Below are 56,466 nucleotides of genomic sequence, written 5' to 3'. Positions count from 1 at the left end.
TATTCTCGATTCGAGCACGTTTGGATAAAGTGCGAACCCGACAGGCGGGGAGTTGCCACGCATGAAAAAAGCCGCTGATCGGCAGCGGCTTTTAGAGGCTAACACATCGATGCAGGCAGTGGCCATGCAATGGCCAAGCGGCCGTTAAAGTGCGAAATGACGCCTGCTCAACTCTCGGAGCTGTCATCTATTGCAGTCTGCGAGGCCGCCTGCTGTGCGTCTTTTGCCGACTCTGCCTGCTGTTTCGCGTAAGTATCGCGAGCCTGTTGATGAGCGGCGGAAAGTTCGGCATTGCGCGCAACGAACGCTGGCGATTCTTCCGCCATGGCCAAAGGCGACAATAACAAGGAAGACAAGACGAATACGCTGGCAATACCCATACTGTTGGACATTTGATAAAACCTTCTTGCAAGGCAAGTGTTAATTGGACAGGCCTAATCTAATACTCCGAACAGGGACGAAACAGCGCTTGGGTGAAGAAGCACTGTTGTGGGAAAAGTAACAATCATGCGGCTATCGTTCGGCGAACATCCGCTAATCCGCGTACTAGAGAGCTTAGCGCTCGTCGACTGCGGTTTTGCGTACCGCTTGGCCGTGGTGAAACAGACGCTCCAGCGTGAGGTAGATGACCGGCGTGGTGAACAAGGTCAGGGCCTGGCTGACCAGCAACCCGCCCACCACGGCGATTCCCAATGGCTGACGCAGCTCGGCGCCCGCTCCAAAGCCGAACATCAACGGCAACGCCCCTAGCAGGGCGGCAAGCGTAGTCATGATGATCGGGCGGAAACGTGTCAGGCATGCCTGGCGGATCGCCTGCTCGGGTGACAGGCCCTGGCGGCGCTGGGCGTCCAGCGCGAAATCGATGAGCAGGATGCCGTTCTTCTTGACGATCCCGATCAGCAGCACTATGCCGATCAGGCCCATGATGCTGAAGTCCTGGCCCATCAGCCACAGCAGCGCCACGGCGCCAAGACCGGCCGAGGGCAAGGTGGAAATGATCGTGAGCGGATGCACGAAGCTTTCGTAGAGCACCCCGAGGATGATGTAGACAGCTACCAGCGCAGCCAGGATCAACCACGGCTGGCTCGACAACGAGCTCTGGAACGCTTGGGCCGCACCCTGGAAATTACCCGTGATCGAGTCGGGCATGCCCAGCTCCTGTTGGGTACGATCGAGGATCCTCACTGCATCGCCCAAGGCAACGCCTGGCGCGAGGTTGAATGACAGGTTGGCTGCCGGGAACAGGCCATCGTGACTGATCGACAGCGGGCCGGTGCTGGGCGCCGCGGCCTTGGCGAGCGCTGACAGCGGGACCATTTCTCCCGTCAGGGGCGAGCGCAGATAGAAAAAATCGAGGCTTTGCACCTTGCCACGCTGACGAGCATCGAGCTCCAGGATCACTTTGTACTGATTGGTCTCGGTCTGGAATTCACTGATCTGGCGCTGGCCAAAGGCATCGTACAAGGCCTGGTCGACATCCGCGGTGGTCAGGCCAAAGCGCGCCGCAGCCTGGCGGTCGATATCGATCCGCGTGACGCTGGCGCCCAACTGCAGGTCGTTGGACAAGTCGCGCAATTGCGGGACCTGATGCAGGCGCTCGGTCAGGCGTTGAGTCCACAGGTTCAGCGCCTGGCCGTCGTTGCTCTTGAGCACATACTGGTACTGGGTCCGGGAAGGGCCGGAACTGAGGTTGATATCCTGGCCGGCCCGCAGGTAGAGGACAACGCCTGGCACCTCGGCCAGCCTGGGCCGCAGTCGATCGATCAGCTCGCTCGCCGAGACGTCGCGTTCGCCGCGGGGTTTCAACGCGATCCAGAATCGGCCGTTGGCGATCGTCTGATTGCTGCCGGTCACCCCCACGGCGTGGGAGAAGGCACGCACCGCCGGATCGGCTGCGATGATCCTGGCCAGCGCCCGGTGCTTTTCGATCATGGTCGGGTAGGAAACATCCGCCGCCGCCTCGCTGGTACCGAGAACGAAGGCGGTATCCTGCAACGGGAAGAAACCCTTGGGGATGGCGACATAGCCCGCGACCGCCAACAGCAACGTGAAGCCGAACACACCCAGGGTCAGGCGCTGGTGAGCGAGCGCACGATTCAGGCCTGTCTCGTACCATCCCAGCAGGCGCTCCCCGAGGCCGCCTTGTCGCTCGCGCGGTGGACGTCGCATGAGTAGCGCGCTCAACGTTGGCGCAAGGGTCAGCGACACCACCACGGAGATCAGGATGGTGGCCGTGGCCGTCAGGGCGAATTCCTTGAACAGGCGACCTACCACGCCGCCCATGAACAGCAGCGGAATGAACGCGGCAATCAGCGAAAAGCTGATCGACACCACGGTGAAACCGATCTCGCCGGCTCCCTTGATCGCCGCCGTACGGCTGTCATCGCCAGCCTCCAGGTGACGATGGATGTTCTCGACCACGACGATAGCGTCGTCGACCACGAAACCCACGGAGATGACGATCGCTACCAGGGTCAGGTTGTTCAGGCTGAAGCCGAGCAGGTACATCACCGCGCAACTGGCGATCAGCGAAACCCCCAGCACGCTCGAGACCACGAAGGTCGCCGACCACTGGCGCAGGAACAGCGCCATGACCCCGATCACCAGCGCCACGGCGATCATCAGGGTCAATTCGACTTCGTGCAGGGAAGCGCGGATGGTCTGGGTACGATCGTTGAGCACACGGACCTCGACCGATGCCGGCAGCATTTCCTGCAGCCTGGGCAGCGCTCCAAGCACGCGGTCGACCGTGTCGACGATATTGGCGCCAGGCTGACGGAATACCACCAGGTTGAGGCCTGGCTGGTCGCCGGACCAGGCCTTGACGTAGGTGTTCTCCGCGCCCTGGATCACCGTGGCGACATCCCGCAGGTGCACCGGAGCGCCCTCGCGGTAGGAAACGATCAGTTGCGCATAGTCATCGGGATGGAACAGCTGATCGTTGGCGGCGAGGGTCGACACGCTGTGCTCGCCGTACAGCGCGCCCTTGGCCAGGTTCAGGCTGGTCTGCTGGATGGCCAGGCGCAGGTCGGCCAGGGTCAGGCCGACCGCGGCGAGTTTTTCCGGTTGGGCCTGGACGCGGATCGCTGGGCGCAGTTGCCCGGTGATGTTGATCAGACCGACCCCATCGATCTGGCTCAACTGCCGGGCCAGCAGGGTTTCGGCGTAGTCGCTCAAGGCCTCCCCAGGCAATTGCGCCGAGCTGACGGTGAGGATCAGTACCGGGCTGTCGGCCGGATTGACCTTGCGCCAGGTGGGCGGGTTGGGGAGATCCCGAGGCAGGCGCGAGGTGGCGGTATTGATCGCCGCCTGCACCTCTTGAGCCGCCGTGTCGATGTTCTTGTCCAGGCTGAACTGCAGGATCAGCGTCGTCGAGCCCAAGGCGCTGCTACTGGTCATCTGGCCCATGCCAGGGATGGCGCTGAACTGCACCTCCAGTGGGGTCGCTACCGAGGAGGCCATGGTTTCCGGGCTGGCACCGGGCAACTGTGTCGTGACCTGGATGGTCGGAAAGTCGGCTTCCGGCAAAGGCGCGACCGGAAGGCGAGGAAAGGCCACGGCGCCGAGCAAAAGCAGGGCGAGCGTCAGCAACAACGTGGCTACCGGATGATCGATGCACCAGGCCGAGACTCCGTTGCGTTCGATCATGGCCGGCTCCGTCCATCGGCCATGTCATCGCTGTCCGTGTTCGCCTCCTGTGGGACCACCTTGACCCGCGCTCCGGGCTTGAGCCGTGATTGACCATCGAGTACCAGAAGGTCGCCGACCTTGACCCCAGCCACTGTGGTCAGTGCACTGTCCTGGTAAAGCACCTTGACGGGAACGCTGGTTACTTGGTCGCCCTCCAGGCGATAGACGAAGTGGCCATCGAGCCCGCGTTGCACCACTGGCGGCGGCACGACCAGGGCCTGTTGATCGATGCCCGTGCGCAATTGCACCGTGACCAGTTGGCCTGGCCACAGACGCGCATCGGCGTTGCCGAATTCGGCCTTGATCCGCACGGTGCCGGTGTTGGCTGCGATCTGGTTGTCGATCAGCGCCAGATGGCCTTCGCCAAGCAAGGTGTTTTCACCGTCCGCATCCATGAAAGCCAGCACCTGCGCGGGCGTGGATGCCTTGAGCAACTTCTGCAGGGTCGGCAGCATCTGCTGCGGCAGGGAGAACTCCACGGCGATAGGATCGATCTGGGTCACGCTGAACAGGCCCCTGGCGTCGCTGGAACGCACCAGGTTGCCTTCATCGATGTTGCGGATACCCACGCGCCCCGTCACCGGGGAATGGATCTGCGTATGGGACAGCTGCACCTGCGCATTGGCGATGGCCGCCTGGTTGCCTTTCACCGTTGCCTGCAGCTGGGTGTAGAGCGCTTGTTGCTGGTCGAGGGTCTGCTTCGACACGCCGTCGTCGGTGCTGAGCAAACGGTAGCGCCTGAGGTCGACCGCGGCTCCTTGCAATTGCGCCTGGCTCTGCCCGAGCTGGGCGCGGGCCTGGTCCAGGCTGGCTCGGATCGAGCGATCATCGAGGGTGGCCAGCAGATCGCCCCGACCGACCCACTGGCCTTCCTTGACCAACACCTTGGTCAGGATGCCGTCGACCTGCGGCCGTACCTCGACACTGTGCAGCGACAGCACCGAACCGAGCGCGCTGACATGCCGTGGTACATCCTGCTGGGCTACGCTGATCACGCGCACCGGGATGGCTGCCGACGAGCGTGGTGCAGTATCGCTCTGGCGTTCGTTCAGCCAAAAGACCAGCGCGGCGAGGAGGGGCAACGCCAGGAAGGCCAGGACGATCGAGCGGGAAGGACGTCGCATGCAGAGAAGGCACCAGGGAGAAGGTTCGCTATGAGTCATCTTATAGCGCCTGGATCGGGTCGGCGCAGTGACGTGAAAGTGACAGCGTTGAAAGCTTAGTCGTCTCGCGCTGCCCCGACCCGCTTCAGAATCCGATAAAGGCGTAATAGAGCGGCGGCGCGTCGGTGATCTCCAGGCCATGGGCGACCAGGCCGCTGGCCAGCTCGGCATCTTCCACATGCAGGTTCCAGCGGCTGCCCTGATCCGGCGGCAGGTCCTCGAGCGCTGACGCCAGGACGCCCATGTTGGGCAGGTAGGCCGTGAAACCATTGTTCTTGAAGGCGCTGGTGGTCATGCCCAGGGCTTGGCAGAGAGCGACCTTGGCGTGGATCTCATCACGGTCGGTCTGGCGCGAGGCTTCGATGAGCGAGGCGAGCTGCGGATCGAGCAGCTTCCCGCCAAGGATCAGCTCGGGCCCGTCTTCTCATGCCTGCGGTGGACAGTGCTTGTTCTCGGGTCGCAGGGGAGATGCGGATTGATTTCCATCGGATAGATCCGACAGACCAATGGGCGGGCGTCATAGATGCTGCATCGATCGCGCGCATCCAGGTAACGGCAGCGTTGCGGATTGAAGGCGGCGAAGGTGACCGATACCTGCAACTCGCCGCTGCCGCAAGGCACTGGCTGCGAACGACGCATGACATGCGTGCGTTGGCCAACGGGGATGCCGAGGCCACTGGCGAGAAAGCCTTCGATCAGCACGATCACCTGCCTGTCGTCCCGCGCCCAGCGCTGGGTTTCGGCCAGCGTCAACGGGACATGATGACCGGTACAGCACTTGCCGCACCCGTGCAGGCAAAGCGAATGCGCTGCGCCGTGTCGCTCACGGTTTGCCCGTGGCCCACTCGGTCACGAATGCGCGCTTTTGCCGTTTGTCATACAGGCACAGCTCGGTGCCGCGCTGCTTTTTCAGGTGGGCTTGCGGATAGCGGCCCTCGATCAACAGGGCGCTGAAACCCACCTGGTCATCGAACTCCGCGGGCTTGCCACTGGCATGGGCGTCCTTGAGCTGGCTGGCGGCCAGGCAGGTTTTCAGCACCTGCTGACGGTGATCGTTCCAGGCCTGTTCGCTGGAGCCGTGCGCCATGCTGCTGGCCAAGGCACAGGCCAGCAGGGTGAACCTGAGATAGTTCATTCGCTTCACCGGAAATATATCCAAGGGTCGCGAATTATGCCGCACTCCGTCCCTACTGCAAGTCGCAGTGCATGTCTGCACGCTTAGCTGCGCTTCATCAGCGCTCCGTGAAGACCACTGCGCGCGCCGCCACCAGCAGGCAGTCGGTCAGCTCCGGCGAAGAGAACTTGGTCAGGATGGCATCGGCCCCGGCTGCCTTGGCTTTCTCACCGCTCATGCCGGCATCCAGCGAGGTATGCAGGAGCACGTAGAGGTGCTGGAAATCCGGCGTTTCCCGAAGGGAGCGGGTAAAGGCATAGCCGTCCATCTCGGACATCTCGATGTCCGACACCACGATGTTGATCTCCTGGCCGGTGCCCTGCAGCTCCAGCAGCAGATTGATCGCATCCCTTGCGCTGCGGGCCGTCCGGCACTCGACGCCCAGGTTGCGCAGGGTATTCACCGACTGCTGCAGGGCGACCTGACTGTCATCCACCACCAGGATATTGGCCGCGCCGAGCAGGGCGATGTCTTCGCGCTCCAGCGCACCGGGAAGCGGTTCGGGCTGGGCTGGCGCAATGGTGTGGATGACCTTTTCGATGTCCAGCACCTGCACCAGCCGGTCATCCACCCGGGTGACGCCGGTGATGAAGGACTTGTCCCCCGAGCCGTAGGGCGGCGGCTTGATGTCGGTGCTCAGGCAATGATGGATCTTGCTCACGGCCTGCACGTGCAGGCCCTGGCGCGAGCGGCTGATGTCGGTGACGATCAGGCAGCCGCCATCCGGGTTAGCCAGGGGCCGTTCGCCGATAGCGCGCGACAGGTCGATCACCGAGAGCGGCGTACCGCGCAGGGTAGCCACGCCTTTGACATGAGGATGCGATTCCGGCAGTCGGGTCAAGGGAGGGCAAGGAATGATCTCGCTGACCTTGAGCAGATTGATCGCCATCAGCTTGCCGCTGCGCAGGGTAAACAGCAGCAGGGACAAGGTGTCCGCGCAGGCATTTTGCTTGGTCATGGGTGACCTTCGGGTTCTGTCGATTGAAGAGGATGAAGGGTTATCGACCTGGCGGGGCTGGGCTTTAGGCGTGATGAAGTATTGAGAAGTGTGGTAGTGGCTATTTGTCATGCTTTTTGCCGCACGCCCAATCGCTTGGCGAGGCGGCTTAGGTTTGCGCGATCCAAGAGAAGCTCCCTTGAAGTAGCGGCCCAATTGCCGTCATTGCGAGCCAGGCACGCTTCTATCATCTGGCGTTGATATATATCCGTTGCTTGGCGAAGACCTCCATCAAGTAACAAGGGTGGGGACGAAAGTTGAGATTGCACGTGGGCAACTGGCGATACAGTGCGTAGATCCAGGTCGACGGCCTCCAATGTCAGGATACGTGGCCGTTCCGGATGTTGGCCAAGTGCCTTGAGGGCGGATCTGCCTATCAGGTGTTCGAGTTCGCGCACATTGCCTGGCCAGTCGTAGGCAAGCAGGGCGGCTTGCGCATCGGCGCTCAGGCGCAGGCTGTTCAACCCCATGCGCGAGCGGTTCTGCTCGAGGAAGTAACCGGCCAGCAGCAGCACGTCGCGCCCGCGCTCGCGCAGCGGCGGAACCTGCAGGGGGTAGACGCTGAGCCGATGATAGAAGTCCGCGCGGTAACGTCCGGCACGGACTTCCTCGGGCAGGTCGCGATTGGTCGCGGCGATCAGGCGGACATTCACCTGATGTTCACGGTCCGAGCCCAGTCTCTGCAGCTGGCCGCTCTGCAGGACGCGCAGAAGCTTGGCCTGAACCAGCAATGGCAGCTCGCCTACCTCGTCAAGGAACAAGGTGCCGCCATGGGCCAGTTCGAACTTGCCGCGCCGCTCGCCATGGGCACCGGTAAAGGCGCCGCGGACATGGCCGAACAGCTCGCTCTCGACCAGAGTGTCGGGCAGCGCCGCGCAGTTCAGGCTGATCATGGGTTTGTCGGCTCGGGTGCTGGCCTGGTGCAGCGCCTGAGCGACCAGCTCCTTGCCCACGCCGGTCTCGCCGGTGATCAGCACGGTGAGATCGCTGTTGCCGACCAGGCGAATCTCCTCGAGCAGACGCTTGTGTACCGGGCTCTGGCCGATCATCTCCTTGTGCTGTTGGCCGCTGGCCTGGCGGTAGACCTCGGCACGTTGGTGCTCGTCCTCGACGCGCAGGGCCAGGTGCTGGATGCGTTCGGCGACCGTGACAGTCGCGGCGGCCAGGCTCGCGAAGGCTTGCAGGGCGTCGAGTTCCAGTGCCTGGAACTGGCCTGGCGTCAGTGCGTCGAGTGTCAGCAGTCCCCAGGGTCGTTCATCGACCATCAAGGGGCAGCCCATGCAGTCGTGAACCTCGAGGTTGGCGTGAGGGGCATCGACCAGGCCGTCATAGGGGTCGGGCAGTTCGCTGTCACTGGCGAAGCGAGTCGGCTCCGGATTGTCGAGCAGCACTTGAAAGCGCGGATGTTCGGTGACTCGAAAGCGTCTGCCCAGGGTGTCGGGTGACAGGCCGTCGACTGCCAGCGGTACGAGCCATTCACCGTCCAGTCGCAGCAGCGCCGCGGCATCGCAGGGCAGCAGCCCGCGCATGGCCTGCAGGAGGCGGCGATAGCGTTCCTGATCGGGCAGATCGCGGGAAAGATCGCTGACAAGAGGGAGCAGTGCGGTGAGCAGTGGCTTTGCAGTCATAAAGACCTCCTGTTGGTCAATATGACTATATCGTGCCCTGAGTCATTTTGACTTGATCATGCTCAACTAACTGATTTTCAAGGACAAGAAACTTGGCATGATTGATGAATCATTCGTGGCAGACCATTCGAGCCCAGGCTCAGGAGTTGCTGCAATGCTCAATGCCCAACAACGTACGATCATCAAGGCCACCGTGCCTCTTCTGGAAAGCGGCGGCGAAGCGCTGACCACGCACTTCTACAAGATGATGCTCGATGAGTACCCCGAAGTACGCCCCTTGTTCAACCAGGCCCACCAGGCCAGTGGCGATCAGCCTCGTGCTCTGGCCAATGGCGTGTTGATGTATGCCCGTCATATCGACCGGCTGGAACAGCTCGGTGGCCTGGTAGGGCAGATCATCAACAAGCATGTGGCTCTGCAGATCCTGCCGGAGCACTATCCCATCGTCGGCGCCTGCCTGCTGCGCGCTATCGAGGAAGTGCTGGGCAAGGACATCGCCACCCCTGAGGTCATCGATGCCTGGGGCGCGGCCTATCAGCAACTGGCCGACATTCTGATCGGCGCCGAAGAGAGCCTCTATAAAGAAAAAGCCGAAGCCACCGGCGGCTGGCGCGGTGCGCGGCAGTTCCGCCTGGTGCGCCGAGAGCAGGAAAGCAGCGAGGTCGTATCCTTCTACTTCGCGCCGGTCGATGGCAAGCCGGTGCTCAAGGCGGCGCCAGGCCAGTACATCGGTCTGCAGCTATTCATCGACGGCTCCGAGCAGCGCCGCAATTATTCGCTGTCGGCCTTGTGCGACGGTGAGCAGTACCGCATCAGCGTCAAGCGTGAAACCTCGGGCAAGGCCTCCAATTACCTCCACGACCAGATGATGGTTGGCGAAACGCTCGACCTGTTCCCTCCGGCGGGCGATTTCACCCTCACCGAAAGCGACAAGCCATTGGTGCTGATCAGCGGCGGTGTGGGCATCACCCCGACCCTGGCCATGCTCGAGGCGGCTCTGCAAGGCAAGCGCGAGGTGCACTTCATTCACTGTGCGCGCAACGCTAGCGTTCACGCGTTTCGCGAGTACGTCGACGGGCTGGCCGCGCGGCATCCGCAGTTGCGCCGCTTCTATTGCTACGCCGAAGATGATGGTAGCGCGCAGGCCAATGCCGTTGGCCTGGTCAGCCAGGACCTGCTGGCCGAATGGCTGCCGCGCGAGCGAGACGTCGATGCCTACTTCCTCGGGCCCAAGAGCTTCATGGCGGCGGTCAAGCGCCAATTGAAAGGGCTGGGTGTACCTGAGCAGCAAAGCCGCTACGAGTTCTTCGGGCCAGCCGCAGCCTTGGAATAAAGGCAGGACTTCGCCTAATGCCGGTCAGTCAAAAAGGTATTCGATCTTCACGTGCTGAAGCTTTTGTCTTTGGCTTCTGAAATATCCAGTGATGCTGCTGGCCTATCGCGGGACAAGCCCGCTCGCCACTGAGAATGTACCGTGCACCGGTGGCGAGCGGGCTTGTCCCGCGATAGGCCAGCAGCATCACTGAAGAATCTGAAGGCTGAAGGCAAAGAACCAACGTTTGAAGATCGAACACCTTTACTTGACTGACCGGCATTGGGGTCTTCACTGGCCTGCACTGTTCGTCAGGCCTCCAAGGCCTGAGAGCAATGCAGGCTGTCTTCAGGCCTCGAGCTGCTTAGGTGCCTCGTAGGGCTGCCAGGGGCGGCATCTTTCATCTTTAATCCTTCTTTAATCTCTGTATCCTTCACTCCCGGGTGTCGAGGGGCTTGCGCCTGTCTGATATCCGCTCGCCGCGCTTTTCCGCGGCCGACGTTGAACCGGCGTCCATACGACCGGTCCTAGTCATCTCCGGATAGCCCAGCGCAGTGTTCAGGCGACGCTCGTCGACTCACTCAAAGGTCATTTGCAGCGTGTAGACTGACGCCCCGACCGGCTTGCCCTGTCAGGCGAAGGTCCTGCTCCGTGACCGCGCAGCCCCTGTCCATCGAAGGAAACGGCAATGAACGAACAAACATCGCGCCTGAATCGTGAGCGGCGCTTTCTGGTGCTGCTGGGCCTGATCTGCCTCTCGCTGATCGGCGGCGCACTCTATATGCAGGTCGTCCTGGGCGAGGCGCCTTGCCCGTTATGCATCCTCCAGCGATATGCCTTGTTGTTCATTGCGTTGTTCGCGTTCATTGCCGCCTCCATGCGCGGCAGTCGGAGCCTGACCTTCTTCGAAGGCCTGGTCGTGCTAAGCGCCATTGGCGGAATCGTTGCGGCCGGCCGCCATGTGTATATACTCGCCAACCCGGCGGTCAGTTGTGGCATCGATACCCTGCAGCCGATCGTTGACGACCTGCCTTTGGCTCACGTATGGCCGCTGGCGTTTCAGGTCGACGGTTTCTGCTCCACGCCCTATCCGCCTATCGGTGGTCTTTCCCTGGCGCAGTGGGCACTGCTGGCGTTCATCCTGACCGCTGTTCTGGTGCCGTTTTGCATCTGGCGCAACCGTCGTCAGGCTTAGACCAAAGTCCATGTTCGGTGCAAGTCTTTTGCATGAGCAAGCGCTCCCCGAATAACCACGCAAGCTTGCTGGATGTCCTGGATAAACCCTTCTAGAACGAGGCTTTCAAGCCGGTCTGGGAGGGTGCGACAAACTGTCGCGAAGTTGATTTTTCAGGTCTGATTGTTACTGATTCTGCAAAGGATTGTTGTCCAATAAGTCATAGTCAAGGGTTGGCGACCTATCTACAATCGCCCCCAATTTCCGTTCGGCACTGCTTGCGAGTCGCAGGATTGAAGGGAGCCAAGGCTCCTTTTTGCTGACTTCGACAAGTTCCGCCTGCGGCGATACCGGGCGGACCCCCCTCCGCGATTTCTCGCACCAAATGGACTTGGTCTGGAATACAGGCCTTAGCCTACGAAATCACATAAAGCACCGTTTAATCGCTCGAATGCCCGGCCTCAGCAGTCGGATGCCTGGTATGAGCGAAACAGAGCCCCAAATGCTGACGCTTGGCAGGACGAAGTGTTGGCTACCAAAACACAATTGCATTGAAGCAAGCTGATCTAGAGGTCGTGAGATGAGTAAAAAGCGTTACCCCAGACTGTTTGGCATTCTGCCCTTTTTAGGCATGCTTTTACTCAGTGGGTGCAACTGGACCCTGCTCGACCCCAAGGGTCAGGTCGGCATTGAGCAAAAGAACCTTATCCTGATCGCAACCGGCCTGATGTTGCTGGTGGTGGTACCGGTCATTGTCATGACCCTGGTCTTTGCCTGGAAGTACCGTGCTTCCAACAAGTCCGCCACCTACACGCCGGACTGGTCGCATTCGACCAAGATCGAGGCCGCGGTGTGGATCATTCCGATCCTGATCATTACCGCCCTGGGTTATGTCACCTACAAGACTACCCACTCCCTGGATCCGTACCGTCCGCTGGATTCCGACGTCAAGCCGATCCAGATCGACGTGGTCGCACTGGATTGGAAGTGGCTGTTCATCTATCCGGAGCAGGGCATTGCCACGGTCAACAAGATCGTCTTCCCGGCCAACACTCCGGTGAACTTCCGCGTCACCTCCGACGCCGTGATGAACTCCTTCTTCATCCCGGGCCTGGGCGGCCAGATCTACGCGATGGCCGGCATGACCACCAAGCTGCACCTGATCGCCAACGAAAACGGTGTGTTCGACGGGATCTCCGCGAACTACAGCGGTGCCGGCTTCACCGGCATGAAGTTCAAGGCTACTGCGACGTCCCAGGCTGATTTCGAGGCATGGGTAAGCGAAGTCAAGCAGTCGCCGAAGACGCTGAACAAGGCTGAATACGAAGCCTTGATCAAACCAAGTGAAAACAATCCAGTGACGCTGTACAGCGCGGCACCGGCCGACACGTTCCAGTCCATCGTCGACAAGTACGAAGGCATGAACCGCGGCAAGCCGGTCGTCCACGAAGAAGCAGGCAGCAAGGATCTGGCCACTACCGAAGGTGTGGACTCGAGTAAGCAACCAGCTGCCGGGGCAGAGGAGTAAGAGATGTTCGGTAAATTAAGTCTGGAGGCGATACCTTTCCACGAGCCGATAGTCATGGTGACGCTTGCCATGATCGCGCTCGGCGGTATCGCTGTAGCTGGTGGTATCACCTACTTCCGCAAGTGGAACTACCTGTGGAGTGAGTGGCTGACCTCGGTCGACCACAAGAAGATCGGCGTGATGTACATCATCGTCGCGATGGTCATGCTGCTGCGCGGCTTTGCCGACGCGATCATGATGCGGAGCCAGCAGGCGCTTGCCACTAGCGGCTCCGAAGGCTACCTGCCGCCTGAACACTATGACCAGATCTTCACCGCCCACGGTGTGATCATGATCATCTTCATGGCGATGCCATTCTTCACCGGCCTGATGAACCTGGCTCTGCCTCTGCAGATCGGTGCCCGTGACGTCGCCTTCCCGTTCCTGAACTCCCTGAGCTTCTGGCTGCTGGTTGCTGGCGTGATCCTGGTCAACCTGTCGCTGGGCGTCGGCGAATTCGCCAAGACCGGCTGGGTAGCGTATCCGCCGCTATCGGGTCTGCAATACAGTCCCGGGGTCGGTGTCGACTACTACATCTGGGCGCTACAGCTATCGGGTATAGGGACAACGCTGACGGGCGTCAACTTCCTCGTCACCGTGATGAAAATGCGTGCGCCTGGCATGAAGCTGATGGACATGCCGATCTTCACCTGGACCTGCACCTGGGCCAACGTGCTGATCGTCGCTTCGTTCCCGATCCTGACCGCTGCCCTTGCACTGCTGACCGTTGACCGTTATCTGGACTTCCACATCTTCACCAACGAGCTTGGTGGGAACCCGATGATGTACGTCAACCTGTTCTGGGCCTGGGGTCACCCTGAGGTATACATCCTGATCCTGCCGGCCTTCGGCGTGTTCTCGGAAGTCACCTCGACCTTCACCAGCAAGCGCCTGTTCGGCCACCACGCGATGATCTATGCATCGGGTGCGATCGCCATCCTCGGCTTTGCGGTCTGGCTGCACCACTTCTTCACCATGGGTTCGGGCGCCAGCGTCAACACCTTCTTCGGTTTGGCGACGATGCTGATCTCGATCCCGACGGGTGTGAAACTGTTCAACTGGCTGTTCACCATCTACCAGGGCCGTCTGCGCTTCACCGCGCCGGTACTCTGGACCCTGGGCTTCATGGTCACCTTCTCCATCGGTGGCATGACCGGCGTACTGCTGGCCGTTCCAGGTGCTGACTTCGTGCTGCACAACAGCCTGTTCGTGATCGCTCACTTCCATAACGTGATCATTGGTGGTGCGGTGTTCGGCTACATTGCCGGCTTCGCCTTCTGGTTCCCGAAAGCGTTCGGTTTCACCCTGAACGAGAAGTGGGGCAAGGCTGCGTTCTGGTTCTGGATCTCGGGCTTCTACGTGGCCTTCATGCCACTGTACGCACTGGGCTTCATGGGCATGACCCGTCGCCTGAACCACACCGACAACCCACTGTGGGAACCCTATCTGTACGTTGCAGTGTGTGGTGCGGTGCTGATCGCATGCGGTATCGCCTGCCAGCTGATCCAGCTGTACGTGTCGGTGCGCGATCGCAACGAGAACCGTGACGTGACCGGCGACCCATGGGGCGGCCGTACTCTGGAATGGTCGACCTCGTCGCCACCACCGTTCTACAACTTCGCCACCATGCCGGAAAAAGTCGGCCTGGACGCCTGGCACGAAGCCAAGGAAGCCGGTGTCGCCTACAAGGTTCCAGCCAAGTACGAAGCGATCCACATGCCTAACAACACCTCTACCGGTGTGTTCATGGGCCTGCTGCTTGCTGTGTTCGGCTTCGGCTTCATCTGGCACATCTGGTGGCTGGTTGGCGTCAGCCTGGTAGCGACCATCGCGGTCTTCGTTCGCCATGCAGCGCGTGACGACCAGGGCTACATGGTTCCCGCCGAGGAAGTGGCGCGTATCGAAGCGGAACACCAGAAGGCCCTGCGCCTGGCTGGCGTCGCTACCGGTGGCGCACGTGTCGAATCGTTTGAACGGGTTTAATCAATGTCCAGTCAAGTAATCAACACTGGTGCTCATGGTCATGACCATGGGCACGACGATCACCACCACGACTCGGGCCAGATGACCGTCTTCGGTTTCTGGCTGTACCTGATGACCGACTGCATCCTGTTTGCGTCGCTCTTCGCCACCTACGCGGTGCTGTCCGGCAGTTTTGCCGGCGGCCCGTCGGGTCATGACATTTTCGAACTGCCTTTCGTGGCCGTCGAAACCGGGTTGCTGCTGCTGTCCAGTATCACCTTCGGCTTCGCCATGCTGCAGATGTTCAAAGGCAACAAGGGCGCCGTGCTGGGCTGGTTGGCAGTGACCTTCCTGTTCGGCGCAGGCTTCATCGCGATGGAAGTCTACGAGTTCCAACACCTGATCGGCGAGGGCTTCGGTCCTCAGCGCAGCGGCTTCCTGTCGGGCTTCTTCGCTCTGGTCGGTACCCACGGTCTGCACGTGACCACCGGCCTGATCTGGATGGCCATCCTGATGTACCAGCTGAACAAGCATGGCATCACCCCGACCGCCAAGACGCGCATGAGCTGCCTGAGCCTGTTCTGGCACTTCCTGGACGTGGTCTGGATCTGCGTCTTCACCGTCGTCTATCTGCTGGGGGTTCTGTAATGGCCAATGCACACGACAATCATCACGCCGAGGCCGGCCACGGCAGCGTGAAGTCCTACATGATCGGTTTCGTGCTGTCGGTGATCCTGACCGCGATCCCGTTCGGGCTGGTGATGTACCCGAGCCTGCCGAAGAACCTGACCGTCATGATCGTGGTGGCACTCGCCGCGATCCAGGTAGTGGTGCACCTGGCGTACTTCCTGCACATGGACCGTACGCCTGCACAGCGCTCCAACCTGACGACGTTCCTGTTCACCGCGCTGGTGATCGCACTGCTGGTCGGCTTGTCACTATGGATCATGTTCAGCATCCATACTTCGATGATGGCCAAGTGAGGTAAGACTGCATGTCCGTTAAGCACTTTATCCAAATCACCAAACCGGGGATCATTTTCGGTAACGTGCTTTCCGTGGCAGGCGGTTTCTTCCTTGCCGCGCAAGGTCATGTGGACTTCGCCCTGCTCCTGGCGGTGGTGATCGGCACTTCTCTGGTGGTTGCGTCCGGTTGCGTGTTCAACAACTGCATCGACCGTGACATCGACCAGAAGATGGAACGTACCAAGAACCGCGCCATGGTTCAGGGCGACATGTCACTGCCTGTCGCGCTGGCCTACGCAACCCTGCTTGGATTGACCGGCCTGGGCCTGCTGTACTTCCAGGCCAATCCGCTGGCGGCGTTGTGCGGCCTGATCGGCTTCGTCATCTACGTCGGCTTCTACAGCCTGTGGTTGAAGCGCAAATCGGTGCACGGCACCTTGGTCGGCAGCCTGTCCGGTGCCATGCCTCCGGTGATCGGTTACTGCGCCGTGAGCAACAGCTTCGATCTGGCCGCAGTGACCCTGCTGGTGATGTTCAGCCTGTGGCAGATGCCGCACAGCTATGCGATCGCCATCTTCCGCTTCAACGATTACAGCGCCGCCAAGATTCCGGTCTTGCCGGTGGCGCGTGGAATCCTTGCGGCGAAGAAGCAGATCCTGCTGTACATCCTGGCATTCGTGCTCGCGACCCTGATGCTCACCCTCGGCGGCTACGCCGGTCTGGGCTACCTGGCCGTCGCGGCTGGCATGGGCATGTACTGGCTGTACATGGCCTGGGGTGGCTACAAGGCTGAAGATGACAGCAAGTGGGCTCGCAAGGTGTTCGGCTTCTCCATCCTCACTGTCACCGCCCTGAGCGTGATGATGTCGGTGGACAGCCAGACCGCTGGCGAAGTACTGATGACGTACGCGCGCTGACAGTTGCCTGTTGCACAAAAACGCCCCGGCTTGCCGGGGCTTTTTTTTGCCCATAGGCTTTGAAGTTGTCAGTACCGGCCTTTTCGCTGGCAAGCCAGCTCCTACAGGTATAGCGCAGGTCTCAGGCATGGCGCTGTACCTGGACTGCCCCCCAAGGGTTGGATTGGTGTCCAACTGCTTGGGACAGTCCATACCTGTGGGAGCTGGCTTGCCAGCGAAGAGGCCGGTGCTGGCGTCACACATTTCCCAGCATCCCTTTACAACCCATCTCCCCCAAACTATCTTCTCCCTCGGCCACCGCAGTGGCCAACGTCGCTCGGACGGTTCCGGGCGCTTACGTCTTCGAGGTACACATGGCCGAACAAGGTTCGCCGCGCCGCTTTGCGCGCATCGATCGTCTTCCCCCTTACGTCTTCAATATCACCGCCGAGCTCAAGATGGCAGCCCGCCGTCGTGGCGAGGACATCATCGACCTGAGCATGGGCAACCCCGACGGCGCCACGCCGCCGCACATCGTCGAGAAGCTGGTGCAGGTCGCCCAGCGTGAAGATACCCACGGCTATTCCACCTCGCGCGGCATTCCGCGTTTGCGGCGTGCGATTTCGCGCTGGTACCAGGAGCGCTACGAGGTCGAGATCGATCCCGAAAGCGAGGCCATCGTCACCATCGGTTCCAAGGAAGGGCTGGCGCACCTGATGCTCGCCACGCTGGACCAGGGCGATACCGTGCTGGTGCCCAATCCCAGCTACCCGATCCACATCTACGGCGCAGTGATCGCCGGTGCTCATGTACGGTCGGTACCCTTGGTTCCGGGCGTGGACTTCTTCAACGAGCTCGAGCGAGCGATTCGCGAGTCGATTCCCAAGCCGAAGATGATGATTCTCGGTTTCCCCTCCAATCCGACCGCACAGTGCGTCGAACTGGATTTCTTCGAACGCGTGGTCGCTTTGGCCAAGCAGTACGATGTGCTGGTGGTCCACGACCTGGCCTACGCCGACATCGTCTATGACGGATGGAAAGCGCCGTCGATCCTGCAGGTGCCTGGCGCCAAGGATATCGCGGTGGAATTCTTCACCCTGTCCAAGAGCTACAACATGGCGGGCTGGCGGATCGGTTTCATGGTAGGCAACCCTGAACTGGTCAATGCCCTGGCGCGGATCAAGAGCTACCACGACTACGGCACTTTCACCCCGCTGCAGGTAGCGGCCATCGCCGCGCTCGAAGGCGACCAGCAGTGCGTGCGCGATATCGCCGAGCAGTATCGCCAGCGCCGCAACCTGCTGGTCAAGGGCCTGCACGAGATGGGCTGGATGGTCGAGAATCCCAAGGCGTCGATGTATGTCTGGGCGAAGATTCCCGAGGCCTATGCGCATTTGGGCTCGCTGGAGTTCGCCAAGAAGATGCTGGCCGAGGCCAAGGTCTGCGTTTCTCCGGGCATCGGTTTCGGCGAATACGGCGACGATCATGTGCGCTTTGCCCTGATCGAGAACCAGGACCGTATCCGCCAGGCGATTCGTGGTATCCGGCAGATGTTCCGCGCCGACGGTCTGACCCGCAAGTGAACTGATAACGCTGCCTTGCCAGGGAGAGGGTGGGGCAGCGTAGGATGCGAAAAGCCTATCCAGTTGGGTATCGCCAGCCGAGTGGAGGCCTGTTCTCGACCAGGCTGGCAACACTGGCTACCGACGTCGATCGAGCCTGTCGTCGGTCAGTCCGGATTTATTTCTCTGCCCCCCTTCTAAGTCCGTCGCAGTTGGATTACAAATAGCGCAGCGGGCTTGACCCGAACAACTATAATCCTTCCCCCCGTTCCACTCATCATGTCCGAATATAACCCTTGCTTGAACTGCGGCGCCTGCTGCGGGTATTTCCGTGTGTCCTTCTTCTGGGGCGAGTGCGAATCGGCCGGCGGGCTGGTGCCCGATGACCTGGTCGTGCAGATCAACCCGACTCGGGTCGCCATGATCGGTACGGACAGCAAGCCGTGTCGCTGCGTGAGCCTGGCGGGAGAGATCGGCCAGCAGGTGGGTTGCACCATCTACGCCCAGCGCTCCTCGCCCTGTCGCGAATTCGAAGCGTCTTGGGTCGACGGCGTTCATAACCCCAGCTGCGACGCTGCCCGTGCCGCTTACGGACTGCCACCATTGGAAGCCAATGAGCCGCATTGGCCAGATGATGGGGTGCAGGTCGCTTGAAGGTAGTGCCGGTGAAGCTTCGACTTCCGTCGTAGTCCCGGCCCGTTGCAGTGCATGTCGGCCCCACGGACGCTAGACTGTGGGTTTATGGCAGTGGACAGGAGGTCCCGTGTGGCCCGACCCCGCAGTTTCCCCAACGATCTGTGCCTGCATAGCCCGCGCCTGTGGCTGCGTCCCATGCGCCATGCCGATGCGCCACAATGGCTGACGATCATGTCCGATCCCGTGGTCATGCGCTATTGGCACCACGCTCCGTGGCAGTTCCTGGCCGAAGCCGAGGGTGCCTTGGCTGCCGACCGCGAAGGGCTTGTCGGCGGCTGTCTGCTCAAGCTGGGCATGTATCGTCGTGATACCGATGCACTGATCGGCATGTGCCAGCTGTTCAACATCGACGATGCTTCCCGTCGCGGCGAGATCGGCTATTGCCTGTCCAGCGCCTTGCAGGGGCGTGGCTACATGGACGAAGCGCTGACGTGCTTCATCGACTACCTGGCGCACACCCTGCACATGCGCAGGCTCGAGGCGGAGATCGATCCGCGCAACAGTGGGTCGGCCCGTACCTTGGAACGTCAGGGCTTCGTGCGTGAAGGGACGCTGCGCGCGCGATGGTGTGTCAACGGCGTGTTGTCCGACTCCGCTATCTATGGATTGCTGCTCGAGCCAGCTGTCGTCTGAAGTCTGTGTGCGGTATGGTCGGCTCCTTTTTCGAGAATCCGGAGCCGTCGTCTTGGCTTACTACCTGACCTTGAGCCTGTCCCTGTTCTTGCTATGCCTGGCCTTCGATGGCGCCAGCATGGCGGGCGGCTCGCACATGCCCGCCCTGCAGATGCTGCTCTACGGGCCTTGGGGCATGCCCTTCGGCTTGTTCCAATGGTTCGCCAACCCGCTGTTGGCACTGGCGATACTTGCGCATCGACGCTTTCGTCGTTTGTCCTTGTTGATGGGGCTTGTGGCGCTGTACCTGGCCGGTAGCAGTTTCGCAATCGAGCGCCTGCCGGACAACCTGAGCTATGCCTTTCAGACGGTCACCGGGGTGGGACTGGGGTTCTACCTGTGGTCGCTGTCGATCCTGAGTTTCTGTCTGGGGCAGGGGTGGTGGTGCTGGCGAGCACGTGCCGCGGGTGATGTACCCGGTTGGCGATTGATCGACATGCTGCTGATCGGCACCCTCGGGCTGGTCCTGTACAGCGCTACCCAGATGCCGTCCCTGCGCTTCGAGCCGGGCAGGGTACTGATGCCGCCGGAGCCGGGACAGGTGTTGTGAGGGTGAGCACGGGATGAGCAGGAGCGCGGCTCAGCGCGTCACCAGAGCCCATCCATGTACGGATTTCCAATACCCCGCTTCATTGCGGCAGGCATCGCTTCGCTGGGCACTGATACTGCCTGCAAAGGGAACGTCCCGGTACAGGAACAATCCGATTATTCCTCAAAGCCGTCGAACGTCATCACGGCTGCCAGGCTTTGCATCCCGCCACCCAAGGGAGCCCATATGCTCAAGCGATACCTGTTGCTCACCGTCACCATGGCCTGCATAACCTCGTTCGCTCAGGCCGAGGATTATTCGACCACCTACACCCAGTGCATGGACAAGGCTTCCAGCACCTTGGCGATGAGCAGTTGCATCACGGCAGAGACCCAACTGCAGGACAATCGCCTCAACCGGGTCTACAAACAGCTGATGACAAGGCTGGACAGCGACCGGCAGAAGCGCCTGCGCGAAGTGCAGCGGAACTGGATCAAGTACCGTGATGGCAACTGTGCGTTCATGGGCCGCCTGAGCGACGGAACCCTCCATCGCATCGACGGGGCCATGTGCTTGCTGGGGGCGACCGGCGACCGGGCAGCCGAGCTGGAGCGTGTGCTCAGCCCAGGGCAGTAGATCCATATCGCGCGTCACCGGGGCAGGACAAGAGAGGGGATGCTGGACGCCCCTGTGACGGCCTGCCCACCAGGCCTCAGTGCTGCGCTCGCGCGCGCAGGTATTCGCGTATCTCGACACCGTCCCCCGCGAACTCGATTCGTTCCGCCTTGGCGTCACGCTGGTAGGCGTACATCGGATCGTAGTACTCGTTGAGCAACCCTTCGATCCAGGCGCGATGCAGGTCTACCGCGCCGCTGCGCAGCTGCTCTTCGAGCGCCTGTTCGAGAAGGGTGGACAGGCGCTGAAAACACTCGCCACCCAGGCGCTTGCGGATATTGACCATGCTCTGACGCATGCGCTCGGCGAACAGTTGGGGACCGCTGTCCTCGCCATGCAATGCAGTGAACTCGGCACAGAGGTTGATCACATAGTCTCGCAGGATCCGCTCGACCCGATTGGGGAAGCTGTCTTCCAGCCAGACCAGCGGATAGTGCTGCATGCCGTGGTACAGCGCCAACGGCACCGAGCAACTGCCGACGATACGGCCTTCGTCCTCGAGCACGAACTGGCGTATGCCGCGCGCGCGTTTCTTCAGCACGTCGATCGCCAGGGCATTCTCGAAATCGATCTGCGTCGGCTGGCCAGTGGCCCGCTTGCCGAAGCTTGAGCCGCGGTGGTTGGCATGGCCTTCCAGGTCCAAGACGTTGTCCAGCTGTAGCAGGACATCGGTCTTGCCGGTGCCGGTCAGGCCGCCTACCAGGACGAAATCGCACTGTTCCACCGCCTGTTCGGTAGTCTCCAGCAGAAAGGTACGCAGCGCCTTGTAGCCACCCTTCACGCGCGGATAATCGACGCCGGCTTCCTTGAGCCATTGCTGCACGATCTGGGAGCGCAGGCCGCCACGAAAACAGTAGAGATAACCGTCCGGATGAGCCTTGGCGAACGCCGCCCAGGCCTCCAGGCGCGCCTGCTTGACCGCGCCGCCGACCAACTGATGTCCAAGGGCGATGGCAGCCGCCTGCCCTTGCTGCTTGTAGCAGGTACCCACCTTCTGCCGTTCCTGGTCCATCATCAGCGGCAGGTTGACGACACCCGGGAAGGCGCCCTTGGTGAATTCGATCGGTGCGCGCATGTCCATCATCGGCGCATCGTCGAGGAACAGCTGACGGTAATCGGTGCAGTCGTCGCGCATTACAGCACCTCGACCGCGTGGCTCTGTCGCTCGACCAGTTCGCCGATCGGCGCCAGGTCTAGGCCCAGCTCGGCGGCCACCGCGAGGAACTCGGCTTCGCCGTCCGGGTTGACCGCCACCAGCAGGCCACCGCTGGTCTGCGGGTCGCACAGCAGGTGCTTGCGGTCGTCGACCAACGGGCCGACCTTGTGGCCATAGCTCTCGAAGTTGCGCAGCGTTCCGCCCGGCACGCAGCCTTCGGCCAGGTAATACTCGACACTCGGCAGGCGCGGTACGGCGTCGTAGTTCAACCGCGCGGTCAGGCCGCTGCCCTCGGCCAGTTCCAGCAGGTGACCCAGGAGGCCGAAGCCGGTGACGTCGGTCATCGCCTTGACGCCGTCGAGCTTGCCGAAACGACTGCCGGGGGTGTTGAGGGTACACATCCAGTCGCGGGCCAGGCCCTGGTCCTGTTCGCGCAGCTTGGCCTTCTTTTCCGCCGTGGTAAGGATGCCGATGCCCAGCGGCTTGGTCAGGTACAGGCGGCAGCCTTGGGTGGCGGTATCGTTGCGCTTGAGATGACGCTTGCTGACCACACCGGTCACGGCCAGGCCGAAGATCGGCTCGGGGGCGTCGATCGAGTGACCACCCGCCAGCGGGATGCCGGCTTCGGCGCAGACCGCGCGACCACCACGAATCACCTCGCGGGCGACCTCCGGCGGCAACAGGTTGACTGGCCAGCCGAGAATGGCGATGGCCATCAGGGGATCGCCGCCCATGGCGTAGATGTCACTGATCGCGTTGGTCGCGGCGATACGCCCGAAATCGTACGGATCGTCGACGATGGGCATGAAGAAGTCGGTGGTCGAGACCACGCCGCGTTCATCGTCCAGTGCGTAGACAGCCGCATCGTCGCGCGAGGCATTGCCGACCCAGAGGTTCGGGTCCAGGGCCTGCGTGCCGCTTTCGGCGAGGATCACGTCCAGCACCTTGGGAGAAATCTTGCAGCCGCAACCTGCGCCGTGGCTGTACTGGGTCAGCCGGATCGATTCGCTCATGGGAGTACCTCGGGAATTGTATCGCGCGATTGTAGCAAAGCTGGCCTTTGCGCCACCGCCTCTTATAATTCGCACGGTCGGCGCGGATGTCGGCCCTTGCTCGCTACAGAACCGGAGAGTCCCCCATGTTCAAACGTCCCTTGGCGCTGGCCGCCGGCCTCGTGCTGTCCTGTTCCGCCTTGCTGGCCAATGCCGCCGACACCCTGCGGGTCAGCGCCATCCCTGATGAGGCGCCCACCGAACTGCTGCGCAAGTTCAAGCCGCTGGGTGACTACCTGGGGCAGCAACTGGGAATGAAGGTGCAATTCGTGCCGGTATCGGACTACCCCGCGGTCGTCGAGGCGCTGGCCACCAATCGCCTGGACATGGCCTGGCTGGGCGGCTTCACTTTCGTCCAGGTGCACCTGAAGGACCCGACCGCCACGCCGCTGGTACAGCGCGAACAGGATTCCAAGTTCACCAGCAAATTCATTACCGCCAACCCGGACGTGCACAGCCTGGCTGACCTCAAGGGCAAGACGTTCGCCTTCGGCTCGATCTCGTCCACCTCCGGCAGTCTCATGCCGCGCTACTTCATGCTCAAGAACGACGACATCAAGCCGGAAGGCTACTTCAGCCGCATCGCCTACTCCGGTGCCCATGATGCCACCGCCGCCTGGGTGCAGGCCGGCAAGGTCGATGCGGGCGTGCTCAACGCCAGCGTGTGGGACAAGCTGGTGGCCTCGGGCAAGGTCGACACCGACAAGGTCAAGGTATTCGCCACCACGCCGACCTACTACGACTACAACTGGACCGTGCGCGGCAACATGGACCCGGCCCTGAAGGACAAGATCAAGGCCGCCTTCCTGGCGCTCGACCCTTCCAAACCCGAGCACAAGGCGATCCTCGACCTGCAGGCGGCCAGCCGCTTCATCGAGACCAGGCCGAGCAACTATGAAGGCACCGAGGAAGCCGCACGCGCCGCCGGTCTGCTCAAGTGAGCATCCGCTTGCACGGGGCCAGCCTGCGCCATGGTCAGGTCTTGGCCCTGGACGGCATAGACCTGTGCATCGAAGCCGGCGAGCGGGTGGCGATCATTGGCCCCTCCGGCGCGGGCAAGTCCAGTCTCCTGCACCTCATGGCCAGTGCCCTGCGCCCCAGTAGCGGCAGGCTGGAGTTGCTCGGCGAGCAGCCTTGGACGCTGTCCGGTCGAGCTCGCCAACGTTTGCGCGCGCGTGTCGGGCTGGTCCACCAGGCGCCACCGCTACCGCCTCGGCAGCGCGTGGTCACAGCGGTGTTGGCCGGGCGTCTGGGCCAGTGGGGCACCTTGCGCGGCTTGGCCAACCTGATCTGTCCGCTGGACGTGCCTGGCGCGCGTCAAGCGCTGGCGGATCTGGGGCTGGCCGACAAACTGTTCGTGCAGTGCGGACAGCTTTCCGGAGGGCAGTTGCAGCGCGTCGGCATTGCCCGCGCGTTGTACCAGCGGCCCCAGGTGCTGCTGGCGGATGAACCGGTCTCGGCCATGGACCCGGTACTGGCCGATCACAGTCTGGGCCTGCTCAACCGCCATGCCGATGTCAACGGCGTGACCCTGGTGGCCAGCCTGCACGCCGTGGAACTGGCGTTGGCGCACTTTCCAAGGGTGATCGGCATCCGCGATGGCAAGGTGGCCTTCGATTGTCCGGCCGACGCGGTTACCCAGGCGTTGCTCGACGCGCTCTACGCCAACGAGCAACTGCTCGCGCAACAACCCGTGCCGGGACCGTCCCTGGTGGTGCAGATCCCCCGATGCTGATACCTAACGCGCGCGATCCCGCCACACTGCCGCGCCTGCTGCTGATGCTCCTGGCGCTTGTCCTGCTGTGGCCGGGCCTGCAACTGAGCGAACTGAATCCGGGTGTCCTGCTGGAAGCGGAAAACCGCCGACAGATGGGTAATTTCGTCAGCGCCTTCTGGCCACCCGCGCATGAGCGCGAATTCCTCGATCTGCTGCTCGAAGCCACCCTGCAGACCCTTGCCGTGGCGACCGTCGGCATGGCCATGGCGCTGCTGCTGGCGGTCCCAGCGAGTCTGTTGGCCAGTCGCGCGCTGTCGCTTGGGGCGGCGTCCCGAGGCGGTCGACCGGGCTTCTGGTCGCAAACGCTACGCCTGCCCATACGTGGCCTGCTGGTGTTTCTGCGCAGCGTTCCGGAGATCGTCTGGGCGCTGTTGTTCGTTCGCGCCGTGGGCCTGGGGCCGACCGCGGGCGTGCTGGCCATCGCCATCACCTACAGCGGCATGCTCGGCAAGGTCTACGCGGAAATCTTCGAATCGGTCGACCAGCGACCTACGCATGCGTTGCTCCAGGCAGGCAGCGGCCGGCTCGGCGCCTTCTTCTACGGGATCCTTCCGAGTGCGGCCTCGGAGCTGGTGTCCTATACCGTCTACCGCTGGGAGTGCGCGGTGCGCGCCTCGGTGGTGATGGGTTTCGTGGGCGCGGGAGGTCTGGGCCAGCAGATCGACCTGTCCATGCGCATGTTCGCCGGTGCCGAGGTGGCGAGCATGCTGCTGACATTCCTGGTACTGGTGTTCTTCGCGGATCAGCTCAGCCGTCTGTTGCGTGGGAGGCTGACATGAACCGGGCGATCAACTGGCTGGTGCTGCTGGCGATCCTGGCGGCGGTGGTCGGCTCCTTTGTCTACCTTGGCCTGGATCTGCGGGCGCTGGTGGGCAATGGCGGGCTGGAGCAGATGGGCGAGTACGCGACGCGCTTTCTCAGCCCCGACCTGTCGAGCGGGCATCTGCGCGCGGTCGGTCATGGCGCCTTGGAAACCCTGGCCATGTCCGGCCTCGGCACCTTGCTGGCGATGATCTTCGGGCTACTCCTGGCACTGCCCGCCGCCGGGCGGTTCGGCTGGCCGCTGCAAGGCGCTGCCCGGCTGCTGCTCAACGGCCTGCGGGCCATCCCCGAGCTCGTCTGGGCGGCGCTGACCGTATTGGCGGCAGGGCTTGGGCCGAATGCCGGAACCCTGGCCCTGGCATTGCACACGGCAGGCGTGCTGGGTCGGCTGTTCGCCGAAGCGTTGGAGAATGCCCCGCCCGAGCCCGCCGCCGCCATCCGTCTGCAGGGAGGCAGCCAGGTCGCGGCGTTCTGCTTTGGCACGCTGCCCAATCTCTGGCCCCAGTTGCTCGCCTATAGCCTGTACCGCTGGGAGAACAACATCCGCATGGCCAGTGTGCTGGGTTTCGTCGGTGCCGGTGGGCTGGGGCAGATGCTCTACACCACGCTGAGCCTGTTCCAGGAGTCGCAGGCCAGCACGGTCATCGTTGCCATGCTGGTCCTGGTGTTGCTAGTGGACGCGGCAAGCGATGTCATGCGCCAGCGCTACGTGAGGGCCTGAAGCGGGGCTTGCCGACGCCTCGGCGCTCGGCATCCTTATTCCGCCCCCAGTTTCTCCACCTGGGCCTCGCGTTGCATCGACTCCAGGTTGCGCTCGATGGTCTCGCAGATCTTTTCCATCTGGATCTGGTGTTCGCTGAAGCGGAACGGGCTCTGCAGATCCGAGCCGATTCGCTCGATCGCCAACAGCATGAAGCCCACCACCGTCGAGGCCAGTGGCGTGAACCAGCCCAGCGATTCCACCAGGCCGACCGGAACGATCAGGCAGAAGAGGCTGATGAACAGCCTCGGGAAATACACGTAAGGGTAGGGCAGTGGCGTATTGGCGATCCGCTCCATGCCGCCCTGGGCGTTGGACAGGTCGACCAGCGTCGACTCCAGTCGCGACAGGCGGATGCTGTCCAGTCGTCCCTCCTTGTATTCGCGCGCCAGCATGGCCGCGGAGCCGCTGAGAATGTCGTTGGCAAAGTTGTTGGAGCCGTTGCGTCGCTCGAACTCCTTGGGTGGAATGAACGCCATCAGCTCGTCGGGGCAAGGTTCGCCCTTCAAGTGCGCAGCCAGACAATTGACATAGGCGACATGGCGACGCAGCAGCGAGGCCTTGACCGGGTTGGGGCTGTCGTCGATGTCATCGACCAGGGTCAGCACCTGCCGGGCGAAGCTGCGTGAGCTGTTCACCAGCGCGCCCCATAGCGTGCGCGCTTCCCACCAACGGTTGTAGGCGCTGCTGTTGCGAAAGCTCACCAGCACCACCAGCGCGGAGCCGAGCAGGGTCAAAGGCATCAATGGCAAGGTGAATTCGGTGTTGAAAAACAGCATGAATTCGATCGTGACCATCACATCCCAGATCAGCAGCCAGAACAGGGACCAGCCGATGTAGCCGAATGTCTTGACCACCAGTCGATACTTGCGGGCAATGGCGTCTTTCACGGAGAGGAACCTCGAAGTGGCGCGGATGAAGATCGGACGCCGAGGCGAGGTCAAGGTTCGTCGTGACCGGGAGCTGGATGTTGCGAAAGGTGTTCATCCCCTTTGGCGCATCGCCAAGGCCGCCATAGGCCAGGGAGTGCAGCTCATCCAGTGAACTTGGAGTTCCTTCCTCAGTAGTGGCACAATGCTTGCTCTCCGAGCCTCAAGGTATTCCAGCCTTGTAGCCTGTCCGGTGAAGTCATGGATGGCATTTCAATCGGTGATACCAACATGAGCAACCGTACGAGCAGCGGCCTGTCATTTGCCAAGCGCATGTACCTGCCGCGAGCGGTAGGGTCGGGGTTGGGTTTCTTCTGTGTGATGGTCGGCATCTGGCCAATGCGACCCGACGCCTGGGTCTGGGGCTTGCTGATCGCGCATGGCTTCGTCTGGCCGCACGTGGCGTTCCAGATCGCCCGACGCTCGAAACAACCATTTCGCGCAGAACAGCGCAACATGATCTTCGACGGTTTCGCCGGCGGTTGCTGGGCCGGAGCCATGGGCCTGAACCCTTTGCCGAGCGTGATCATCCTGTCCATGATCGCGATGGACAAGATCGCCGCGGGCGGCTGGCCCATGCTGGTCAGAACCTTGCTGGCGCAGGGGGTGGGTATCGGTCTGATACTGCTGCTGCCCACTCCCGTCCTGTTTCCCGAGACCAGCCAGGCACAGATGCTCGCCTGCCTGCCGATCCTGCTGATCTACCCCATGGCCATCGGCATGGTCTGTTACCAGGTGACGGTCCAGCTCACCAGGCACAAGCGTGCCCTGGCCCGTCTCAGCAAGACCGACAGCCTCACCGGGCTGATCAACCACGGCGCCTGGAAAGACTTGCTGAAGCTGGAGTTCGAGCGATGCCGGCGCAGTGACCAGCCCAACCACCTGGCCTTGATCGACATCGACCAGTTCAAGCAGATCAACGACCGCTTCGGTCATCTGGTGGGCGACGGCATCCTGCGAGTGATCAGCAGCTTGCTGTCGAGCTACCTGCGCAAGAGCGACCCGGCTGCTCGTTATGGGGGGGACGAGTTCTGCGTCATGCTGCCGGGCACGACGCCCGATCAGGCCAAGGAAGTTTTGGAACGCCTGCGCCAGGCGGTCGAGGACTACCGGGACCCGGAGTTGCCGCAACTGAGCGTCAGCCTGAGCATCGGCATCGCCTCCTACGGCGAGCACCTCGATACAGCGGATGCTTGGCTGCACGCGGCGGACATGGCGTTGTACGACGCCAAGCGTGCAGGGCGCAACACGATCATGCTGGCCAGGGCGCCAGCGGTCATACCGGGCAAGGCTGCGAGCGCGTGACGTCCAGCGGTGAAAAACATGCCGCTCTGGAAGCGCGGCAGAATCTGCTGTTGATGGTGGATTCAGGTTGAGTTTGGCCAAGCTCAAAGCATTGCAGGGAAGGCTGTCGAGGGAGAGGTCATTTTCCGGCTTTGTCGGGCTCGGCCGCTTTCAATCGTGTGGTCGCGGTCGCCTGGCCCCATCGATAGGCAAGCAAGATAGCGAAGGTCACAGCGATAAGTATCAAAACCATCTTGGGGTCAGGATGGAGACTGGCGCTATCCGCAATGCCTTTAGGCACTTCGGCAAGAGCAGTATCAGGATAGAAAATGTTCAAGAGCAAGGTGGAGAACAGCTTCAGGAACTCGAGGGAAATGACAATGCACAGGAGGGATGAAATCAGGTTTGTCACGAAGAACGTGATGGCTTTGCTGGAACGTCGTTTGATAACAAACAACGCAAGTAGCAGCAGCACAACCGCAATCATATAGGATATGAAGCCCAACCAGATGGGGATAAAGAGGGTCGCCAGATACATGAAGCCAGCTACGCAAGCTGAAATCACCAGGGCTAGAGTTTCTCCAGCCGCGCTCTTGGCACCCTGTTGCAGTTCCTTGCTGATCGTGAAGTTTCTGATTATCCATGCCTTGATAGTCACTTGGACTTCCTTGTAGAAAGGTACCGGCCTTATTGCCGAGCGACAAAGAGCCTAGCATGGCGCTTGCCGGTCTTCGCTCATGATCTGAAATTCATCACGCCTGCCCTGCATTCTTGATCAATCAGTCTACCCCTCGTACATATCAGGCATGCGAACCTTAGTCAGGATGCCGACAGGCGAGAACAGTCAGCGTCCCCTCTTCATAGAAGTAGACAATACGGTGCCCTTTGGTAATTCGACGTGACCCGTAGCCGGACAGATCGCCTTTCAAACCTTGGCTTGCCGGTACCAGCGAAGGGGGTCCGCAGGATTTCGTTGATCAAGCGATCGACCGATGCCGATATATCGGCATCGTTTTTCTTCCAGTGTTGATAATCGTCCCACCCGTGCAGGGTAAACGAAACTTTGCTAGGACCACGGGCCTGGTGTTTATTTTTCTGCTTCTGATTCGACAACCAGGGAAATCTCCTTGGTGAAGATTTTCCCCGCCTTGTGTTGTGCAATGGATTCGCGCAGGTGTGTGGTGTTGGCTTCCGTACCCAGCAGGTACATCGTTTCGGCCATCGAGCTGTAGTCGTCCAAAGAGCGCAAGACTACGGCTCGCCACGCTGACGCGTAATGACGACCGGCTCGTGATCCCGGCATACATCGTCCATTGTTTGCTTCAGGCCGGCACGCGCCTGACTGAACGTTAGAGTTTGCATTTGACTGATTCCTTCCCGGTGAGGAAACCGAGGCCTCCCAAGCTGTGCCTGGTTGGTGATTGTAAGGCGAGCGTCCTGGCCCATCGTGGGATCGGTCCAGACGTACGTAAGCAAGGCGGGGAACCAACATCCAGCACCGCTCCGACGGCGTTGTACAAAACTTTGTACGTGTTTCAGGCTTGAACGCTGGATTAAGGACTGGTGGAATTGTAGTGGTCGGATCGACTGTGATGGACCGAGCAACAGCGCTCCAACACAGCCGACAGGTTCCAGCCAGCCGTACTGCTCTACGCCGCCGCAGCCATCGGCATGATGCCCGCAGCTTCGCGTCGCACGGTCGCCAACGGCACGATGACCAGCAGCAAGGTCAGCACCACGGTCACCGCGATGCCCCACGCCGCCAGGGTAAAGCCACCCACCGAGATCAGTCCGCCGGAGATCGCCGGCCCTACCGCCAATCCCAGGCTGAGGAAGCTGCTGGCGGCCGCGACCACGCGTCCCTCGCGATCGAGCTCCGCGGCCAGGCCGGTGAGGTAGCTCAGGGCGTAGAAGTAGGTGATGCAGATGGTCATCACACCGGCGGTGTACAAGGTCTTGGAGTGCTCGCCCAGGACATACGCCAGGCTGGTCCCACCCGTCAGCAGGATCGCCAGTATCACCGGGGTGCTCATGCCGAAGCGCTTGCCGATCATGGCAGCCAGCAATGGCCCGATCAGGCCGATGAAGGACTGGAACGAGAGCAGCATGCCCAATTCGTCACCGCTGTAGCCGACCAGAGTGCCGATCCGCTCGACGAACGCCCAGCCCATGGTGTCGCGGGCCTGGAAGACGAACATCGCCAGCATCATGCAGATCGCTGGCAGGCTCAGCAGGATATTGCCCGAGCCTTTGCTGGCGCCCGGCAGCAAAGGCGCCGTGTCGGCGATCGGTGCGCGCTGCGCCATGGCGGGAATGGCCAGCAGCATCACGGCCATGGTCGCGGCCATCGCGTAGTAGAGCCCTGACAGGCCGTACAAGGCCATGACCTTGGCGTAGCCCAGCATCACCACGATCATCAGCACCACCGACAGCACGTTCATGTGGCCGGCGATACGGTCGGGGTACTTGGCGCTGGAGACCGAAGCATTGCCGCAGGCCAGGGCCAGACCGGCGCCGATGCCGGCGATACAACGCACCGCCGCCAGTGTATAGATGCTCTCGATATTGGCGCTGGCCAGGTTGGCCGCGATTGCCAGCACGGTGCCCACCAGTGCCAGGGTCCGTCGTGGCGCCCTGCCCATGAGCGGTGCGACCACCAGCGAGGCGAGCATGGTAAAGCCGAACTCGGCGGACATCAGCAGCCCGGCCTGCGCCTCGTTGAGCTGCAAGTCATGAATGATGGCGCTGATCAGGAAGGGCAATGCCCAGAGGCCGAGCAAGCCGACCCCGTAGGCCGAACCAGCGGCGGAAAACACCAGACTCCAACTTTCGGGCAAGCAGTTGCGTATTGTTTTCATGGGGCATCCCCGGATGGCTAGCACATCGGTTGGCAGAGGCGCGCCCTTAAGGCGCGCTCGATTTATTGTTGTTATTGCTGGCTTTCATCCACCGGCGTGCCGTCGTCGTACTGCGACAGCCAGGTCACCATCGCGTCGCGATAGCGGGTGAAGCCTTTGTAGTCCACCAGCTCCTGGTCCAGGTCGCGGATCACCCGGTGCATGCGCTTGGCCCATTGCGGGGCGAACTCGGCCAGCTGCTTGAGACTGACCAGGTAGGTGCGCACCGGGAACAGCACCGCGTTGCTGCGCGGCAGGCGATGCAAGGGCTGCAGCTCGATTCGCAGGTTGACCAGATCACCGGCGTTTTCGGCCGTGACGAGGGTACGCTCAGGCGCCCAGTCCGGCAGGGTTTCGGCTGACGTCTCCAGGCGTGGATTGACCGTGATCGACCAGTTGGTGCGACGCACCGGGTGGCCCGGACGCAGGCGCAGCAGGAATTTCAGGGCGCGTTGCAGGATGCCCATCTCGTGCAGCTTGGGAACCGGACCATGGAACTCCATGAAGCTCATGCCCAGGTTGAAACGCAGCGAATAATCCGCCCGCTGGGTGGCCATGCCCGCGCCCATCACCAGGGTATCGTCACGCTCTTCCAGGAGAATGAACTCGCCCTGGGCCTGGCGGGTGATGTACTCCATCGGTTCCATCGGCAGGGTGCTGGCGTCACCGAAGGTGAAGGTGTCGTCGATCTGCAGCGGGCGGTTGATCCAGTGCCACTGGGTACCGCTCTTCTCCAGGGTGAAGTGCTCGGGGTAATCGCGCGAGTACGACTCCATCAACAGCTCGAGCAGGTCCCACTGCGCTTCCATCATGTGCGGCAGGGCGGCGTAGTGGACGCCGGGCTGAGCGGCCAGGGTCTGGGCACGGTGATGGCATTCGGAAACGTAATGCTCGTCGATGTCGAACTGGCCACGCAGCGCGCCGGTGCCGAACGGTACATGCGGTTCGACGTTCATCGAGTACATGTAATGGTCTTCCGGATAAGGGAAGGGCAGGCGCAGGATCGCTTCGCGGCTGTTCTGGTAGGTGTGGTCGGGGGCCTGGTCGGCGTAGGTTTCGATCGGCTTGAATACGGTCATCTTGTTGTTCTCCTCAGAGGTCTACGACCAGGCGGCTGCAATTGGCGCGGGATACGCAAGGCATGAATTTGCGCTTGCCGAGCTTGTCTTCTTCGCTGAGCCAGTCGTCGCGGTGATCCAGCTCACCCTCGACTTCCAGCACTTCGGTCTCGCAGTACCCACAGGCGCCCCCACGGCACAGGTAAGGCACCTGGTAGCCGGCTTGCTCGGCGGCTTCGAGCAGCGATTGCTCGGCCGGCACTTCGATGGTCACGCCCTGGCGCGCGAGGGTGACGCTGAATGGCTGGCCGGTGGAGCCTTGTTCGACGAAGCGTTCGTAATGGATGTGGCTATCGGTCCAGCCCAGCGCATGAGCGCTGTCGAGGGTGTCGTCGATCATGCTGTCGGGGCCACAGACATACACATGGCTGCCCAGTGGACGGGCGGCGAGGATGCCGCGGATGTCCATGCGCGCCGCCTGACCCTGCACGTAGAGATGCACCTTCTCGCCATAGCGGGCCTTGAGTTCCAGACCCAGGGCAGTGTGTTCCGGGCCGCGGACGGCCAGGTGCAGTTCGAAAGTGGCCTGCTTGAGTTGCAGCTCCTCCAGTTGCGAATACACCGGCGTGATGCCGACGCCTCCGGCGATGAACAGATGCTGGCGGGCATGCTTGGCTAGCGGAAACAGGTTGGCGGGCTGCAGGATCTGCAGCAGCGCGCCTTCGCGCACCTGGTCATGCAGCAGGCGCGAGCCGCCACGACCTGTGTCGACCCGCCGCACTGCGATCTGGTAGGCGCTGGAGTCGTAGGGCGAGCTCATCAGCGAATAGGCGTTGCGATAGGTCTTCTCGCCTTCTTCGAGTACCACGACCACATGGCTGCCGCCGGAAAACGCTGGCAGGTGCTTGCCCTGGGGATCGTTCAAGGTGAAGCGCTTGATCTCCGGAGTGAGCTGTTCGATACGGGTAACGCGGACACTGAGGGTGCCGTTGTGGGTATTCATGTGTCGAGCTCCTCGGCAGCTGGCAGTTCGCCCGGGACTTCGCCATCGGCCTTGATGCCCTGGAAGGCAGCCAGGCGGCGGGAATAGTGATCGCGCACCACCAGGTCGAGCTGGCAGCCGGGGCAGGTGAACACGCGATGCGTGACGTTCTCGGTATAGGTGTCGCAGTGGGCGCACCACACGCGTCGCACGAGGGTGCCGCTGTGTTCGCGCAGTACCTCGTCGCGATTGAGGTCTACTGCGTTGGCGGCCTGCATGGCAGTGCCGATGAAGCTCTCCGAGCCACTCAGGTACAGGCGCGTGCCCATGTGTGCCTCGTTCAGCTTCCTGGCCAGGGCCTCGATCAGCGCCTGGTTGCTGGGGAATACCTCAAGCCCGGCAACCTTCAGTTCCCGCAGCGCTTGCAAGTGGTCGTGGCCGGAAAAGCTCTCGGTGGAGTAGAGCAGGGTGCTGTGCTGGCGCTGGCTAGGCGACATGTCCGCGATCAGGCGCAGCATGGCCGCGCCGCCACTGCCCTGGCCCGCGATCAAGTGACGCAGGCCACCTGTCATGGGTTGCAGTCGGTCATAGACCGGACGGCTCTTGATACCGGTGATAAGCATGGTGACACACCTCTTTAGCCGTTACCGCTGATGTGCCTGGCGGTAACAATGACGGCTGGTTTTCAGGCTGATGCAAGGGTGAAAGCAGAACCCATGCCATATTGCCTATGGTTTTATATGTTTTATATCGAAGACCGAATCTGGGTGTTTTGTGCCGGTTTAAGGTTTTGAAAGCGTAAGAAAGGTGATGCGCGGCGCACCGAAGCGGTGCGCCGCGCACTGCATCAGTGCTTGAACATCACGTGACGCACGCAGGTGTAGTCTTCCAGCCCGTACATCGACATGTCCTTGCCGTAACCCGACTGCTTCATGCCGCCGTGGGGCATTTCGCTGACCAGCATGAAGTGCGTGTTGACCCAGGTGCAGCCGTACTGCAGTCGCGCGGCCAGACGGTTGGCGCGCCCTACGTCGCGGGTCCATACGGAAGAGGCCAGGCCGTAGTCCGAGTCGTTGGCGTAAGCCAGGGCCTGCGTCTCATCGCTGAAGCGCGTGATGCTGATCACCGGACCGAATACTTCTCGCTGGACGATCTCATCATCCTGGCGAGCGTCCGCGAGCACGGTCGGTTCGAAGAAGAAGCCAGGGCCATCGACTCGCTTGCCGCCGGTGATGACGCGAATATGCGGCTGGGCCTTGGCGCGCTCGACGAAGCCCTCTACGCGCTGCAGGTGATCGCGAGTGATCAGCGGGCCGAGTTCGGTCTCGGGGTCATTCTGCAGGCCATGGCGCAGGCTGGCCACCGCCTCGCCAAGCTTGCTCACGAATGTGTCGTAGACGCCGTCCTGCACGTACAGGCGGCAAGCCGCGGTGCAGTCCTGACCGGCGTTGTAGAAGCCGAACGCACGGATGCCTTCGACGGCGGCATCGATGTCGGCATCGTCGAAGATCAGCACCGGCGCCTTGCCGCCCAGCTCCATGTGGGTACGCTTCACACTGCTGGCGGTACTGGCGATGATCCGTGCCCCGGTCGCGACCGAGCCGGTCAGCGACACCAGGCGCACCTTGGGGTGGTTGACCAGTGGCTCGCCCACGCTCGGGCCGCGTCCGAAGAGGATGTTGACCACACCGGCCGGGAACAGCTCGGCCATGATCCGCGCCAGTTCCAGGGCGGTGAGCGGGGTCTGCTCGGAAGGTTTGAGGACCACGCAGTTACCGGCCGCCAGCGCGGGGGCGAGCTTCCAGGCGAGCATCATCAGCGGATAGTTCCAGGGGGCGATCGATGCGACCACGCCGAGCGGATCGCGGCGAATCATCGAGGTGTGCCCCGGCAGGTACTCGCCTCCGGCCGAACCCGTCATGCAGCGGCTGGCGCCCGCGAAGAAGCGGAACACATCGGCGATGGCCGGGATCTCGTCGTTCAGCGCGGCCTGGTAGGGTTTGCCGCAGTTCTGCGATTCCAGGCGGGCCAGGTTCTCGGCCTCGGCCTCGATACGGTCGGCGAGCTTGAGCAGCAGGTTGGCGCGCTCTTTCGGCGCGGTCTGGGACCAGGCGTCGAAGGCGTCATCGGCGGCTTGCACGGCGGCATCGACCTGGGCGCCGCTGGCTTCGGCGATTTCCACCAGCACGGTGCCCAGGGAGGGGTTGTACACGGGATACGGCTCGCCTTGGCCATCCACCAACTGGCCGTTGATCAGGAGTCTGGTTTGCATGGCGTATTCCTTGGTCTTGTAGGTGATAGATCACGATAGCTGGGGGCAAAAAGGTGAACGCAGCGTTCCGCCAGAACCCCATAAACATATGAAACCATATCTTAATGTTGGAATTTTGCCAACTCACCTTTGATCGGTATTTTCTGCGTTGGTTAAGTGCAACGTGCGCTATCGTGCGCCTCGCCATTCGCTATAAGATGTGGAACAGAATTTTTAGCGCCGATGTGCGCCGAGCCATCGCACTGCTGACTTTGGAGAGGCAATGAGTGCCCTGAATACTGCCCGTAACACCGCCTTCATCCGGTTGCGCCAGGAAGGGCGGACCGATGAGGTAGCCCGCAGGCTGGTCGAAGCCATCGAGCTTGGGCTGTTTGCCGAGGGGCAGCAGTTGCCTAGTGAATCCGAGCTGGCCTTGCAGTTGGGCGTCGCCACCGTGACCCTGCGCGAGGCATTGGTCGTATTGCGCCAACGCGGCCTGATCGAGACCCGGCGTGGTCGCAATGGCGGCAGCTTCGTCTGCGCGCCCGTCGAGCTGCCCGAAGGTCTGCTCCTGCAGCGCTTGCGCGACATGAGCGGGCCGGACCTTCGCGACCTCGGCGATGAACAGCTGGCCATCTCGGGCACCGCCGCGCGGTTGGCCGCCAAGCGCAGCTCGCCCGAGCAGCAGGCACGTATTGCCCAGCACATCGAGACGCTCAAGTTGGCGACCACGCGTCAGTCCCGGCACCGGGCGGATGCGCGTTTTCATATCGAGGTGGCGGCCGCGGCGCAGTCACTGCGCCTGAGCAACCATGAGATGCGCCTGCAGTCCGAGGTCGGCGAATTGCTCTGGCTGGAAGCGGCGGGCGGTGGTGACGTGACAGTGATCGAACAGGAACACCGCGCCATCCTGCAGGCGCTGGCCAGCGGCGATCCCGTACTGGCTGGCGCCTTGGCCGAGGCGCATGTCACCCGGGGTATCAAGCGTCTGATCAGTCTGCGCCTGGAACTGCTGGCGGACGACGAACAGGGATGAAGCCAACCGGCGCGGGCGTCCGAGCCTGCCCTGGCGTGGTATTTGCGTGACATTGCGTCAACTGGCCTGAGAACGGGTCGAAGCACACATAAGAATAAAGCCGAACCTGCGTGAGGTAATGCCATGTTTGACCTAGGCGATAACGATCCCCTCTCAGCCTGCGCACAGCAGCTGGACAGCACCCTGGGGGCCATCTTCGGTCAGGTCCGCCACCTGGTGGATGAAACCCGCAGCCTCTGGGCGCGCGTCCTGGCCGAAGGCCGTGAACCCACGGCCCGGGACATGGCCTCGCTACGCCCGGCCATCGACCAGCAACTGCTGGCCACCGGCGCATTCGGCTGCGGTGGCGGGGTGATCGTCGAGCCGGGTTGCCTGGCCGACCGCGAGATGCACCTGGAGTGGTGGTACCTGGCCGACGCCGGCAAGACCATGCCCCTGCGCCCCAACTTCGACCGCCGCCGCGAGAACTTCTACGACTACACCGCCATGCCCTGGTACAGCCGCCCGCGCGCGACCGGCAAGCCGGTGGTCGAAGGCCCGTACGTGGATCTCTACGGCACCAACATGTACGTGCTGACCTTCACCATCCCGATCTGGGTACAGGACCGCTTCATCGGCGTGGCCGGGCTGGACTTGTCGCTGCACAACGTCGAACGAATGCTGGTGCGCAGCTTGATGCGCCTGGAGCATCAGGCGGTGCTGATCGCGGCGGATGGCCGGGTGATCGCGTCGAACTCGGCCAACTGGATGGTCGGGGATTTGGCGCTGGCGCTGCTCAATGCCGTGCCGCATGACGGGACACGGCTTGGACTGGCCGAGTCGGAGGCGGGGTGGTCGTTGGTACGGTTGCCGACGCTGCGCAGGGCGGCGTGAGGCGCCGGCTTCCTGTTCGACGAATATTACTATGGTAACCCGCAGGTCTATCCGCCAGGCCAGGGGCTAAAACGCCACGAAGCCAGATGCACCGTGGCGCCTTTACTCAAGGATTGTCGTGCGGCTTCATTCCCACGTCGACATCATCGACCAGCGCCTTGGCCATCGAGCTGAGGAAGTGCGCTGCCCTTACCAGCGAGCCGTCGTCATCCAGTGCACCGAGTACGGTGAGTCGGCTGACGCAGCCTATGATCAGCGATGCCTGTTCCAGCGCGTAGGTGTAAGGGACGTCTGGATTGATGCGGAGCAGATAATCCGGTGGTGCAAGGCCAAGCGCGGATGTCGCGATGCCGGCGGTGGTGTTTTTCTGGGGGCGGGAGAATGGGTGTGTGTCGCTCATTGGGGGAGGCCTCTGGATGAGGGTCGCTCGGAGCGACAAGGCAGGATCGACGCAACCAGGGCGCGGGCGGCTTCGATCTCGTGGAGGATTGAAAGGAGCGGGCGTTCCGGGAGTACGATAGGGCGGGTAAGGGCTTGCTGCGTAGGGGTGGCTTCGGGAGTGTGCGGGGAGCGGGGCGGGTGTGGGACGATTTTCAGTATGGCAACAGCCTCTAGAGTCAAATTGAGCTGCAAGACTCCGCTGCCAAACGGAAGGGTGGCACACCCAGCAACGGAAGCCGAAGCTTAATTCTTCAGTGACGCTGCCGGCCTATCGCGGGACAAGCCCGCTCGCCACCGGTACGCGGTGTTTCCAGTGGTGCTGGTGAAGTATGTTTCGGAAATGGACTACAGGGAATAAGGAAAATCTGAGAGTTTGCTAACACCCAGCAACGGAAGCCGAAGCTTAATTCTTCAGTGACGCTGCCGGCCTATCGCGGGACAAGCCCGCTCGCCACCGGTATGCGGCGTTTCCAGTGGTGCTGGTGAAGTATGTTTCGGAAATGGGCTACAGGGAATAAGGAAAGTCTGAGAGTTTGCTAGCACCCAGCAACGGAAGCCGAAGCTTAATTCTTCAGTGACGCTGCCGGCCTATCGCGGGGCAAGCCCGCTCGCCACCGGTACGCGGTGTTCCCAGTGGTGCTGGTGAAGTATGTTTCGGAAATGGACCACAGGGAATAAGGAAAATCTGAGAGTTTGCTAGCATCCAGCAACTGAAGCCGAAGCTTAATTCTTCAGTGACGCTGCTGGCCTATCGCGGGACAAGCCCGCTTGCCACTGGAAACGCCGCGTATCGGTGGCGAGCGGGCTTGTCCCGCGATAGGCCGGCAGCGTCACTGAAGATTCCGAAAGCTGTTAAGCACCAGCATTTGAACCGATAGCTTTCCCTTGACTGTCTGCGTTAGGGCACCGGTGTTGTATTGCACGGTCATGACTCGCGCCGAACCGGTGATTTGCACCCGTAATGAACCGAGCCGATGTTGCAACAAGCCGATGAGAGCTGGCTTGCCGGGACGCCAGACCGCCTGCAACCAAGTCCGAAAGACTCGCCTGGCAATGGGATCTTGCCTAGGCCGCGCTGGTCGTGGCTACCCAGACCCCGCAAACGGCCCACCAAAACCGAAATCTCCAGACTCCGACCCGCTAACCGCGGCAGCCAGCCCCATCAAATTCGAATCCTGCTACACATTTACAGTCTCACCTAAACCCATACCCATAACATGCCCAGCGGCCCCACCCAGGCGGATCAGATCAAACCGCAATGATCAAGAAATAGCCTACAAAAATCAGGAGTGTCAAAAAAGCCCTGGGCGCATGCTCCAAGGTCCAACCTCGCCACAGCGACCACCTGGCCATGAATGCCGCATCCCCTGAAACGAGAGCCTGCCCATGCCCGCCTATACCGAATACCCCACCCCGGCCCCCATCCTCTCTCCCGGCGAAACCGTCGTCCTCTTCGACGGCGTTTGCAAACTCTGCAACGGCCTCGTGCGCTTCCTGATCCGCCATGACCCCGCGGCACGCATCCGCCTGGCCACCGTGCAATCGCCCGAAGGCCAGCGCCTGCTTGCATGGGCCGGATTGCCGCTCGACCGGTTCAATACCATGGCCGTGATTCGCGACAACCGCTGCTGGATTCGCTCCAATGCCTTTTTCGAAGTCGCGGGAGAGTTGCCAGGCGCCTGGCGTGCGTTTGGGGTACTGCGCGTACTGCCAAGAGGATTACGGGACTGGGCTTACGACCGCATAGCCCTGAACCGTTATCGACTATTTGGCAGATACGACAATTGCCCATTGCCTACAGCTGAGCATCAGCGGCGTTTTCTAAAAAGCACGGTGTGAGTGGGTGAGTAATATTCGTTTGAGTATTCAAAGAAAGCTCGGGTTTTTATTAATTGTACTGTCAAGGGGCTTTATGTGGATATATCTATCTGTCTCTGGATCGCTCTGGAAGTTATTACTTCTGTGCGATGCTGGAAAGCCTCGTACTACCTCTGAAAGCCAGATCAATGACTCATGGAGCGGTCTGCTATAGTGTTCTCCTTGTCTTGCCCGGCATGGCGCCCTCGGCGTCACGCCCAATAGCGTTCATGGGAGGAAGCATGTCGGGAGCGGTGTTTGGATTGATCATGTTCGCTGCCGCCTTGCATGCTTCATGGAACGCTATCGTAAAAGCCGGCCAGAACAAGTTGCTGACTACCGTGCTGGTGACCACGTCCGCTGCGATATGGGCAGCCATTCTGCTACCCTTTCTACCGTCTCCCGACTCGCAGAGCTGGCCCTATATCGCCCTGTCAGTCGCACTCCAGATACTGTACTTCGCGTTGCTCGCGCGAATATATCGCATTGCCGACATGAGCCAAACGTACCCGCTGATGCGAGGCGTTGCGCCGCTTATCGTCGCGCTTGCCGCGATAGTCATGCTCGGCGAGATCCCGAGCCGGAACGCCGGGTCAGGCATCATCATAATCTGCTCCGGCATTCTGATGATGCTGTTCACCGCGGGGCGGCAAGGCAGGTCAGGGCTGGCGTTGGCATTGCTCAATGCGGTAGTGATCGGGGGCTACACCTTGGTCGATGGTGTAGGTGTGCGACTATCCGCAGCGCCTGTCGCCTATACGCTCTGGATATTCCTGCTGACAGGCGCAGGGATTGCTTTATATGCGGCGCTGACAAGGTTGAGCGAGGCCCGGCAATACCTGCGAATAAACTGGCGTCTTGGTGTAGTGGGCGGTTTTGGCACGCTCACCTCTTACGGCCTTGCACTCTACGCGATGACGCTCGCGCCCGTCGCAGTGGTAGCTGCCTTGCGGGAAACATCAATTCTTTTTGCGGTAGCGATCTCCGGGGTGTTCTTGAAAGAGCAGGTGGGACGCATCCGTCTCTTGGCTGTCTGTGTCATCGCGCTAGGCGCGTTTACGGTGCGCTTGGCATAACGCACACTCGTGTCGCCATTCAGGCACAAAAAACTGACTCAGGGACGGTTTTTTCAATCAGAATGCATTCATCTAAACGTGAACCTGCAAAATGGGTCTGAAGTGGGTGGTCATGAGCGGCTGCTTTCGATCGGCCACCCCCCGTATGTCCACCCTACAGTGTTGTCTGATGCAATTTAACGTGGATAGAGACTGATTTATGCGGGGCAGTTTTGAGCCTGAGAAGCTGAAAAATCTCAGTCGAGAAGAGCTTGAAAGTGAGGTTCTTCGCCTGCGCAGGCTTATTGAGGACCCTGCGATAGCCGTCCAGAACGCCAGCATCAATGAGCCTGGCGCTCAAGAGCAAATGCGGGGTCAAGGGAGCCAGGCAGTTTCATCCGACGTTTCGACACGGACCCAAGCTGGCCGCTGTTCGGTCGCTGGCAGTGATGCACGGCAGCAAGCGATTTTTGATAGCGCGGTCGACTTCGCCATGATCGTGATCGACCCGCAAGGATCCATCACTGACTGGAACGCGGGCGCGATGCACGTCATGGGCTGGACTTCCGATGAAATGCAAGGCCAGCCCGCGGAGCGCTTTTTCACGTCCGAAGACCGAGCGCAGGACCGCCTTGAATACGAGATGATCAGCGCCCTGCAACGAGGGCGCGCGACGGATGAACGCTGGCACCTGCGTAAAGATGGCAGACGATTCTGGGCGTCCGGCGAAATGATGCCGCTTTATGGAGATAACCAGGTTCACTTGGGTTTCGTGAAAATTCTCCGCGATCGCACCAGCGAGCATCTGGCGGGGCGTGCTATCGAGGAAGCCCAAACGCGTTATCGTCTGGCTTTGAAGGCCACGAACGATGCTATCTGGGATTGGGATCTCACTGCTCACCACGTGTTGTGGAACGACGCATTGGAACAGGCTTACGGCCACGCTCCGGCTACCGTCGAAAGCACTGGCGAGTGGTGGCTCGCGCATATTCATCCGGACGACAGGGACCGCATCCATGCCTCTATCCACGCGGTGATTGACGGCACGGGATCCACCTGGGCCGATGAATATCGGTTCCGCCGGGTCGATGGCTCCTATGCTCAAGTGCTGGATCGGGGGCAGGTGATTCGCGATGAAGGGGGTCGAGCGGTACGCATGATCGGGGCGATGCTCGATCTGACCCGCATCCGCAGTACAGAAGCCGCGCTGCGTCAAAGCGAGGAGCGCTTCAGAACGATCGTGGCGACCATCGAATCGGCCTTCGCCATCGTCGAAGTCAAGTTCGACGCTGCCGATCAACCAGTGGATTACCGCTTCCTGGAGGCGAATCCGGCTTTTGAAAAGCAGTCCGGCGTGGACCTTCAGGGCAAATGGGTGACCGAGTTCGCACCGGACCTGGAGCCTTTCTGGTTTGAAACCTATGGCCGAGTCGCTAAAACGGGCATCCCGGCCACATTCGAAAACTATGCCGAGCGCTTCGCGCGTTGGTTCGATGTCCGGGCCGTTCGAGTGGGCGATCCCGCCGATCGACAAATCGCCATCTTGTTCAGCGACGTCACCGAGCGGCGAAACGCGGAAGCTCGCCTGCGCGCCAGCGAAGCGCTTGCACGCGAGAACGTGGAGCGGGTCCAGCTCGCGCTGGCGGCGGGCGCCATATTTGGCACCTGGCACCTGGATTTGCGCACCGGCAGTTTTACCGTGGACGAGGCGTTTGCCCGTGCCTTCGGGCTTGATCCGGCCATGGGTCACAAAGGCTTGAGTCTTGACCAGGTCATCGCGACGGTGCATCCCGAGGATCGGGACGGCCTGCTGTGGGCCATCGATGAAGTCGTTTCCCGCGGAGGCGCGTATGCGCATCAATATCGGGTCCGCCGCGCGGACGGCAAGTATTATTGGATCGAGGCAAACGGACGCGTCGACCACGCCGAGGACGGCACCCCACTAAGTTTTCCAGGGGTGCTGATCGACGTGCAGGAGCGTCGTTCGGTGGAGGCTCAGCGCGACCGCGCCATCGCGGCGTTGAGATCGCTCACCGACACCTTGGAGCAACGCGTGGCCGAGCGTACGGCGGAGCTGATGCAGACCGAGGAAAAGCTGCGTCAATCCCAGAAGATGGAGGCGGTAGGTCAACTCACCGGCGGCCTGGCCCATGACTTCAACAACCTGCTTGCTGGTATCTCGGGCGCGTTGGAGCTGATGTCGAAAAAGATGGCCCAGGGCCGTATGGCGGACGTTGATCGTTACCTCGCGACCGCTCAAGGCGCGGCGAAGCGCGCGGCCGCGCTGACTCATCGACTTCTGGCGTTCTCTCGGCGACAGACACTGGATCCACGACCAGCGGACATCAACAGCCTGGTCGAGGGCATGATCGAGCTGATCCAGCGTACCGTCGGCCCCGGCATTGTGGTGGAGACCGTCAAGACGCCGGATTCCTGGCCCGTACGCGTGGACACCAGCCAGTTGGAGAATGCGCTGTTGAACCTGTGCATCAATGCTCGCGACGCTATGTTGGGTGGCGGCCGCATCACCATCGAGACAAGCAATAGGCAGTTGGATGAGCAGTCAGCGCGCGCGCTTGACGTACCCGAGGGCGGCTATCTGGTCGTCAGTGTGACTGACACTGGCGTAGGCATGTCTCCCGATGTGCTCGCCAAGGCATTCGACCCGTTCTTTACCACCAAGCCCATTGGCCAAGGCACCGGTCTTGGTCTTTCGATGATCTATGGGTTTGCCAAACAGTCTGGCGGCCAGGTGAGCCTGGCTTCCACGGAAGGGGAGGGCACGACGATCTGTATCTATCTCCCTTGCTACCATGGGACCGAGCCCACCCTGGAAGAAGTCGATAGTCCCGCGGCCGCCGCACCGGCGATCATGGGTCAGACGATCCTGGTAGTCGACGATGAGCCTACCGTGCGAATGCTCTTGACGGACTCCCTTAACGAGCTTGGCTATACCGTCATCGAGGCCGCTGATAGCGGTGCCGGTCTCAAGGTACTGCGCTCGGACGTACGTATCGACATGCTCATTTCGGATGTGGGCTTGCCGGGAGGCATGAATGGACGGCAGATGGCGGACGCGGCGCGCGAAGTCCGGCCGGGTCTGAAGACCTTGTTCATTACTGGATACGCCGAAAGCGCTGCCATCGGCGATGGTCATCTCGAACCCGGGATGCATGTGATGACGAAGCCGTTTGAAATGGACACGTTCGCTTCGCGGGTCGGGGAGTTGATTCGGACGTAGCCGATTGGGCCGGCGGTACCTGGCGGCCGGGAGGTTTCGTAGCCATTCCCGGCCTGAAAAACATAGTCTGTGCCGATGCTGGCTACAGCGGTGTCCAAGCGAAGAAGATGCAGGGCGCCAAGCCATCGCGCAGACCGGGCCCCGATGAATTTGGCCTGATGTACTTTGTGGGCTGATGCCATGCATGCAATCTGCCTTATACCCGAGCAGGGGGTACTTGAGATTGATAATGCGGGCGAGGACCAGCGCAACCTGAAAGCAGGGACGACAAGCGCACCGGTCTGGCATGAATTTCAGGCACAAAAAAACCGACTCAAGGTCGGTTTCTCTGTTGCGATCCCGGTAGAAGGATCTGTGTTTGGTGCCCCGAGGGAGACTCGAACTCCCACTCCTTTCGAAAACGGATTTTGAATCCGCCGCGTCTACCAATTCCGCCATCAGGGCTTGTCGGGCGGCAGTATAGAGAGCCTCTTTGATCGGGTCAATCGGGTTTCATGGTGAATTTTCACGCGTTGGGCTAAACTTTGCGGCCCTGTCGAACCGAACATCATCATGCGCGTCGCCGATTTCTCCTTTGACCTCCCTGATTCCCTGATCGCTCGTCATCCGTTGGCAGAGCGCCACAGCAGCCGTTTGTTGACCCTGGATGGGCCGAGCGGGGCACTGGCGCACCGGCAATTCACCGATCTGCTGGACTTCCTGCAGCCGGGTGACCTGATGGTCTTCAACAATACGCGTGTGATCCCGGCGCGGCTGTTCGGCCAGAAGGCGTCCGGCGGCAAGCTGGAGATCCTGGTGGAGCGGGTGCTGGACAGCCATCGGGTGTTGGCCCATGTGCGCTCGAGCAAGGCGCCCAAGCCGGGCACGCAGCTGCTGATCGATGGCGGTGGCGAGGCCGAGATGGTCGCGCGGCACGAGACGTTGTTCGAGCTGCGCTTCGCCGAGGAGGTGCTGCCGCTGCTGGAACGGGTCGGGCACATGCCGTTGCCGCCCTATATCGATCGCCCCGACGAGGGCGCCGACCGCGAGCGCTATCAGACGGTGTACGCCGAGCGCGCGGGCGCGGTGGCGGCACCGACGGCGGGGCTGCATTTCGATGAAGCTCTGCTGGCGAAGATCGCGGCCAAGGGCGTGGAGCGCGCGTTCGTGACCTTGCACGTGGGCGCGGGGACGTTCCAGCCGGTGCGCGTCGAGCGCATCGAAGACCATCACATGCACAAGGAGTGGCTCGAGGTCGGCCAGGACGTGGTCGATGCCGTGGCCGCGTGTCGCGCTCGAGGTGGCCGGGTGGTCGCCGTGGGCACGACCAGCGTGCGTTCGCTGGAGAGCGCCGCGCGTGATGGCGAACTCAAGGCGTTCAGCGGCGACACCGATATCTTCATCTTCCCGGGGCGTCCCTTCCATGTGGTCGATGCCCTGGTCACCAACTTCCACCTGCCGGAGTCCACGCTGCTGATGCTGGTCTCGGCCTTCGCCGGTTACCCGGAGACCATGGCTGCCTATGCGGCGGCGGTCGAGCAGGGGTACCGCTTCTTCAGTTACGGTGATGCCATGTTCATCACCCGCAATCCGGCGCCACGTGGCCCCGAGGATCAAGCATGAGTCGCACCTGTCGTATGTCGTTCGAGTTGCTGGCCACTGACGGCAAGGCCCGTCGCGGCCGCCTGACCTTCCCGCGTGGCACGGTCGAGACCCCGGCGTTCATGCCGGTGGGCACCTATGGCACGGTCAAGGGCATGCTGCCGCGTGACATCGAGGCCACCGGCGCGGAGATCATCCTGGGCAACACCTTCCACCTGTGGCTGCGCCCGGGTACCGAGGTGATCAAGGCGCACAACGGCCTGCACGACTTCATGCAGTGGAAGGGTCCGATCCTGACCGACTCCGGTGGTTTCCAGGTGTTCAGCCTGGGTGCCATGCGCAAGATCAAGGAAGAAGGCGTGACCTTCGCTTCGCCGGTGGACGGTTCCAAGGTGTTCATGGGGCCGGAGGAATCCATGCAGGTTCAGCGAGACCTGGGTTCGGACATCGTGATGATCTTCGACGAATGCACGCCGTACCCAGCCGACGAAGACGTGGCCCGCGTGTCGATGGAACTGTCGCTGCGCTGGGCGCAGCGCTCCAAGAACGCCCATGGCGACAACACCGCGGCGCTGTTCGGGATCGTTCAGGGCGGCATGCACCAGGACCTGCGCATGCGCTCGCTGGAGGGGCTCGACAAGATCGGCTTCGATGGCCTGGCCATCGGCGGTCTGTCGGTGGGCGAACCCAAGCACGAAATGATCAAGGTGCTCGACTACCTGCCGGGCCAGATGCCGACTGACAAACCTCGTTACCTTATGGGGGTAGGCAAACCGGAAGATCTCGTCGAGGGTGTGCGCCGCGGCGTCGACATGTTCGACTGCGTGATGCCGACGCGCAACGCGCGCAACGGTCATCTGTTCATCGATACCGGGGTGATCAAGATCCGCAATGCGTTCCATCGCCATGATGACTCGTCGTTGGATCCTACCTGCGATTGCTATACCTGTCAGAACTTCTCCCGCGCTTATCTGCATCATTTGGACAAGTGCGGCGAAATGTTGAGCAGCATGTTGAATACGATCCACAACTTGCGCCACTACCAGCGCCTGATGGCTGGTTTGCGCGAGGCTATTCAACAGGGTAAATTGGCCGCCTTTGTCGACGCCTTCTACGCCAAGCGCGGGCTTCCCGTGCCGCCCTTGGACTGAGTCCCTTCGTATACCGCAAATAACAACCTTGCGATTTTGCAACTGGAGTGCCACATGAGCTTTCTGATTCCCGCCGCGTACGCCGACGCTGCTGCCCCTGCCGTAGGTCCTGCCGGCACCGGCTTCGAATGGATCTTCCTGGTCGGTTTCCTGGTCATCTTCTACCTGATGATCTGGCGTCCGCAGGCCAAGCGCGCCAAACAGCAGAAGAACCTGCTGGGCAATCTGCAGAAGGGCGACGAAGTCGTCACCAACGGCGGTATCGCCGGCAAGATCGTCAAGGTTGCCGATGACTTCGTGGTCCTGGAAGTGTCCGACAACGTCGAACTGAAGTTCCAGAAGGGCGCCGTGGCGGCGACCCTGCCAAAAGGTACGCTCAAGGCTATCTGAGTTACCGGTTTTCTATCCTCGTCGGGGCGCGCAACGCGCCCCGCGTCTTGAACGGGCGGCGTGATGCTGAACAAATACCCTCTGTGGAAATACGCACTGATCCTGGCGGTACTGGCGATCGGTTTCATTTATTCCGCTCCCAACCTCTACCCTGACGATCCGGCGGTACAGATCAGTGGCGCCAGCACGGCGTTGCAAGTGACCCAGGCCGACCTGGATCGTGTGAGCAAGTCGTTGGCCGATGCCGGCATCGCCGTGAAGGGCGCCAGCCTGGGCGAGCAGGGCAGGGGCGCGCTGGTGCGCCTGGCGAACCAGGAGCAGCAACTGCCGGCCAAGGATGTAGTGCGCAAGGCCCTGGGCGATGATTATGTCGTGGCTCTCAACCTGGCTCCGACCACCCCGCAATGGCTGCGCAATCTTGGCGCGAGCCCGATGAAGATGGGCCTGGACCTGTCCGGTGGTGTGCACTTCCTGCTGGAAGTGGACATGGACAAGGCCATGGACGCACGCCTGAAAGTCTATGAAGGCGAAGTGAAGACCTTGCTGCGCAAAGAGCGCATCCGCTACCGCAGCCTGCCTCAGCAGGATGGCGGTATCCAGCTGGGCTTCTCCGACGATGCAACCCGCGAGCAGGCCCGCAGCCTGATCCGCAAGAATTTCAACGATTTCGACCTGACCGCCAGCGAGCGCAACGAGCTTGCCGTGCTGCGTCTGGCGATCACGCAAGCGAAAGTCGCCGAGATCCGCGAATACTCGATCAAGCAGAACCTGACCACGGTGCGTAACCGGGTCAACGAGCTGGGCGTGGCCGAGCCGCTGGTCCAGCGCCAGGGCGCCAACCGTATCGTGGTCGAACTGCCGGGCGTGCAGGACACGGCCGAGGCCAAGCGTATCCTCGGCAAGACCGCCAACCTGGAGTTCCGCTTCGGTGCCGAGCCTGGCGCATCCCGCGCCACGACCGAGGTGTTCGAGTTCCGCGAGGGTGGTCGTTCCGCGCCGGTCGAGCGTGGGCTGATCATCACCGGTGACCAGGTGACCGACGCCCAGGCCGGCTTCGACGAGCATGGCCGTCCGCAGGTGAACATCCGCCTGGATGGCCACGGTGGCGAGTTGATGAGTCGCGCCACCCGCAGCAACGTGGGTCGCAGCATGGCAGTGATCTTCATCGAGCAGAAGCCGATCACTCGCTACACCAAGCAGGTGGTCGACGGTGTGGAGAAGGACGTCCCGGTCCAGACCTTCCAGGAAGAGAAGAAGATCATCAGCCTGGCGACCATCCAGTCGCCACTGGGCAGTCAGTTCCGCATCACCGGCCTGAACGGTCAGGGCGAATCGTCCGAACTGGCCCTGCTGCTGCGTGCCGGTGGCCTGGCCGCGCCGATGTACTTCGCCGAAGAGCGCACCATCGGTCCGAGCCTGGGTGCCGACAACATCACCAAGGGTATCGATGCGTCGCTGTGGGGCATGCTGTTCGTCTCGCTGTTCATCATCGCCATCTATCGCGCCTTCGGTGTGATCGCGACCATTGCCCTGGCCGGCAACATGGTCCTGCTGCTCGCGCTGATGTCGCTGCTGGGAGCCACCCTGACCCTGCCGGGTATTGCCGGTATCGTCCTGACCATGGGTATGGCGGTCGATGCCAACGTACTGATCTTCTCGCGTATTCGCGAAGAGATGAAAGCCGGCATGTCCGTGCAGCGCGCCATCCACGAAGGCTTCAACCGTGCCTACACGGCGATCATCGATGCCAACCTGACCAGCTTGCTGGTGGGCGGCATCCTCTTCGCCATGGGTACCGGTCCGGTCAAGGGCTTCGCGGTTACCATGTCCCTCGGGATTTTCACCTCGATGTTCACCGCCGTCATGGTGACCCGTGCCATGGTCAACCTGACCTGTGGTGGGCGTGACATCAAGAAGCTGTGGGTTTAAGGGGCTGCCATGCGTACCATCAACTTCATGGGCGTGCGCAATGTCGCGTTCGCCGTCACCGTGCTCCTTACCGTACTGGCGCTGTTCAGCTGGTGGCAGAAAGGCCTGAACTTTGGCCTGGACTTCACCGGCGGCACGCTTATCGAGCTGACCTACGAGCGCCCGGCGGATCTGGAAAAGGTCCGTGAGGAGCTGGTCGGATCGGGCTTCCACGATGCCGTGGTGCAGAGCTTCGGCGCGACCACCGACCTGCTGGTGCGTATGCCTGGCGATGACCCGCAACTGGGTACTCGCGTGGCTGAAGCCCTGCAGAAGGCCGGAGGCGATAACCCGGCCGTGGTCAAACGGGTCGAATTCGTCGGCCCGCAGGTGGGTGAAGAGCTGCGCGACCAGGGCGGCATGGGCATGCTCCTGGCGCTGGGCGGGATCCTGATCTACCTGGCTTTCCGCTTCCAGTGGAAGTTCGCGGTCGGCGCCATCGTCTCGCTGATCCACGACGTGATCGTGACGCTGGGTATCCTGTCGTTCTTCCAGATCACCTTCGACCTGACGGTGCTGGCGGCGGTGCTGGCGATCATCGGTTACTCGCTCAACGATACCATCGTGGTCTTCGACCGGGTGCGCGAGAACTTCCGCGTAATGCGCAAGGCTTCGCTGATCGAGAACATCAACGTATCGACCACCCAGACTTTGTTGCGTACCGTCGCTACCTCGGTCTCGACGTTGCTGGCGATCGCCGCGTTGCTGTTCTTCGGCGGTGACAACCTGTTCGGCTTTTCCCTGGCGCTGTTCATCGGTGTCATGGCGGGTACCTACTCGTCGATCTACATCGCCAACGTGGTGCTGATCTGGCTGAACCTGAGCAGTGAAGACCTGATTCCGCCGGTCAAGGCGGAAGGTGTGGACGAGACCCCATAAGGGATTTTCCTGCGTCGTTCGGAGCATGAAGGGACGCGAGTGTTGAACTCGCGTCCTTTTTTTTGCTCCAAGGCAGGGAGAATCGCGGATGCGAACGCGCAGCAAAGGATCAGGAGGTTCACGTGAACAAGTCAATGCTGGTAGGTGCGGTGCTAGGTGCTGTGGCGGTCACTGCCGGAGGTGCCGTGGCGACCTACAGCTTGGTCAACAAGGGGCCCGAGTACGCCGATGTCACTGCCGTGCAACCCATCAAGCAGCAGGTGAAGACACCGCGTGAAGTGTGCAAGGACGTTACCGTGACTCGTCAGGCGCCGGTGAAGGATCAGCACCAGATCGCGGGTACCGTGCTGGGCGCTGTGGCCGGTGGCCTGCTGGGCAATCAGGTCGGTGGCGGTACCGGCAAGAAGATTGCCACTGTCGCCGGTGCCGTGGGTGGCGGTTATGCCGGCAACAAGGTGCAGGAAGGCATGCAGAATCGCGACACCTACACCACTACCCAGACACGTTGCAGCACGGTCCACGACGTGAGCGAGAAGGTCGTGGGCTATAACGTCAAGTATGCGATCGGCGACAAGGTCGGCCAGGTCAAGATGGACCATGAGCCGGGTTCGACCATTCCGCTGGATGAGAACGGCAAGCTGGTGTTGAGCAAGGCGAATTCGGGGCAGTGAGGTCGTCTCCTCGGGCGCCAGCAGCACAATCCGCAGGCACAAAAAAAGCACCCCGAAGGTGCTTTTTTTGTGCAAGCAAAACGCTTAACGCTTCAGCGACTCGGGCAGGTGCGGCTGGATTGCGGTCAGCACGGCCTTGAAGCACTTGATGTTGCCCGCGACGATGTGGCCCTTGTCGAGGAAGTCGTGACCCCCGGTGAAATCGCTCACCAGGCCACCCGCTTCCTGAATCAGCAGCACGCCCGCGGCCATGTCCCACTCGGACAGGCCCGACTCCCAGAAGGCGTCGAAGCGGCCCGCGGCCACATAGGCCAGGTCCAGGCTGGCGGAACCGGCGCGGCGGATGCCGGCAGTCTGGCCGGTCAGCGCGCGGAACATGCCCAGGTAGTTGTCCAGGTCGGCCATCTGATTGTCGCGGAACGGGAAGCCCGTGCCGAGCAGGGCGCCATCCAGGCTGGTCCGCGAGCTGACGCGCAGACGACGGCCATTGAGCTGGGCGCCACGACCACGGCTGGCGGTGAACTCTTCCTGGCGAACCGGATCGAGGACCACGGCGTGCTCGAGACGGCCACGGTATTTGCAGGCGATGCTGACGGCGAAGTGCGGGATGCCACGCAGGAAGTTGGTGGTGCCGTCCAGTGGGTCGATGATCCACAGGTAGTCCTTGCCTTCTTCGCCGGTGCCTGCGTGCAGGCCGGTTTCCTCACCCTGGATGGAATGGTTCGGGTAGGCCTTGCGCAGGGCATTGATGATGCTCTGTTCGGCAGCGCGGTCGACCTCGGAGACGTAGTCCTTGGCCTCTTTCTCGTCCACCTTGATGGTGTCCAGGCGTTCGATTGAGCGGAAAATCAGTTCACTGGCGCTGCGGGCGGCGCGCAGCGCGATATTCAGCATGGGCTGCATGGACGTTTCACCTGGGTCGTTAAAGAAAGCCGGACATTCTAACAGAAAACTTTCCGCGCAGAAGGGCGTCATTTGCTTTCATGGCGTTACGCTGGTCGCTTATGTAAGATTCCGTCTCCGTTACCCGCATCCGTGAGCACATCGCCTTGCTGCAAAATATTCGTGTCGTTCTGGTCAATACCAGCCACCCCGGCAATATCGGCGGCGCTGCGCGTGCCATGAAAAACATGGGCTTGTCGCGCCTGGTGCTGGTCCAGCCGCAGGATTTTCCGGCGCATGATGCCAGTGCCCGCGCTTCGGGCGCCGACGATGTGCTGGCCGCGGCCCAAGTGGTCGAGACCCTCGAGGACGCGCTGGTCGGCTGCAACCTGGTCCTGGGCACCAGCGCTCGAGATCGGCGCATTCCCTGGCCGCTCGTCGACCCTCGCGAATGTGGTTCGAAAGTCATCGAGCATGCGCGCCAGGGCGAGGAAATCGCGCTGGTGTTCGGTCGCGAGCACGCCGGCCTGACCAACGAGGAGCTGCAGCGATGTCACTTCCACGTGCATATTCCGTCGAACCCCGACTTCAGTTCGCTCAATCTGGCGGCCGCCGTGCAAGTGCTTGCCTACGAGGTGCGCATGGCCTGGCTGGCGGCGAGCGACGAGCCGTCGAAGGTCGAGAAGTTCGAAGCCACGTCGCTGCGCAGCAGCGAACTGGCGACCACGGACGAGATGGAGCTGTTCTACGAGCACCTGGAGAAAACCATGGTGCAGATCGGCTTCCTCGACCCCGAAAAGCCCAAGCACCTGATGGCGCGCCTGCGCCGACTGTACGGGCGAAGTGCGGTCAATCGTTCGGAAATGAGCATTTTGCGCGGCATCCTCACGGAGACCCAGAAAGCGGCCCGTGGCGAACCGCATAAGCGGAAGGACCAATAGATGTTCGAGCGTCTGCGAGAAGATATCCAGAGCGTGTTCCACCGGGATCCGGCGGCGCGCAACGCGTTCGACGTACTGACGTGCTACCCAGGCATGCATGCGATCTGGCTGCATCGCGCCGCCCATGCGCTGTGGGTTCGCGATTTCAAATGGCCGGCACGGCTGATATCGAACTTCGGTCGCTGGATGACCGGTATCGAAATCCATCCAGGTGCCAAGGTGGGGCGGCGCTTCTTCATCGACCACGGCATGGGCATCGTCATCGGCGAAACGGCCGAGATCGGCGACGACGTCACGCTTTATCAGGGCGTGACCCTGGGCGGTACCAGCTGGAACAAAGGCAAGCGTCACCCGACCCTGGGGAATGGTGTCGTGGTGGGCGCGGGTGCCAAGGTCCTGGGACCGTTCACCGTCGGTGCCGGAGCCAAGATCGGCTCCAATGCCGTGGTCACCAAGGAGGTCCCGGCTGGCGCCACTGCCGTGGGTATACCCGGGCGCATCATCGTCAAGACCGAAGACACCGAGGTCGAGGCGCGGCGCAAGGCGATGGCCGAAAAGATCGGCTTCGATGCCTATGGTGTGAGCGGCGACATGCCGGACCCGGTGGCCCGGGCAATCGGCCAACTGCTCGATCATCTGCAAGCCGTCGACGGTCGCCTGGAAGACATATGCAAGGAACTGACCAAACTCGACAGCGATTATTGCGCCAAGGAGCTACCCGCGTTACGCGATGAGGATTTCGCCGAAGTCAAGCAGGTCGCGGCCAGCGACACACGGCCGCATTGACGGCAGGGGCGTGGTGCTTGCGCCCCTTAACTGCTATGATGCCGCCGCCCTTCAGGTGCAATCCCGACTAAAGCAGTAGGTCTTATAGTTGACTTAAATGCTCGGGAATAGCATACTCGCATACATCCTGTAACTCCCGTGGTACCCATAGCCATGCGATTGACTACCAAAGGCCGATACGCCGTGACTGCCATGCTCGACCTGGCACTGCACGCGCAGCATGGACCGGTGTCCTTGGCCGATATTTCCGAACGCCAGGGCATCTCCCTTTCTTATCTGGAACAGCTGTTCGCCAAGTTGCGGCGCAGCAGTCTCGTATCCAGTGTGCGCGGCCCGGGCGGCGGCTATCAGCTGTCGCGGGGCATGGAAACCATCCAGGTGGCCCAGGTCATCGATGCGGTCAATGAATCGGTCGATGCCACGCGCTGCCAGGGCCTGGGAGGCTGCCACGCCGGTGATACCTGCCTGACCCACCACCTGTGGTGTGACCTCAGCCAGCAGATCCACGAATTCCTCAGCGGCATCAGCCTGTCCGACCTGGTGATGCGCCGCGAGGTTCAAGAAGTCGCCCAGCGCCAGGACCTGCGTCGTGTCGCGGGCCATGGTGCCCAGCTGGACAAGATTGAGACGTCCGCCGTCGAATGACCGTTTCGACGAGCGACGCGACCGCCTGATAGGAGATACGTAATGAAGTTGCCGATCTACCTCGATTACTCTGCGACCACCCCGGTCGATCCTCGTGTCGCCCAGAAGATGGCCGACTGCCTGCTGGTCGACGGAAACTTCGGTAACCCGGCCTCGCGTTCCCATGTCTTTGGCTGGAGAGCCGAGGAATCGGTGGAAAACGCTCGTCGTCAGGTCGCCGACCTGGTCAACGCCGATCCGCGTGAAATCGTCTGGACCAGCGGTGCCACCGAGTCCGACAACCTGGCGATCAAGGGTGTCGCGCACTTCTACAACACCAAGGGCAAGCACCTGATCACCTCCAAGATCGAGCACAAGGCGGTCCTGGATACCACTCGCCAGCTCGAGCGCGAAGGCTTTGAAGTCACCTACATCGAGCCAGGCGAAGACGGCCTGATTACCCCGGCCATGGTCGAGGCGGCGTTGCGCGAGGACACCATCCTGGTGTCGATCATGCACGTCAACAACGAGATCGGCACGGTCAACGACATTGCTGCCATCGGCGAGCTGACCCGCTCGCGTGGCGTGCTGTTCCATGTCGATGCGGCCCAGTCCACCGGCAAGGTCGAGATCGACCTGCAGAAGCTGAAGGTCGATCTGATGTCGTTCTCGGCGCACAAGACCTACGGCCCCAAGGGCATCGGCGCGCTGTATGTCAGCCGCAAGCCTCGGGTGCGCCTGGAAGCCACGATGCACGGCGGCGGTCACGAGCGCGGCATGCGTTCCGGCACCCTGGCGACCCACCAGATCGTCGGCATGGGTGAGGCCTTCGCCATCGCCAAGCAGGAAATGGCCAGCGAGAACATTCGCATCAAGGCCCTGAGCGACCGCTTCTTCAAGCAGGTCTCGGACCTCGAAGAGTTGTACGTCAACGGCAGCCTGACCGCCCGTGTGCCGCACAACCTGAACCTGAGCTTCAACTATGTGGAAGGCGAGTCGCTGCTCATGGCGCTCAAGGACATCGCGGTATCGTCCGGTTCGGCCTGCACCTCGGCTTCCCTCGAGCCTTCGTACGTACTGCGCGCCCTGGGCCGCAACGACGAGCTGGCGCACAGTTCCATCCGCTTCACCTTCGGCCGTTTCACCACCGAAGAGGAAGTCGACTACGCCGCGCAGAAAGTCTGCGAGGCCGTGACCAAGCTGCGCGAATTGTCGCCGCTGTGGGACATGTTCAAAGACGGCGTTGATATCTCCAAGATCGAGTGGGCCGCCCACTAAGCAGTCGCCGAAAAGAGCGGCTCCCCTGATGAGGAAGGAATAGCACCATGGCATACAGCGAAAAGGTCATCGACCACTACGAAAACCCGCGCAACGTCGGCAAGATGAATGCCGAGGATCCTGATGTCGGTACCGGCATGGTCGGTGCGCCGGCATGCGGCGACGTGATGCGCCTGCAGATCAAGGTCAACGAGCAGGGCGTCATCGAAGACGCCAAGTTCAAGACCTACGGCTGCGGCTCGGCCATCGCTTCCAGTTCCCTGGCCACCGAGTGGATGAAGGGCAAGACCCTGGACGAAGCCGAGACCATCAAGAACACCCAGCTGGCCGAGGAACTGGCCCTGCCGCCGGTGAAGATTCACTGTTCCGTACTCGCCGAGGATGCCATCAAGGCAGCCGTTCGCGATTACAAGCAGAAGAAAGGTTTGCTCTAAGTCACCTGTCGCAGGTAAGGAGTCTCGATGGCTATCAGCATGACAGAAGCCGCCGCCAACCATGTGCGGCGCTCCCTCGAAGGACGCGGCAAGGGTGATGGCATTCGCCTGGGCGTCCGTACCACCGGTTGCTCGGGCCTGGCCTACGTGCTGGAGTTCGTCGACGAACCGGGTACTGAAGACGAAGTCTTCGAAAGCCATGGCGTGAAGGTCATCATTGACCCCAAGAGCCTGGTCTACCTGGACGGCACCGAGCTGGACTTCGTCAAGGAAGGGTTGAACGAAGGTTTCAAGTTCAACAATCCCAACGTGCGCGGTGAGTGTGGCTGCGGCGAAAGCTTCAACGTCTGAGGCTCAACGTGGGTACTCCTTGTCATTTCGCCCTATTCGACCTCCAGCCGGGTTTCCGCCTGGACCTCGACAAGCTGGCCAGCCGCTATCGCGAACTGGCCCGCGAGGTCCATCCCGACCGCTTCGCCGACGCTTCCGAGCGTGAGCAGCGTCTGGCGCTGGAACGATCGGCCGCCCTCAACGACGCCTACCAGACGCTGCGCAGCGCGCCGCGCCGCGCCCGTTATCTGCTGGCCATCTCCGGCAATGAAGTGCCCCAGGAGGTCACGGTCCATGACCCCGACTTCCTGCTGCAGCAGATGCAGTGGCGCGAAGAGCTCGAGGACCTGCAGGACGAAGCCGACCTGGACGGTGTCGCCGTCTTCAAGAAGCGGCTCAAGCTTGCCCAGGAAACGCT

53 protein-coding genes, 1 tRNA gene and 3 pseudogenes (1 of these 57 cut by a window edge) are annotated in these 56,466 nt (G+C 61.6%); 36 read left to right on the top strand and 21 right to left on the bottom strand.

Features of this window, described 5'->3' with window-relative positions; genetic code table 11:
- Positions 1-167 precede the first annotated feature (167 nt).
- The 7 genes and pseudogenes from G7009_RS09035 to norR form a co-directional block, all read right to left on the bottom strand.
- Positions 168-392 carry a hypothetical protein gene (locus G7009_RS09035; protein ID WP_181129651.1) on the bottom strand — a complete coding sequence of 75 codons (225 nt, stop codon included), beginning with the start codon at positions 390-392 and terminating at the stop codon, positions 168-170.
- A 163-nt stretch (positions 393-555) separates the two neighbouring features.
- A complete protein-coding gene (locus tag G7009_RS09030; RefSeq protein WP_181129650.1) occupies positions 556-3,648 on the bottom strand; it encodes a multidrug efflux RND transporter permease subunit in 3,093 nt (1,030 codons plus the stop codon).
- Positions 3,645-4,814: an efflux RND transporter periplasmic adaptor subunit gene (locus G7009_RS09025; RefSeq protein ID WP_181129649.1), complete on the bottom strand. Its 1,170-nt coding sequence runs from the start codon at positions 4,812-4,814 to the stop codon at positions 3,645-3,647. Before G7009_RS09025 ends, G7009_RS09030 begins: the two co-directional genes overlap by 4 nt.
- 124 nt (positions 4,815-4,938) lie before the next feature.
- Positions 4,939-5,680, bottom strand: a pseudogene (locus G7009_RS09020) (YkgJ family cysteine cluster protein).
- Entirely contained in the window at positions 5,677-5,988 is a 312-nt protein-coding gene (locus G7009_RS09015; RefSeq protein WP_181129648.1) for a hypothetical protein, read from the bottom strand. The pseudogene G7009_RS09020 and the gene G7009_RS09015 overlap by 4 nt, the downstream one beginning before the upstream one ends.
- A 97-nt stretch (positions 5,989-6,085) precedes the next feature.
- Complete coding sequence (locus G7009_RS09010) at positions 6,086-6,985, bottom strand: chemotaxis protein (RefSeq protein WP_181129647.1); 900 nt, start codon at positions 6,983-6,985, stop codon at positions 6,086-6,088.
- Positions 6,986-7,092: 107 nt separating this feature from the next.
- Positions 7,093-8,652, bottom strand: a complete 1,560-nt coding sequence (gene norR, locus G7009_RS09005; RefSeq protein ID WP_181129646.1) for a nitric oxide reductase transcriptional regulator NorR — start codon at positions 8,650-8,652, stop codon at positions 7,093-7,095.
- A gap of 154 nt (positions 8,653-8,806) precedes the next feature.
- Between norR and hmpA the strand changes: the two genes are divergently transcribed.
- The 12 genes from hmpA to G7009_RS08945 all read left to right on the top strand — a co-directional run bounded on the left by hmpA (position 8,807) and on the right by G7009_RS08945 (position 20,623).
- Complete coding sequence (gene hmpA, locus G7009_RS09000) at positions 8,807-9,985, top strand: NO-inducible flavohemoprotein (RefSeq protein ID WP_181129645.1); 1,179 nt, start codon at positions 8,807-8,809, stop codon at positions 9,983-9,985.
- Positions 9,986-10,652: 667 nt separating this feature from the next.
- Entirely contained in the window at positions 10,653-11,159 is a 507-nt protein-coding gene (locus G7009_RS08995) for a disulfide bond formation protein B (RefSeq protein WP_181129644.1), read from the top strand.
- A 559-nt stretch (positions 11,160-11,718) separates the two neighbouring features.
- Positions 11,719-12,666, top strand: a complete 948-nt coding sequence (gene cyoA / locus G7009_RS08990) for a ubiquinol oxidase subunit II (protein ID WP_181129643.1) — start codon at positions 11,719-11,721, stop codon at positions 12,664-12,666.
- Between the two features lie 3 nt (positions 12,667-12,669).
- A complete protein-coding gene (gene cyoB, locus G7009_RS08985; RefSeq protein ID WP_181129642.1) occupies positions 12,670-14,688 on the top strand; it encodes a cytochrome o ubiquinol oxidase subunit I in 2,019 nt (672 codons plus the stop codon).
- Positions 14,689-14,691: 3 nt separating this feature from the next.
- On the top strand, positions 14,692-15,315 hold the full coding sequence (gene cyoC / locus G7009_RS08980) for a cytochrome o ubiquinol oxidase subunit III (RefSeq protein WP_181129641.1): 624 nt from the start codon (positions 14,692-14,694) through the stop codon (positions 15,313-15,315).
- Positions 15,315-15,650 carry a cytochrome o ubiquinol oxidase subunit IV gene (cyoD, locus tag G7009_RS08975; protein WP_181129640.1) on the top strand — a complete coding sequence of 112 codons (336 nt, stop codon included), beginning with the start codon at positions 15,315-15,317 and terminating at the stop codon, positions 15,648-15,650. The genes cyoC and cyoD overlap by 1 nt, the downstream gene beginning before the upstream one ends.
- A gap of 11 nt (positions 15,651-15,661) precedes the next feature.
- Complete coding sequence (cyoE, locus tag G7009_RS08970) at positions 15,662-16,549, top strand: heme o synthase (protein WP_181129639.1); 888 nt, start codon at positions 15,662-15,664, stop codon at positions 16,547-16,549.
- Positions 16,550-16,902: 353 nt separating this feature from the next.
- Positions 16,903-18,111 carry an alanine transaminase gene (alaC, locus tag G7009_RS08965; protein ID WP_181129638.1) on the top strand — a complete coding sequence of 403 codons (1,209 nt, stop codon included), beginning with the start codon at positions 16,903-16,905 and terminating at the stop codon, positions 18,109-18,111.
- Between the two features lie 258 nt (positions 18,112-18,369).
- Entirely contained in the window at positions 18,370-18,744 is a 375-nt protein-coding gene (locus G7009_RS08960) for a YkgJ family cysteine cluster protein (RefSeq protein WP_181129637.1), read from the top strand.
- A 111-nt stretch (positions 18,745-18,855) separates the two neighbouring features.
- On the top strand, positions 18,856-19,419 hold the full coding sequence (locus G7009_RS08955; RefSeq protein ID WP_181129636.1) for a GNAT family N-acetyltransferase: 564 nt from the start codon (positions 18,856-18,858) through the stop codon (positions 19,417-19,419).
- A 52-nt stretch (positions 19,420-19,471) separates the two neighbouring features.
- Entirely contained in the window at positions 19,472-20,008 is a 537-nt protein-coding gene (locus G7009_RS08950) for a hypothetical protein (protein ID WP_258197895.1), read from the top strand.
- Positions 20,009-20,233: 225 nt separating this feature from the next.
- A complete protein-coding gene (locus G7009_RS08945) occupies positions 20,234-20,623 on the top strand; it encodes a lysozyme inhibitor LprI family protein (RefSeq protein ID WP_181129634.1) in 390 nt (129 codons plus the stop codon).
- Positions 20,624-20,699: 76 nt separating this feature from the next.
- Here the strand turns inward: G7009_RS08945 and mnmH are convergent, their stop codons facing one another.
- Both mnmH and selD read right to left on the bottom strand, forming a co-directional pair.
- The gene (mnmH, locus tag G7009_RS08940) at positions 20,700-21,797 is read right to left on the bottom strand and encodes a tRNA 2-selenouridine(34) synthase MnmH (protein ID WP_181129633.1); all 1,098 of its coding nucleotides are present in this window, start codon (positions 21,795-21,797) and stop codon (positions 20,700-20,702) included.
- On the bottom strand, positions 21,797-22,831 hold the full coding sequence (gene selD, locus G7009_RS08935; RefSeq protein WP_181129632.1) for a selenide, water dikinase SelD: 1,035 nt from the start codon (positions 22,829-22,831) through the stop codon (positions 21,797-21,799). Before selD ends, mnmH begins: the two co-directional genes overlap by 1 nt.
- A 125-nt stretch (positions 22,832-22,956) precedes the next feature.
- On the opposite strand from selD, the gene G7009_RS08930 reads away from it, so the two are divergent.
- From G7009_RS08930 to phnE, 4 genes are read left to right on the top strand one after another with little or no spacing between them, the layout of a single operon-like run.
- On the top strand, positions 22,957-23,811 hold the full coding sequence (locus G7009_RS08930) for a putative selenate ABC transporter substrate-binding protein (RefSeq protein WP_181129631.1): 855 nt from the start codon (positions 22,957-22,959) through the stop codon (positions 23,809-23,811).
- Positions 23,808-24,605 (top strand): phosphonate ABC transporter ATP-binding protein, encoded by a 798-nt coding sequence (locus G7009_RS08925; protein ID WP_181129630.1) that lies wholly within the window; start codon positions 23,808-23,810, stop codon positions 24,603-24,605. Before G7009_RS08930 ends, G7009_RS08925 begins: the two co-directional genes overlap by 4 nt.
- Positions 24,599-25,426 carry a PhnE/PtxC family ABC transporter permease gene (locus G7009_RS08920; RefSeq protein WP_181129629.1) on the top strand — a complete coding sequence of 276 codons (828 nt, stop codon included), beginning with the start codon at positions 24,599-24,601 and terminating at the stop codon, positions 25,424-25,426. The genes G7009_RS08925 and G7009_RS08920 overlap by 7 nt, the downstream gene beginning before the upstream one ends.
- Complete coding sequence (phnE, locus tag G7009_RS08915) at positions 25,423-26,190, top strand: phosphonate ABC transporter, permease protein PhnE (RefSeq protein WP_181129628.1); 768 nt, start codon at positions 25,423-25,425, stop codon at positions 26,188-26,190. The genes G7009_RS08920 and phnE overlap by 4 nt, the downstream gene beginning before the upstream one ends.
- A 35-nt stretch (positions 26,191-26,225) precedes the next feature.
- Here phnE and G7009_RS08910 read toward each other — a convergent pair whose 3' ends face one another.
- Positions 26,226-27,119, bottom strand: a complete 894-nt coding sequence (locus tag G7009_RS08910; RefSeq protein WP_181129627.1) for a bestrophin family protein — start codon at positions 27,117-27,119, stop codon at positions 26,226-26,228.
- A 25-nt stretch (positions 27,120-27,144) separates the two neighbouring features.
- Here G7009_RS08910 and G7009_RS27715 point away from each other — a divergent pair, with 25 nt between their 5' ends.
- Together G7009_RS27715 and G7009_RS08905 are read left to right on the top strand one after the other, a co-directional pair.
- Positions 27,145-27,273 (top strand): hypothetical protein, encoded by a 129-nt coding sequence (locus tag G7009_RS27715; protein ID WP_258197894.1) that lies wholly within the window; start codon positions 27,145-27,147, stop codon positions 27,271-27,273.
- Positions 27,274-27,389: 116 nt separating this feature from the next.
- A complete protein-coding gene (locus G7009_RS08905) occupies positions 27,390-28,463 on the top strand; it encodes a diguanylate cyclase (protein WP_181129626.1) in 1,074 nt (357 codons plus the stop codon).
- Between the two features lie 118 nt (positions 28,464-28,581).
- Here the strand turns inward: G7009_RS08905 and G7009_RS08900 are convergent, their stop codons facing one another.
- The 8 genes and pseudogenes from G7009_RS08900 to G7009_RS08865 all read right to left on the bottom strand — a co-directional run bounded on the left by G7009_RS08900 (position 28,582) and on the right by G7009_RS08865 (position 35,651).
- Positions 28,582-29,100 (bottom strand): hypothetical protein, encoded by a 519-nt coding sequence (locus tag G7009_RS08900; protein ID WP_181129625.1) that lies wholly within the window; start codon positions 29,098-29,100, stop codon positions 28,582-28,584.
- A 157-nt stretch (positions 29,101-29,257) separates the two neighbouring features.
- Positions 29,258-29,555, bottom strand: a pseudogene (locus G7009_RS08895) (Txe/YoeB family addiction module toxin).
- Positions 29,530-29,804, bottom strand: a pseudogene (locus G7009_RS08890) (type II toxin-antitoxin system Phd/YefM family antitoxin). The pseudogenes G7009_RS08895 and G7009_RS08890 overlap by 26 nt, the downstream one beginning before the upstream one ends.
- A gap of 287 nt (positions 29,805-30,091) precedes the next feature.
- On the bottom strand, positions 30,092-31,300 hold the full coding sequence (locus G7009_RS08885) for an MFS transporter (protein WP_181129624.1): 1,209 nt from the start codon (positions 31,298-31,300) through the stop codon (positions 30,092-30,094).
- Positions 31,301-31,371: 71 nt separating this feature from the next.
- Positions 31,372-32,418 (bottom strand): heme-dependent oxidative N-demethylase family protein, encoded by a 1,047-nt coding sequence (locus G7009_RS08880; RefSeq protein WP_181129623.1) that lies wholly within the window; start codon positions 32,416-32,418, stop codon positions 31,372-31,374.
- Positions 32,419-32,431: 13 nt separating this feature from the next.
- A complete protein-coding gene (locus tag G7009_RS08875; protein WP_181129622.1) occupies positions 32,432-33,400 on the bottom strand; it encodes a PDR/VanB family oxidoreductase in 969 nt (322 codons plus the stop codon).
- Positions 33,397-34,002 (bottom strand): dimethylamine monooxygenase subunit DmmA family protein, encoded by a 606-nt coding sequence (locus tag G7009_RS08870; protein WP_181129621.1) that lies wholly within the window; start codon positions 34,000-34,002, stop codon positions 33,397-33,399. The genes G7009_RS08875 and G7009_RS08870 overlap by 4 nt, the downstream gene beginning before the upstream one ends.
- Positions 34,003-34,226: 224 nt before the next feature.
- Positions 34,227-35,651, bottom strand: a complete 1,425-nt coding sequence (locus tag G7009_RS08865) for a gamma-aminobutyraldehyde dehydrogenase (RefSeq protein WP_181129620.1) — start codon at positions 35,649-35,651, stop codon at positions 34,227-34,229.
- 262 nt (positions 35,652-35,913) lie between these two features.
- Between G7009_RS08865 and G7009_RS08860 the strand changes: the two genes are divergently transcribed.
- Both G7009_RS08860 and G7009_RS08855 read left to right on the top strand, forming a co-directional pair.
- A complete protein-coding gene (locus G7009_RS08860; RefSeq protein ID WP_181129619.1) occupies positions 35,914-36,666 on the top strand; it encodes a FadR/GntR family transcriptional regulator in 753 nt (250 codons plus the stop codon).
- A 123-nt stretch (positions 36,667-36,789) separates the two neighbouring features.
- Positions 36,790-37,539, top strand: a complete 750-nt coding sequence (locus G7009_RS08855; protein ID WP_181129618.1) for a cache domain-containing protein — start codon at positions 36,790-36,792, stop codon at positions 37,537-37,539.
- Positions 37,540-37,645: 106 nt separating this feature from the next.
- Here the strand turns inward: G7009_RS08855 and G7009_RS08850 are convergent, their stop codons facing one another.
- The gene (locus G7009_RS08850; RefSeq protein ID WP_181129617.1) at positions 37,646-37,939 is read right to left on the bottom strand and encodes a DUF3077 domain-containing protein; all 294 of its coding nucleotides are present in this window, start codon (positions 37,937-37,939) and stop codon (positions 37,646-37,648) included.
- Positions 37,940-39,366: 1,427 nt separating this feature from the next.
- Between G7009_RS08850 and G7009_RS08845 the strand changes: the two genes are divergently transcribed.
- The 3 genes from G7009_RS08845 to G7009_RS08835 all read left to right on the top strand — a co-directional run bounded on the left by G7009_RS08845 (position 39,367) and on the right by G7009_RS08835 (position 44,133).
- On the top strand, positions 39,367-39,819 hold the full coding sequence (locus G7009_RS08845; protein WP_181129616.1) for a thiol-disulfide oxidoreductase DCC family protein: 453 nt from the start codon (positions 39,367-39,369) through the stop codon (positions 39,817-39,819).
- Positions 39,820-40,106: 287 nt separating this feature from the next.
- Positions 40,107-40,913, top strand: coding sequence for a DMT family transporter (locus tag G7009_RS08840; protein WP_258197893.1), 807 nt, complete (start codon positions 40,107-40,109; stop codon positions 40,911-40,913).
- 199 nt (positions 40,914-41,112) lie between these two features.
- On the top strand, positions 41,113-44,133 hold the full coding sequence (locus G7009_RS08835) for a PAS domain-containing hybrid sensor histidine kinase/response regulator (protein WP_181129614.1): 3,021 nt from the start codon (positions 41,113-41,115) through the stop codon (positions 44,131-44,133).
- Positions 44,134-44,492: 359 nt separating this feature from the next.
- On the opposite strand, the gene G7009_RS08830 is transcribed toward G7009_RS08835, so the two are convergent.
- Positions 44,493-44,577: transfer RNA gene (locus tag G7009_RS08830), tRNA-Leu, on the bottom strand.
- A 108-nt stretch (positions 44,578-44,685) separates the two neighbouring features.
- Between G7009_RS08830 and queA the strand changes: the two genes are divergently transcribed.
- The 6 genes from queA to G7009_RS08800 all read left to right on the top strand — a co-directional run bounded on the left by queA (position 44,686) and on the right by G7009_RS08800 (position 50,773).
- Positions 44,686-45,735, top strand: coding sequence for a tRNA preQ1(34) S-adenosylmethionine ribosyltransferase-isomerase QueA (queA, locus tag G7009_RS08825; RefSeq protein WP_181129613.1), 1,050 nt, complete (start codon positions 44,686-44,688; stop codon positions 45,733-45,735).
- Positions 45,736-45,749: 14 nt separating this feature from the next.
- On the top strand, positions 45,750-46,865 hold the full coding sequence (tgt, locus tag G7009_RS08820) for a tRNA guanosine(34) transglycosylase Tgt (RefSeq protein WP_181129731.1): 1,116 nt from the start codon (positions 45,750-45,752) through the stop codon (positions 46,863-46,865).
- A gap of 54 nt (positions 46,866-46,919) precedes the next feature.
- Positions 46,920-47,255, top strand: a complete 336-nt coding sequence (gene yajC / locus G7009_RS08815) for a preprotein translocase subunit YajC (RefSeq protein WP_181129612.1) — start codon at positions 46,920-46,922, stop codon at positions 47,253-47,255.
- 63 nt (positions 47,256-47,318) lie between these two features.
- Entirely contained in the window at positions 47,319-49,184 is a 1,866-nt protein-coding gene (secD, locus tag G7009_RS08810) for a protein translocase subunit SecD (RefSeq protein WP_181129611.1), read from the top strand.
- Positions 49,185-49,193: 9 nt separating this feature from the next.
- Positions 49,194-50,102: a protein translocase subunit SecF gene (gene secF / locus G7009_RS08805; RefSeq protein ID WP_181129610.1), complete on the top strand. Its 909-nt coding sequence runs from the start codon at positions 49,194-49,196 to the stop codon at positions 50,100-50,102.
- A 122-nt stretch (positions 50,103-50,224) separates the two neighbouring features.
- Positions 50,225-50,773, top strand: a complete 549-nt coding sequence (locus G7009_RS08800; RefSeq protein WP_181129609.1) for a glycine zipper 2TM domain-containing protein — start codon at positions 50,225-50,227, stop codon at positions 50,771-50,773.
- 84 nt (positions 50,774-50,857) lie between these two features.
- On the opposite strand, the gene suhB is transcribed toward G7009_RS08800, so the two are convergent.
- Complete coding sequence (gene suhB, locus G7009_RS08795) at positions 50,858-51,676, bottom strand: type III secretion system regulator SuhB (protein WP_181129608.1); 819 nt, start codon at positions 51,674-51,676, stop codon at positions 50,858-50,860.
- A 146-nt stretch (positions 51,677-51,822) separates the two neighbouring features.
- On the opposite strand from suhB, the gene trmJ reads away from it, so the two are divergent.
- From trmJ to hscB, 7 genes are all read left to right on the top strand, one after another.
- Entirely contained in the window at positions 51,823-52,596 is a 774-nt protein-coding gene (gene trmJ, locus G7009_RS08790; protein WP_181129607.1) for a tRNA (cytosine(32)/uridine(32)-2'-O)-methyltransferase TrmJ, read from the top strand.
- Positions 52,597-53,382 carry a serine O-acetyltransferase gene (cysE, locus tag G7009_RS08785; RefSeq protein ID WP_181129606.1) on the top strand — a complete coding sequence of 262 codons (786 nt, stop codon included), beginning with the start codon at positions 52,597-52,599 and terminating at the stop codon, positions 53,380-53,382.
- A 153-nt stretch (positions 53,383-53,535) separates the two neighbouring features.
- A complete protein-coding gene (iscR, locus tag G7009_RS08780) occupies positions 53,536-54,027 on the top strand; it encodes a Fe-S cluster assembly transcriptional regulator IscR (RefSeq protein ID WP_181129605.1) in 492 nt (163 codons plus the stop codon).
- A 42-nt stretch (positions 54,028-54,069) separates the two neighbouring features.
- Positions 54,070-55,284 (top strand): IscS subfamily cysteine desulfurase, encoded by a 1,215-nt coding sequence (locus G7009_RS08775; protein WP_181129604.1) that lies wholly within the window; start codon positions 54,070-54,072, stop codon positions 55,282-55,284.
- 47 nt (positions 55,285-55,331) lie between these two features.
- Positions 55,332-55,718, top strand: a complete 387-nt coding sequence (iscU, locus tag G7009_RS08770) for a Fe-S cluster assembly scaffold IscU (protein WP_002552476.1) — start codon at positions 55,332-55,334, stop codon at positions 55,716-55,718.
- A gap of 27 nt (positions 55,719-55,745) precedes the next feature.
- Entirely contained in the window at positions 55,746-56,069 is a 324-nt protein-coding gene (gene iscA / locus G7009_RS08765) for an iron-sulfur cluster assembly protein IscA (RefSeq protein WP_181129603.1), read from the top strand.
- A gap of 8 nt (positions 56,070-56,077) precedes the next feature.
- Positions 56,078-56,466, top strand: the 5' portion of a protein-coding gene (gene hscB, locus G7009_RS08760) for a co-chaperone HscB (protein WP_181129602.1). It continues 133 nt past the right edge of the window; 389 of the gene's 522 nt are visible here — the first part of the coding sequence; its start codon is at positions 56,078-56,080; the stop codon falls past the right edge of the window.

The sequence above is a fragment of the Pseudomonas capeferrum genome (genome assembly GCF_013523055.1).
Lineage (GTDB): Bacteria > Pseudomonadota > Gammaproteobacteria > Pseudomonadales > Pseudomonadaceae > Aquipseudomonas > Aquipseudomonas capeferrum_A.
Note: the sequence above shows the minus strand (reverse complement) of the source record. Positions and strands in the feature narration are given on the sequence as shown.

What these genes read in the sequence shown, in the direction of transcription:
- tgt (WP_181129731.1), top strand. Translation starts at nt 45,750, where the DNA reads ATGTCGTTCGAGTTGCTGGCCACTGACGGCAAGGCCCGTCGCGGCCGC.
- G7009_RS09030 (WP_181129650.1), bottom strand. Translation starts at nt 3,648, where the DNA reads ATGATCGAACGCAACGGAGTCTCGGCCTGGTGCATCGATCATCCGGTA.
- G7009_RS08930 (WP_181129631.1), top strand. Translation starts at nt 22,957, where the DNA reads ATGTTCAAACGTCCCTTGGCGCTGGCCGCCGGCCTCGTGCTGTCCTGT.
- queA (WP_181129613.1), top strand. Translation starts at nt 44,686, where the DNA reads ATGCGCGTCGCCGATTTCTCCTTTGACCTCCCTGATTCCCTGATCGCT.
- hmpA (WP_181129645.1), top strand. Translation starts at nt 8,807, where the DNA reads ATGCTCAATGCCCAACAACGTACGATCATCAAGGCCACCGTGCCTCTT.
- G7009_RS08840 (WP_258197893.1), top strand. Translation starts at nt 40,107, where the DNA reads ATGTTCGCTGCCGCCTTGCATGCTTCATGGAACGCTATCGTAAAAGCC.
- G7009_RS08850 (WP_181129617.1), bottom strand. Translation starts at nt 37,939, where the DNA reads ATGAGCGACACACACCCATTCTCCCGCCCCCAGAAAAACACCACCGCC.
- G7009_RS08855 (WP_181129618.1), top strand. Translation starts at nt 36,790, where the DNA reads ATGTTTGACCTAGGCGATAACGATCCCCTCTCAGCCTGCGCACAGCAG.
- G7009_RS08870 (WP_181129621.1), bottom strand. Translation starts at nt 34,002, where the DNA reads ATGCTTATCACCGGTATCAAGAGCCGTCCGGTCTATGACCGACTGCAA.
- yajC (WP_181129612.1), top strand. Translation starts at nt 46,920, where the DNA reads ATGAGCTTTCTGATTCCCGCCGCGTACGCCGACGCTGCTGCCCCTGCC.
- G7009_RS08920 (WP_181129629.1), top strand. Translation starts at nt 24,599, where the DNA reads ATGCTGATACCTAACGCGCGCGATCCCGCCACACTGCCGCGCCTGCTG.
- secD (WP_181129611.1), top strand. Translation starts at nt 47,319, where the DNA reads ATGCTGAACAAATACCCTCTGTGGAAATACGCACTGATCCTGGCGGTA.
- G7009_RS27715 (WP_258197894.1), top strand. Translation starts at nt 27,145, where the DNA reads ATGAAGATCGGACGCCGAGGCGAGGTCAAGGTTCGTCGTGACCGGGAG.
- iscA (WP_181129603.1), top strand. Translation starts at nt 55,746, where the DNA reads ATGGCTATCAGCATGACAGAAGCCGCCGCCAACCATGTGCGGCGCTCC.
- G7009_RS09035 (WP_181129651.1), bottom strand. Translation starts at nt 392, where the DNA reads ATGTCCAACAGTATGGGTATTGCCAGCGTATTCGTCTTGTCTTCCTTG.
- norR (WP_181129646.1), bottom strand. Translation starts at nt 8,652, where the DNA reads ATGACTGCAAAGCCACTGCTCACCGCACTGCTCCCTCTTGTCAGCGAT.
- G7009_RS08775 (WP_181129604.1), top strand. Translation starts at nt 54,070, where the DNA reads ATGAAGTTGCCGATCTACCTCGATTACTCTGCGACCACCCCGGTCGAT.
- mnmH (WP_181129633.1), bottom strand. Translation starts at nt 21,797, where the DNA reads ATGCGCGACGACTGCACCGATTACCGTCAGCTGTTCCTCGACGATGCG.
- G7009_RS08835 (WP_181129614.1), top strand. Translation starts at nt 41,113, where the DNA reads ATGCGGGGCAGTTTTGAGCCTGAGAAGCTGAAAAATCTCAGTCGAGAA.
- secF (WP_181129610.1), top strand. Translation starts at nt 49,194, where the DNA reads ATGCGTACCATCAACTTCATGGGCGTGCGCAATGTCGCGTTCGCCGTC.
- G7009_RS08885 (WP_181129624.1), bottom strand. Translation starts at nt 31,300, where the DNA reads ATGAAAACAATACGCAACTGCTTGCCCGAAAGTTGGAGTCTGGTGTTT.
- alaC (WP_181129638.1), top strand. Translation starts at nt 16,903, where the DNA reads ATGGCCGAACAAGGTTCGCCGCGCCGCTTTGCGCGCATCGATCGTCTT.
- cyoE (WP_181129639.1), top strand. Translation starts at nt 15,662, where the DNA reads ATGTCCGTTAAGCACTTTATCCAAATCACCAAACCGGGGATCATTTTC.
- G7009_RS08960 (WP_181129637.1), top strand. Translation starts at nt 18,370, where the DNA reads ATGTCCGAATATAACCCTTGCTTGAACTGCGGCGCCTGCTGCGGGTAT.
- iscR (WP_181129605.1), top strand. Translation starts at nt 53,536, where the DNA reads ATGCGATTGACTACCAAAGGCCGATACGCCGTGACTGCCATGCTCGAC.
- phnE (WP_181129628.1), top strand. Translation starts at nt 25,423, where the DNA reads ATGAACCGGGCGATCAACTGGCTGGTGCTGCTGGCGATCCTGGCGGCG.
- cyoC (WP_181129641.1), top strand. Translation starts at nt 14,692, where the DNA reads ATGTCCAGTCAAGTAATCAACACTGGTGCTCATGGTCATGACCATGGG.
- suhB (WP_181129608.1), bottom strand. Translation starts at nt 51,676, where the DNA reads ATGCAGCCCATGCTGAATATCGCGCTGCGCGCCGCCCGCAGCGCCAGT.
- G7009_RS08865 (WP_181129620.1), bottom strand. Translation starts at nt 35,651, where the DNA reads ATGCAAACCAGACTCCTGATCAACGGCCAGTTGGTGGATGGCCAAGGC.
- G7009_RS08845 (WP_181129616.1), top strand. Translation starts at nt 39,367, where the DNA reads ATGCCCGCCTATACCGAATACCCCACCCCGGCCCCCATCCTCTCTCCC.
- G7009_RS09015 (WP_181129648.1), bottom strand. Translation starts at nt 5,988, where the DNA reads ATGAACTATCTCAGGTTCACCCTGCTGGCCTGTGCCTTGGCCAGCAGC.
- G7009_RS08945 (WP_181129634.1), top strand. Translation starts at nt 20,234, where the DNA reads ATGCTCAAGCGATACCTGTTGCTCACCGTCACCATGGCCTGCATAACC.
- cyoA (WP_181129643.1), top strand. Translation starts at nt 11,719, where the DNA reads ATGAGTAAAAAGCGTTACCCCAGACTGTTTGGCATTCTGCCCTTTTTA.
- cyoD (WP_181129640.1), top strand. Translation starts at nt 15,315, where the DNA reads ATGGCCAATGCACACGACAATCATCACGCCGAGGCCGGCCACGGCAGC.
- cyoB (WP_181129642.1), top strand. Translation starts at nt 12,670, where the DNA reads ATGTTCGGTAAATTAAGTCTGGAGGCGATACCTTTCCACGAGCCGATA.
- G7009_RS08905 (WP_181129626.1), top strand. Translation starts at nt 27,390, where the DNA reads ATGAGCAACCGTACGAGCAGCGGCCTGTCATTTGCCAAGCGCATGTAC.
- G7009_RS08995 (WP_181129644.1), top strand. Translation starts at nt 10,653, where the DNA reads ATGAACGAACAAACATCGCGCCTGAATCGTGAGCGGCGCTTTCTGGTG.
- selD (WP_181129632.1), bottom strand. Translation starts at nt 22,831, where the DNA reads ATGAGCGAATCGATCCGGCTGACCCAGTACAGCCACGGCGCAGGTTGC.
- G7009_RS09025 (WP_181129649.1), bottom strand. Translation starts at nt 4,814, where the DNA reads ATGCGACGTCCTTCCCGCTCGATCGTCCTGGCCTTCCTGGCGTTGCCC.
- G7009_RS08880 (WP_181129623.1), bottom strand. Translation starts at nt 32,418, where the DNA reads ATGACCGTATTCAAGCCGATCGAAACCTACGCCGACCAGGCCCCCGAC.
- cysE (WP_181129606.1), top strand. Translation starts at nt 52,597, where the DNA reads ATGTTCGAGCGTCTGCGAGAAGATATCCAGAGCGTGTTCCACCGGGAT.
- iscU (WP_002552476.1), top strand. Translation starts at nt 55,332, where the DNA reads ATGGCATACAGCGAAAAGGTCATCGACCACTACGAAAACCCGCGCAAC.
- G7009_RS08860 (WP_181129619.1), top strand. Translation starts at nt 35,914, where the DNA reads ATGAGTGCCCTGAATACTGCCCGTAACACCGCCTTCATCCGGTTGCGC.
- G7009_RS08875 (WP_181129622.1), bottom strand. Translation starts at nt 33,400, where the DNA reads ATGAATACCCACAACGGCACCCTCAGTGTCCGCGTTACCCGTATCGAA.
- G7009_RS09010 (WP_181129647.1), bottom strand. Translation starts at nt 6,985, where the DNA reads ATGACCAAGCAAAATGCCTGCGCGGACACCTTGTCCCTGCTGCTGTTT.